The following is a 57,076-nucleotide window of genomic DNA, read 5'->3' on the forward strand; positions in this document are numbered from 1 at the left end:
CTGGCGGTCGCCGGCACGCTGTGGTGGATCGGCTTCCCGGTGTCGCTGCTGCGGCCGCGCTGGACCGACAACGTCCGGCGCCTCGTGCAACTCGGCATCCCCGGTGTGATCTCCGGCGGCATCACCCAGATCAACGTGGTGGTCGGCACCATCATCGCCTCGCTGCAGGCCGGCGCGGTGTCCTGGCTCTACTACGCCGACCGCATCTACCAGCTGCCGCTCGGTGTCATCGGCGTCGCCATCGGCGTCGTGCTGCTGCCGGACCTCACCCGGCGCCTGCGCACCGAGACGGTCGAGAGCGTCCACCATACCCAGAACCGCGCCCTCGAGTTCGCCATGGCCCTGACGCTGCCGGCGACGGTGGCGCTGGTGGCGATCCCCTTCACGATCATGCGCGTGCTGTTCGAGCGCGGCGCCTTCACGCCCGCGGACACGCTCGCCACCGGCTGGGCGGTGGCCGCCTTCTCGGCCGGCCTGCCGGCCTTCGTGGCGATCAAGGTGTTCCAGCCGAGCTACTTCGCCCGCGAGGACACCCGCACGCCGACGGTGCAGGGCGGCATTTCGCTGGCGGTCAACGTCGGCGGCTCGCTGGCGCTGTTCCCCTTCCTCGGCCACGTCGGCATCGCCGCCGCGACCTCGCTCGCCGCCACCGTCAACGCGGTGATGCTGCTGGTGGTGCTGGTGCGCCGCGGCCACTTCGCCGCCGACCGGCTGCTGGTGCGCCGCCTGACGCTGCTGGCGATCGCCAGCCTCCTGATGGGCGCCGCCCTCGTCGTCGGCGCCGATTTCGCCGAACCCTGGCTGCGCGACCGGCGCGAACTGGTCTCCGGCGGCGCGCTCGCCGCGCTCTGCGCCGGCGGCATGGTGGTCTACGGCCTCGCGGCGGTCGCCACCGGAGCGGTGGACGTCCGCCGCTACGGCCGCGCCATCCTGGCGCGGAAACGCCGCGGCGCTTGAAGTCGCGGGGCGGGACCTGCATAAGGCGGTCGGCCGCCGCCGACGCCCCGGACGGCGCCGACGGCCCCACGCGGTCTCCCTCCAACAGAGTCCCCCGGCAATGGCGTTCAAGCCTCTCGTCTTCTCCGGCGTCCAGCCCACCGGCAACCTGCACCTCGGCAATTATCTCGGCGCGATCAAGCGCTTCGTGGAGATGCAGGCCCACCACGACTGCATCTACTGCGTGGTCGACCAGCACGCGATCACGGTGTGGCAGAACCCGGCCGACCTGAAGAAGCAGATCCGCGAGGTCACCGCGGCCTTCCTCGCCGCCGGCATCGACCCGAAGGCGCACGTCGTCTTCAACCAGAGCCAGGTGCCCGAGCACGCCGAACTCGCCTGGGTGTTCAACTGCGTCGCCCGCATGGGCTGGCTCAACCGGATGACCCAGTTCAAGGAGAAGGCCGGCAAGGATCGCGAGAACGCCTCGGTCGGCCTGTTCGCCTATCCGACGCTGATGGCCGCCGACATCCTCGTCTACCGCGCCACCATGGTGCCGGTCGGCGAGGACCAGAAGCAGCATCTCGAGCTCGCCCGCGACATCGCGCAGAAGTTCAACAACGACTTCCGCGACAGCGTCGCCGCCGCCGGCTTCGACCCCGACGAGGGCTTCTTCCCGCTGCCCGAACCGCTGACCCAGGGCCCGGCGCCGCGGGTGATGAGCCTGCGCGACGGCACCAAGAAGATGTCGAAGTCGGACCCGTCCGACTACTCGCGCATCAACCTGACCGACGACCAGGACACCATCGCGCAGAAGGTGCGCAAGGCGCGCACCGATTCCGAGCCGCTGCCGTCCGAGGTCGCCGGACTTTCCGGCCGCGCCGACGCCGACAACCTCGTCACCATCTACGCCGCGCTCGCCGGCACGACGCGCGAGGCGGTGCTGGCGGAGTTCGGCGGGGCGCAGTTCTCGGCCTTCAAGCCGGCGCTGGCCGACCTCGCCGTCGCCGTGCTGGCGCCGATCAACCGACACATGCGCGAGCTGATGGACGATCCCGCCCACATCGACGCCGTCCTCGCCGACGGCTCCGAACGCGCCGGCGCCATCGCCGCCAAGGTGATGGACGACGTCAAGGACATCGTCGGCTTCCTGCGCAGCCGCCGGCGCTGACACGATCTCCGGGAGGGGGCGGACTTGCCTCCTCCCGCCGCCCGCCGCTAGGATCGCCGCCATGGTCTCCAAGCGCCTCGCCCGGGAAGAGGGCCACCGCCGCAAGTTCCTGGCCGTCGTGGACGACACGCCGGAGTGCGACCGCGCGCTGGTCTACGCGGCCAGCCGCGCCGCCCGCACCGGCGGCGTGCTGGTGCTGCTCTACGTGATCCAGCCCGGCGACTTCCAGCACTGGCTCGGCGTCGAGAACATCATGCGCGCCGAGGCGATGGACGACGCCGAGGACCGGCTCGCCCGCATGGCCGAGCGCGTCCGCGCCCTCGCCGCGATCGATCCCGAACTCGTGATCCGCGAGGGCAAGCCGGTCGAGGCGATCAATGCGCTGATCGAGGAGGACCGCGACATCGCCATCCTGGTGCTCGCCGCCGCGACCGGAACCGACGGCCCGGGGCCGCTGGTCTCCTCGATCGCCGGCAAGTCCGGGGCGGCCTTTCCCATCCCCGTCACCATCGTGCCGGGCACGCTCGCCGACGAGGACATCGCCGCCGTGGCCTGAGCCCGAGGCGGTGGAATCCGGTCGCTCGCGACGGCCACGCCGGAGGCCGCGATTGAATCCGGCGCGCGAACGGCTATCTTCGCTGTCTAGAACCGTTCAAAACGGGCGCAGGGCCCGGAGAGAGGCGACATGTTCATCCAGACCGAAGCGACGCCCAACCCGGCGACGCTGAAGTTCCTGCCCGGCCGCGTCGTGCTCGACGGCGCCCCGCGCGAATACCGCAGCCTCGACGAGGCCGGCGAATCGCCGCTGGCGACCGCGCTGTTCGCCGTTCCCGGCGTGACCGCGGTGTTCTTCGGCTACGACTTCGTCACCGTCACCAAGGCGGACGCCGAATGGGCGCGGCTGAAGCCGGCCGTGCTCGGCGCCATCATGGAGCACTTCATGTCGGGCGCGCCGATCCTGGCCGCCGGCGAGGAGGCCGACGAGGACGCCGGCGAGGAGTTCGATCCGGCCGACCGGGACACCGTCGACACCATCAAGGAACTCCTGGAGACGCGGGTGCGCCCGGCGGTGGCGGCCGACGGCGGCGACATCACCTTCCGCTCCTACCGGGACGGCGTGGTGTTCCTCAACATGCGCGGCGCCTGCGCCGGCTGCCCGTCCTCGACCGCGACGCTGCGCCACGGCATCCAGAACCTGCTGCGCCACTTCCTGCCGGAGATCCAGGAGGTCCGCGCGGTCTCGTGACCGCCGGAAGGCTTGAAAGCCGGCCGCGACTCCCGTCTTCTCCACGTCCGGGTGTGATGGTGGGGAGGGCGGTGTGGCGGTCGATCCGGTCGATGTCCTGGCGCGGGCGCTCGGCGTCTTCTACGCCGTCGGCGGCGTGGTGACGCTGCGCGCGGTCGCGATGGACCTGACGCTCGACGGCATGCTCGCGGTGCTCGAGCACCGCCGCCGTACGACGCGCAACCGCGTCCGCACCCTGTTCCTCACCGTCGGTTCGCTGGTCACCGTGCTCGCGGGCGTGGCGCTGGCGGCCGGCAGCGGGCTGTCGCCCTGGCTCTTCCTCGCCGGCGCCGCGGGGCAGGGCGGCTGGCTGGCCTTCGCGCGCGCCGCCTTTCCGCCCGCCGACGCCGACGAGGCCAAGGGCCGCCGGCGCAGCACCAACGCCTTCGTCGGCTGGCTCGCCGCCACGGTCTTCGTGGTCTGGCTCTGGCGAGGTGGCCGGCTCGCTCCGATCGACGCGCCGCTGCCGGCCGCCGCCCTCGCCGTCGCCGCCCTCGCCCTCGCGGTCGCCGGCCGGGTGCTGTTCCGGCGCCCGAAGGCCGACACCGCCCGGATCGACCTCGACGACCTCGTCGCCGCCACCGACGACACGCCGCCGGAGCGCGTCCGGCTCGCCCCGGAACTCGGCTGCTGGCCGCTCTGGGACCACGACAGCGACCGCAACCTCGACCCCATCCGCCTCGGCCTGCCGGAGCCGCTCCTGCGCCGGATCGAGCGCTTCGACCGGGCGTTCCAGGACGCCGCCGGCCATCTCGATCCGAGCGTCCCGCTGTTCCCGTCCGAGCGGGAGGCGCGCGCCTTCGACGCCGAGGCTCGTGCCATCGTCGCCGAACTCGCCGGCGTGTTCGGTGCCGGCAACGCGGTCTGGCCGAAGCTGAAATGGGCGCTGCCGGCCGAGGCCGACGGCGAGAGCCCGCTGCGCGTGCTGTGAATCGGCCCCCGGAACGACAACCGGCTGTCCACCGAACGTGAACGGACCGTCGCCCGTCCGTGGTCTTTCGCATGTCCGCGGCGGCCTCTAGATGGGAGGCGACGATTTTTCCCTTCCGCAACGCCCCTCCGAGGCCGCACATCATGGATACCCTCGCCAACGCCAAGGCCGCCCCGCTCGACGACGCCGGCCTCGACCTCCTGTTCCGCGAAGGCCGCACCTTCAGCGGCTTTACCGCCGCGCCGGTCTCCGACGACACGCTGCGCACCCTCGCCACCCTCGCCGAGCTCGGGCCGACCGAGGCCAACTCGCTGCCGGGCCGCTTCGTGTTCGTGAAGTCGGCCGAGGCCAAGGCCAAGCTGGTTCCGTTGATGTCCGAGGGCAACCGCGCCAAGACCGAGAAGGCGCCGGTCAACGTGATCGTCGCCTACGACCTCGACTTCTTCGAGAACCTGCCGAAGACCTTCCCGCAGGTCGACGCCCGCGCGTGGTACGCCGGCGCGCCGGACGAGCGCCTCGCCTTCTCGGCGAGCCGCAGCACCGCCCTGCAGGCCGGCTACCTGATCACCGCCGCCCGCGCCCTCGGCCTCGACGTCGGCCCGATGGGCGGCTACGACGCCGCCGCCATCGACGCCGCCTTCTTCGCCGGCACGCGCTGGCGCACGCTGATGGTCATGAACCTCGGCTACGGCGACCGCGCCGCGCTCTACCCGCGCAATCCCCGCCTCGACTTCGACGAGTTCGCCCGGATCGTCTGAACCGACGCCCCGGGACGGCGCCGCCGTCTCGTTCCAAAGCACCGTATCCGCGGGCGCCGCCCGCGGATACCATGGGTCCCGCGTCGGACGGCTCTGCCGCCGACCGTCATGGCTGCCGCGAGGCGAGGACCCGCGATGACCCGCTTTCTGATCGTCGACGACCACCCGCTGTTCCGCGAGGCGCTGCAGAGCGTCATCCACCGGGACTGGCCGGCCGCGGAGATCCGCGAGGCCGATTCGATCGAACAGGCCGAGGTTCTGCTCGGCGGCGGCCTCGCCGTCGACCTCGCGCTGCTCGACCTCTCCATGCCCGACGCCCGCGGCTTCGACGGCCTGCTCAGGATCCGCACCGCCTTCCCGCGGCTGCCGATCGTGGTGGTCTCCGGCATGGAGGACGGCCGCATCGTCCGCGAGGCGCTGTCCTACGGCATCGCCGGTTTCATCCCGAAGTCGGTCCGCCGCGACGAACTCGGCCGCGCCATCGGCGAGGTCATGGCCGGCAACGTCTACGTGCCCGACAACCTTCCGGAACCGGCGCCGGCGGCGCCCGACGGCAAGGCCGACCTCGTCGCCAAGCTGAAGACGCTGACGCCGCAACAGGTGCGCGTCCTCAAGATGCTGCGCCAGGGCCTCCTCAACAAGCAGATCGCCTTCGAGCTCGCCGTCGGCGAGACCACGGTGAAGGCCCACGTCTCGGAGATCCTGCGCAAGCTCGGCGTCTACTCGCGCACCCAGGCTGTGATCGAGGCCTCCAAGATCGACTTCGACCACGTCCTCGCCGAAGCCGACGGCTGAACGGGCCCGCGTCCTCGCGCCGTCAGCCGAGGATGTGCGCCATCAGCGCGCGCAGTTCGGCCGGCTTGACCGGCTTCTGCATGATCTCGCAGCCGGCTGCGCGGACGCGGCGGGCGACGTCCTCGGAATAGTTGGCGGTCACCACCACCGCCGGCACCGGCCGGCCGGCACGGGCGCGCACCGCCTCGACCGCCTCGAGGCCGGTCTCGCCGGCGTCGAGGTGGAAGTCGGCGAGCACGATGTCCGGGGCGCCGCCGGTCGAGGCGACGTCGGCGGCGTCGGCGACCCCGCGAACGGCCGCGACCCGGCAGCGCCAGCGCGTCAGCAGCGCCTCGGTGGCGCGCATCACCGCCGGATCGTTCTCGACCACCAGCACCCGCGCGCCGGCGACGCCGAAGCTGCCGAGGGCGGCGCGCGCCACCATCTCGGCCGCGGCCGGGGCGGGGGCCGGGGCAATCGGCAGCGTCACCGAGAACACCGTGCCGCGGCCGGCGACCGAGCGCAGCCGGAGACCGTGGCCGAGCGCGTCGGCCATGCGGCGCACGATCGCGAGGCCGAGGCCGAGGCCGGTCTGGCCGTCGGCGGTGCGGGCGCTGCCGCGGCGGAACTCCTCGAACACCGCCTCCTGCTCGTCCGCGGGGATGCCGACGCCGGTGTCGACCACGTCGATCCGGACGGAGCCGGCGCCGGCCCGGCGCACGCCGACCAGCACGCCGCCGGCGGCGGTGTAGCGCACGGCGTTGGAGATCAGGTTCTGCAGGATCCGCCGCAACAGCTGCGGATCCGAGGCGACGTGGAGGCCGGAGGGCCGGATGCGGAACCTCAGGCCCTTCTGCGCCACGATCGGCGCGAAGTCCGAGCCGAGCGAGCCGAGCAGGTCGTCGAGCGCCACGGGGCGGACCTCGGTGGTGACGACGCCGGCGTCGAGCTTGGAGATGTCGAGGAGGGTCTTGAGCAGATCCTCGATGGTGCCGAGCGCGCGGTCGACCTGCCCGGTCAGCCGGCGGCCCTCCTCGCCCTCCTGCACGTCGGCGAGCGCCGACACCGACAGCCGCGCCGCGTTGAGCGGCTGCAGGAGGTCGTGGCCGGCGGCGGCGAGGAAGCGGGTCTTGTAGGCGTTGGCCTGCTCGGCCTGCTCCTTGGCGCGGCGCAGGTCCTCGTTGGACTGCTCGAGCCGGCGTAGCACCTGCGTCAACTCGTCGGTGCGGGCGCGGACCTGGAGCTCGAGGTTGATCGCGGTCTGGAACAGCGAATAGGCGTTGCCGTGGACGTCGGTCGAGCGCTCGACCCGGTCCATCAGCGCGGCGTTGATCTTCTCGAGCCGCCGGATCCGCTCGAGCAGCACCGCCTCGCGGTCGTCCACCTCGGTGACGGGCGGCGCCGCCGGGCGGATCACGTAGGTCGTGGCCGGCTCGTCCATCAACGCTCCCCGGTCGCCGGCGCCGCGCGCGCCCGGCCGATGGCGATGCCGGTGAAGGTCTGGTTGAGGTGCATGGTGCGGTACTGTTCGCCGTAGGTGTTGAAGCCGAACACGTTGTGGCGACGGTAGAGGTCCGAGATCTTGTGCGTCACCTGCCGGTTCTGGGCGTCGAGCCGGCGCAGCACGCAGTCGAAGCCGAGGATCCAGTCGACGCCGCCGAGGTCCTGATCGACGCGTTCGAGCGCGACCTCGAGGCTCTCGACGAGGTCGACCGGCTTGGCGACGGTCAGCACGACGCCGTCGTCGATGGCGCAGAAGAACGACAGCGAGCCGTCCGGGTTGGTGGTGCGCGGCGAGCGGCAGAAATACTCGCCGCCGACCCGGACCACCATCGGGTGGGCGGCGAAGCCGAACGGCGACAGGCGCCCGGGATCGAGCCCGGCGACCATGGCGTATTCGTAGGCGGCGATCTCGGCGTTTAGCTCGTAGACGGTGCGCTGGCCCGGATCGGAATGGGTGACGACCAGCTTGTTGGCGGTCGGCTCGAAGTTGTCCGACTTGAACACCCGGAACGGCAGCTCGGTGTGGACCAGGATCAGCACCGCGGCGTCGCTGTGCACCTTGCCGTCGTGGAGGAGGGTGGTCGAACGGTAGGCGAGGTCGTCGCCGGCGGAGCCGCCGACCAGCGGGATCTCGCCGAGCGCCCAGTCGATCGAGGAGACCACCGCCTCCTCGCGCATGCAGAGGCCGTCGATCAGCGACAGCGCGAAGGTCTGGCCCGGCCGGGCATTGGGGCGGCGGCGGGCGAGTTCGGCGCGCAGCCGTGCCACCGCCTCGGAGCCGCGCTCCACCGACAGCCGGGCGACGTCGGGGATCAGCGCCGACACCACGTCGAAGCCGCGGCGCGGGAAGGCGATCACCACGAGACCGCCTTCGGTGAGCCCCTCCGCAGAGAGTTCGCCGGCGGTGGAGCAGCCGGCGACCGGAACCCCGGGATAGGCCTTCGCCAGCGCGTCGGCGAGGGCGGCGGCGTCGTAGCGGGCGGTGAAGAAGACGAGCAGGAAGGACGGCACGGCCTGCGGCAGGTCGTGCGTCAAAACGGCCATGGCCTCGTCGAGGCCGGCCTCCGACAGCGTGATGGTCCTGATGCCGCAGGCGAACTCCCGCCCGGGCTCGCGCGTCGTGTCCACGACCCCTCCAGGGACCCCTCCAGGTCCGCACTCCCGATCCTTCCATATGGGATGCATTTTCGCCGGGACGCAAGATTCCCGCGGCGACGGCGTCGCCGCACCGCCGCCCCTCCTCGCCGCGGCGCCGGCGCTCGAGACGGGGTGACCTTCGCGGAGACCGAAAGTACAATTCCCCGGCCCGGTCGGCCGCGGATACCGTCGCGTGCGGAGAGGGGGCGCCGGGCTTGGCGCAAGAACGACGAGGCGGGAGGTCGACCAGCCCATGGACATGACGGGCGAATACCGGATTCCGGCGCCGCGCCAAACGGTGTGGGCCGCGCTGAACGATCCGGAAACCCTGAAAGCCTGCATTCCCGGCTGCGAGAGCCTGGAGACGACGGGCGACGAGATGACGGCGACCGTGGTCGCCAAGATCGGGCCGGTGAAGGCCAAGTTCTCCGGCAAGGTGCGATTCGAGAACGTCGATGCGCCGAACGGCTATTCGATCGTGGGCGAGGGCCAGGGCGGCGTCGCCGGCTTCGCCAAGGGCGGTGCCGACGTCAAGCTGACCGAGGACGGCGACGGCACGCTGCTCGCCTATACCGCCAAGGCGCAGGTCGGCGGCAAGCTGGCCCAGCTCGGCAGCCGGCTGATCGACGGCACCGCCAAGATGATGGCGGACCAGTTCTTCTCCGCCTTCACCGAGAAGGTCGGGGCGGCCGCCGCAGCGGCGGCGCCCGAAGCCGCGGCGAGCGCGCCGGCGGCGGTGGATCCCGGTCCCGTCGCCCTCGAGGGCGGCGAGGTCGCGGCCAAGGAGGACGCGTTGGAGCGCGTCGTCCACGCGGCGGAGGCCGCGGAGCGCAAGGTCGAGGAGCGCGTCGAGGCGGCGGCCGTCAAGGCCGGACCGTCCGGGCCGATGCTCTGGGGCCTCGTCGCGCTGGCGGTCGTGGTGGTGGTTTTCCTGGTCGCGACGCTCTGAGGCGTCGTCGGGCGGGCCGGCGGGGAGTCGCGCCGGACAAGTGAATCGCGAAGTGCGTTCAATCGATTGAAATCCGGTTTGTCAGGGAGGAACCGATGACGACCATATCGATGACGGTGAACGGGAAGCCCGTCACGGCGTCGGTCGAGGACCGTACGCTGCTCGTCCAATTCCTGCGCGAGACGCTGGGCCTCACCGGCACCCATGTCGGCTGCGACACCTCGCAGTGCGGCGCGTGCCTCGTGCACGTCGACGGCGTCGCCGTGAAGTCCTGCACCACGCTGGCCGTCCAGGCCGACGGCGCGTCGGTGACCACGATCGAGGGCCTCGCCAACGGCGACGTACTGCACCCGGTGCAGGCGGCCTTCCGCGAGCACCACGGCCTGCAGTGCGGCTTCTGCACCCCGGGCATGATCATGGCCGCGGTCGACATGATCCAGCGCCACGGCGCCAAGCTCGACGAGGCGACCATCCGCCACGAGCTCGAGGGCAACATCTGTCGCTGCACCGGCTACCACAACATCGTCAAGGCGATCCAGGCGGCCGCCGATCAGATCGCCGGCCTGTCCCAGGCCGCCGAGTGACGGTCATCTGAAGCATCCTAGGATCTCGGGAGGAGACCCCATGGGAGTCGAAGGCATCGGTGCGCGCGTCACCCGCAAGGAAGACAAGCGCTTCATCACCGGCAAGGGCCGGTACACGGACGACATCGTCCTCAAGGACACCACCTACGGCGTCTTCGTGCGCTCGCCGCACGCCCACGCCAGGATCGTCTCGATCGACACCGCCGCCGCCAAGGCCGCCCCGGGCGTCGTCGACGTCCTGACCGGCGCCGACCTCGCCGGCGACCGCATCGGTGGCCTGATCTGCGGCTGGATGATCCACTCGCGCGACGGCTCGCCCATGAAGGCCGGCGCCCATCCGGCGATCGCCTTCGACCGCGTCCGCCACGTCGGCGACCAGGTCGCGCTGGTGATCGCCGAGACGAAGGCGCAGGCGCGCGACGCCGCCGAACTGGTCGAGGTCGACTACGAGGTCCTGCCCGCGGTGGTCGATCCCGCCCGCGCCATGGACGAGGGCGCGCCCGTCATCCACGACGTCGCCCCCAACAACCTGATCTTCGACTGGACCCTCGGCGACGAGGCCGCCACCGACGCCGCCTTCGCCGGCGCCGCCCACGTGATCGAGCTCGACATCGTCAACAACCGCCTGTCGCCGAACCCGATGGAGCCGCGCGCGGCGATCGGGTCCTACGACGCGGCGGAGGAGCGCTACGACCTCTACACGACGAGCCAGAACCCGCACGTCGCCCGCCTCGTGCTGTCGGCCTTCGTCGGCATCGCGCCCGAGCACAAGCTGCGCGTGGTGGCCCCGGACGTCGGCGGCGGCTTCGGCGCCAAGATCTACATCTACCCGGAAGAGACCGCCTGTCTCTGGGCCTCCAAGAAGATCGGGGGACGTCCGGTGAAGTGGACCTCGGACCGCACCGAGGCCTTCCTGACCGACTGCCACGGCCGCGACCACGTCACCAAGGCCAAGCTCGCCCTCGACGCCGACGGCCGCTTCCTGGCGCTCCGGTCCGACACGATCGCCAACATCGGCGCCTACATGTCGACCTTCTCGTCGGCGACGCCCACGTATCTCCACGGCACGCTCTTGTCGGGCCAGTACGTGATCCCGGCGATCTTCACCAACGTGAAGGCGGTCTACACCAACACCGTCCCGGTCGACGCCTACCGCGGCGCGGGCCGGCCGGAGGCGACCTTCATCATCGAGCGCCTCGTCGAGACGGCGGCGCGCACCCTCGGCGTCGATCCGGCCGAGCTGCGGCGGAAGAACTTCATCAGGTCCTTCCCGTACCAGACGCCGGTGATCATGTGCTACGACGCCGGCGACTTCGAGGCCCATCTCGACGTCGCGCTGAAGGCGGTCGACTACGCCGGCTTCCCGGCGCGCAAGGCCGAGGCCAAGGCCCGCGGCAAGCTGCGCGGCATCGGCTTCTCCTGCTACATCGAGGCCTGCGGCATCGCCCCGTCGCAGGCGGTCGGCTCCCTCGGCGCCGGCGTCGGCCTGTGGGAATCGGCCGAGGTGCGCGTCAACCCGGTCGGCACCGTCGAGATCCTCACCGGCTCGCACAGCCACGGCCAGGGCCACGAGACCACCTTCGCCCAGCTCGTCAACGAGCGGCTCGGCATCGGCCTCGGCTCGATCAACATCGTCCACGGCGACACCGACAAGGTGCAGTTCGGCATGGGCACCTACGGCTCGCGCTCCGGCGCGGTCGGCATGTCGGCGATCGTCAAGGCGCTCGACAAGGTCGAGGCCAAGGCCAAGAAGATCGCCGCCCACCTGATGGAGGCCGCCGAGGCCGACATCGTGATCGAGAACGGCGAGTTGAAGGTCGCCGGTACCGACAAGAAGCTGCCCTTCTTCCAGGTGGCGCTGGCGGCCTACACCGCCCACAACCTGCCGGCCGGCATGGAGCCGGGCCTGAAGGAGAGCGCCTTCTACGATCCCTCGAACTTCACCTTCCCGTCGGGCACCTACATCGCCGAGGTCGAGGTCGACCCGGACACCGGCAAGACGGAGATCGTGCAGTTCGTGGCGGCCGACGACTTCGGCAACATCATCAACCCGATGATCGTCGAGGGTCAGGTCCACGGCGGTCTCGCCCAGGGCATCGGCCAGGCGCTGCTCGAGGGCGTCTCCTACGATCCGGAGAGCGGCCAGCTGCTGACCGGCTCCTACATGGACTACGCCATGCCGCGGGCGGACGACCTGCCGTCCTTCGTCATCGCGCACACGTCGACCCCGACCCCGAGCAACCCGCTCGGGATGAAGGGCTGCGGCGAGGCCGGCGCCATCGGCTCGCCGCCGGCGCTGATCAACGCCATCACCGACGCGATCGGCAACAACGACCTCGCCATGCCCGCCACGCCCGCCAAGGTGTGGGCCGCGGCCAACGCCGCGCACTGACCGGGAGGACGGACACGATGTACCAGACCACCTACCACCGGCCGTCCACGCTCGCCGAGGCGGTCGCCCTCGCCGGCACCGAGGACGCCAAGCTGCTCTCGGGCGGCCACACGCTGATCCCGACGATGAAGCAGCGCCTCGCGGCGCCGGCCCACCTCGTCGACGTCGCCCGTCTCGCCGAACTCCAGGGCATCGCCGTCTCCGGCGGCACCCTGACCATCGGCGCGGCCACCACCCACGCCACGGTGGCGACCTCCGCCGAGGTCAAGGCGGCGATCCCGGCGCTCGCCAAGCTGGCGAGCGGCATCGGCGACCCGCACGTGCGCCATCGCGGCACCATCGGCGGCTCCGTGGCCAACGACGACCCGGCGGCGGACTACCCGTCCGCGGTGCTCGGCCTCGGCGCCACCGTGGTCACCAACAAGCGCTCGATCGCGGCCGACGACTTCTTCCTGGGCCTGTTCACCACGGCCCTCGAGGAAGGCGAGATCGTCGTCCGCTTCGAGTTCCCGATCCCGGAGAAGGCGGCCTACGCCAAGTTCGCCAACCCGGCCTCGCGCTACGCCATGGCCGGCGCCTTCGTGGCCAAGGCCAAGGACGGCACGGTGCGCGTCGCGATCACCGGGGCCGGCTCGGACGGCGTGTTCCGCTGGACCGAGGCCGAGGACGCGCTGGCGGCGAACTTCTCGCCCGACGCCGTCGCCGGCCTCTCGGTCGACGCCGACGCCATGCTGTCGGACATCCACGGCGACGGCGCCTACCGCGCCAACCTCGTGAAGGTCATGACCAAGCGCGCGGTCGCCGCGGCCTGACCGGTCGGACGACACGGACGCACTCGGGCGGCGCCGGGATCCCGACGGATCCCGGCGCCGTCGCGTTTTCGGCGCCGCGCGGCGGTGCTCGACGGGCCGGCGCGGGCGCGATAGGCAGGGGCGCGTCGGGCCGGAGGATCGCCCGACCGCGGGCGGGGACGCCCCGCCCGCACGTCCGCCTCGTGATCCGCCCCGGAGATCGTCCATGACCCGCCGCCGGATCGGCGTCTCGCTCGTCGCCGACGCCTACGATTTCTCCGATTTTCCCGCCGCGCTGGACGAGGCCGAGGCGCTCGGGCTCGACTTCGTCGAACTGCCGCTGTTCGCGCTCCACCTCGTCGCCGCCGGCCGCGTGTTGGACGACCGCGTCGCGGCGCTCGCCGCCGTGCTCGCCGGACGCCGGCTCGCCTTCTCGGCCCACGGCTTCCTCGACGTCAACTTCGCCGCCGCACCCGACGCCCTGCCGGCCCACGAGGCCGTGGCGGCGGCGATGGTGACGGTCGCGGCAAGGCTCGGCGTCGACCGCGTCGTCTTCCACGCCGGCCGCCTGCCGGCGGGCACGACGGCCGTGGACGCTGCGGCCGCCGCGGCGCGCGAGGTCGACGCGCTGCGCCGGCTCGGCGCCCGCGCCGCCGACGCCGGCGTCCTGGTGGTGATCGAGAACGTGTTCCGCTGGAACGGCCGCGTCACGGCGAGCCCGGCCGAACTGGCGGCGACGCTCGCCGCGGTCGACCATCCGGCCGTCGCCGCCTGCTTCGACGTCGGCCACGGCGCGATCGCCGCGACGGAAGCAGGCCTGGATCTCGCCGCCGAGGCGGCCGCGCTCGCGCCCTTCGCCCGCCATGTCCACGTCCACGACAACTTCGGCCGTCCGGCCCCGGAGCGCTTCTTCCACCCGAGCGAGGCGCTCGCCTTCGGTGCCGGCGACCTCCATCTGCCGCTCGGCCGCGGCGCGCTGCCCTGGGACCGGCTGCTCGCCGCCGGCTTTCCCGCCGACGCCTGGTTCGACGTCGAGCTGAACGCCCGCTACTGGCCGGAACTCGCCGACACCGTCGCGCGCCTCCGCGCGCTCCTGGCCGCGGCGCCCTGACGGCCGGCGCCCGGCGCGGCAGGGGCCTCGTACCGAGCGCGCAAAGTTCCGACCCTTGGTCGGAACTCTTGCGTGCGAGAAGCGCCCGACCGGGCGCCGGCCGAAAGGCCGAAACCTCGCACAAGTCCCGAGGAGTCGGGAATTGTGCGAGACAGGTCTCAGACGTGCTGGCCGCCGTTGACGTGGATCTCGGAGCCGGTGACGTAGGACGAGCCCTGGGTGCAGAGGTAGTAGATCGTCTCGGCGACCTCGGAGGGCTGGCCGAGGCGGCGCAGTGGGATGGTCTCGACGATCTTCTCGGTGCCCGGCGACAGGATCGAGGTGTCGATCTCGCCCGGGGCGATCGCGTTGACGCGGATGCCGTGCGGGCCGAAGTCGGCGGCCATCTCGCGGGTCAGGGACGACAGCGCCGCCTTCGACGTGGCGTAGGCCGAGCCTGCGAAGGGATGCACCCGCGCGCCGGCGATCGAGGTGACGTTGACGATCGAGCCGCCGGCTTTCTTCAGTTCGGCGAACAGGCCGCGCCCGAGCATGATCGGGGCGAAGAAGTTGACCTGGAACACCGTGCGCCACAGGTGCATCGGCGTCAGGATCGAATCGAGCCGCTGGCCGCGCTCGTCCTTCGGGCTGATGCCGGCGTTGTTGACGAGGGCGTCGAGGCGCGAGCCGTCGGACTCCAGCCGCCGCCGCATCTCGGCGATGGCCGAGCCGAGGTTCTCCGGGTCCGACAGGTCGACCTGGATGTGGTCCTCCGGGCCCATCGGCCACGGGCACTTGTCGGAGAAGGGCTGGCGCGAGCAGGTGATCACCCGCCAGCCGGCGGCGGAGAAGCGCTTGACGGTGGCGTGGCCGATGCCGCGGCTCGCCCCGGTGAGAACCAGGGTCCGGCGGCCGGCGTGGGTCGTCTCGGTGCTCATGGCCCGTGGGGCTCCATGTTGGATTGGAGACGTCGTCTTAGCAGTCGCCCGGGCCGATGGGAACGGCGCCCGCGCATCGCCCCGGTGCGATCGCTCGAAGCCGCAATTCATCCCTCCCCTCAGAGGGGAGGGTCCGAGCGAAGTGTTCAGCCCTCCGATCCGAATTGGTCCGCGGAGGCGGACCATCCACGGGGTTCGGCACGCGCCATCCGGTTCCAATCGGGCGGCCCCGTCGGGACGTGGGTGGTCCGCCTCCGCGGACCAAGCCGTTGAAAGCGTCGTGCGACGCTCTCGCCACCGGCGAAGGGAACGCCGCTCGACGCGCGGAGAGGGGAAGGATGAATTGCGGCTTCGAGCGCTTCCCTTGCGTGTCTCCCCTGTGATCTCCGCGGTCAGCCGTCGCCGAGGGCGCGCAGCGCCGCGACCGCGGCGGCCGAGCGGCTCTCGACGCCGAGCTTCTGGTAGATCACCTCGAGGTGCTTGTTCACCGTGCGCGGCGACAGCCCGAGGATCTCGCCGATGTCGCGGTTGGCCTTGCCGTGGCTGATCCAGAACAGCACCTCGGCCTCGCGGTTGGTGAGCTGGAAGCGCTCCTTCAGGAGGAAGATCCGGCCGTCGCCGTCGTCGCCGGAGAGCCGCAGCAGCACCTCGCCGCCGCCGACCCGGCCGACGAGGCTCAGCGCCAGCTTCGGCCCGTCGGGCACGGCGAGTTCGAAGCCGCCGCCGTCGCCGCCGGCGAGGCTGGCCGCGAGCCAGCGCCGCGCCGGTTCCGGCAGCAGGCTGCCGTCGGCGGTCTCCTCGAGGCTGGCGCCGATCAGCCGGCCGGCCTGGGGCGTCGTCCACAGCACCCGGCCGCCGTCCTCGACCGCCAGGAGATGGCGGCCGGTGGTGTCGAGCGCGTCGCGGGCGCTGCGGGCGGCGCGGGCGTTGGCGAGGTGGGCGCGGATCCGCGCCAGCATGGCGTCGATTACGATCGGCTTGGTGACGTAGTCGACCCCGCCGGCGGCGAAGCCCTCGACGATGTGCTCGGGCTCGGTCAGGCCGGTCATGAAGATCACAGGCACGTCGGCGGCGCGGCTCTTCTTGAGGCGGCGGCAGGTCTCGAAGCCGTCGATGCCGGGCATCACCGCGTCGAGCAGCACCACGTCCGGGGTGATCTGCTCGACGAGCTCCAGCGCCTCCTCGCCGCCGAGGGCGACCAGCACCATCGCGCCGGCCTCGTCGATGGCGTCGGTGAGGAGACGCAGGGTCTGCGGGCTGTCGTCGACCACCAGGACGACGTCGCGCCGGGGCTTCGCGTCAGGCGCCATCGCGGTGGGCCTCCAGGCGGCGGACGAAACCCTTGAAGTCGAAGCGGTCGACGAGGGCGCGCAGCTCGCCGACCAGCGGGCCGCCGTCGGCGCCGATGCCGTCGAGACGGGCCTCGATGCCCTTGAGGTAGCCGATCCGGCCGAAGCGGATCAGGTCCTCGACGTCGCCGCCCGCGAGCGCGCCCGTCGCCGGCGCGGCGACGGCGGCGTCGGGCGCGGCGGGGGCCGGCTCCTCCTCGATCCAGTCGAGGTCGAGGAACTGGCCGATCCGCTCGATCAGGCGGGCGAGCGCGAAGGGCTTCGGCAGCGTGGCGTCGTGGGCGGCGTCCTCGCCGGTGGGGGCGTCGGCGTCGACCAGATGGGCCGACACCATCATGATCCGCCCGCCCTGGCCGCGGGCGCGCAGCGAGCGGGCGAGCGACCAGCCGTCCTCGCCGGGCATGGTGACGTCGAGCAGGAAGAGGTCCGGCGACACCGCCTCGGTCAGGTTGCGGCAGGACGCGGCGTCGGTCGCCTCCAGCACCACGAAGCCGAGCGGCCCCAGGACGTCGCGCATCAGGGCGCGCTGGTTGGCGTCGTCGTCGACCACCATGATGGTCCGCCGCGGCCCGCGGTAGCCGGTGACCGGCCGCTTCGGCTGCACCGCCGCGCCCGGCGCGTCGACCGCGGTCATCATCAGGCGGACGCGGAAGCTCGAGCCCTCGCCGGGCCGGCTGGTGAGCCGGATGTCGCCGCCCATCAGCTCGACCAGCATCTTGGTGATGGTGAGCCCGAGGCCGAGCCCGGGCACCGCCAGCGCCTCCGGCCGCGCGCCGCGCTCGAACGGCTCGAACACGCGGGCGGCGTCCTCGGGGTCGATGCCGACGCCGGTGTCGGCGACGGTGATGGTCGCGGTCTGGCTGCGGTAGGCGACGGAGAGCGTCACCGAGCCTTCCCGGGTGAACTTCACCGCGTTGGAGAGCAGGTTGATCAGCACCTGCCGGAGCCGCTTCTCGTCGGTGCGCACCACCTCCGGCACGGTCGGCGCGCGCTCGTAGTGGAAGGCGAGGCCCTTTTCGCGCGCCTGCAGCGCGAACATCTCGACCAGGGGATCGACGAGGTCGGCGACGCGCACCTCGGCGCGCTGGATCTGCAGGCGGCCGGCCTCGATCTTGGAGATGTCGAGCAGGCCCTCGATCAGGCGGGCGAGGTGCTCGGCGCTCTTGCGGATCAGCGCGACGCGGCCGCGGCGGATCTCCGGCACCAGCGGATCGGCCTCGAGCAGCTGGGCGTAGCCGAGCACCGCGTTGAGCGGGGTGCGGAGCTCGTGGCTGAGGCCGACGACGTAGCGGCTCTTGGCGAGGTTGGCGGCCTCGGCGGCCTCCTTGGCCTTCTGCAGCGCGGCGTCGGTGCGCTTGTGCGCCTCGATCTCGTCGAGGAGGAGGGTGGTCTGGCGCCGGGTCTCCTCCTCGGCGACGCGCCTGCTCGACTGCGCCAGCACGAAGAACCACGTCACGATGCCGGCGACCACCAGCAGCACGAAGAAGGCGCCCCAGAGCGCGCCGGCGATGGTGGCGCCGAGGGCGGGGTCTGTCTTCGGCACCTGGACCCAGATCAGCGTCAGCACCAGCGCGATCACGCCGGCGGACAGGGCGAGGCCGCCGCCGTATTGCACCAGCGCCGGGTCGACCCGCCGGCCGAGCGCCGCCGGCAGCAGCGCCGACAGCCCGGCCGTCACCTGCGCCTCGAAGCGCGCCTCAGGCTTGCAGACGTCGTGGCAGCGGGCGTCGAGGGTGCAGCACAGCGAGCAGATCGGCCCGGAATAGGCCGGGCAGAACGAGGTGTCCTCGCTCTCGAAGGCGTTCTCGCAAATCGAGCAGCGGATCGCCGGCTTCAGGGCGTAGGACCGGCGCGGCTTGCGGGCGAGGGCGTAGCGCCCGCGCGTCGCCGCCGCGATCGCCGGTGCGGCGACCAGGGTGGTGGCGAGCGCGACGAAGGGCGCGAGCGCGTGGGCGGCCGGCCCGAGCACGCCCGACAGCGCCACCAGCGCCGCCGCCATCGCCGCCACCATCGAGCCGACCCCGACCGGGTTGACGTCGTAGAGATGGGCGCGCTTGAACTCGATGCCCGGCGGCGACAGCCCGAGCGGCTTGTTGATGCCGAGGTCGGCGGCGACGGTGCCGAGCCAGGACACCGCGGCGATCGCGAACAGCCCGAGCGTCTGCTCGAGCGCCCGGTAGATCCCGAGCTCCATCAGCAGCAGCGCGATCGAGACGTTGAACACCAGCCAGACCACCCGGCCGGGGTGGCTGTGGGTGAGGCGCGAGAAGAAGTTCGACCACGCCAGCGAGCCGGCGTAGGCGTTCATCACGTTGATCTTGAGCTGCGACACCACCACCAGCAGCACGGTGGCGGCGAGCACCATGCCGTTCGAGGAGAACACCGCGGCAAAGGCGGCGTTGTACATGGTGGCGGGCTCGGCGGCGTGTTCGGGCGCGACGCCGGCCTCGAGCGCGACGACCGCGAGGAAGGACCCGAACAGCAGCTTCGGGATGCCGAGCACGATCCAGCCCGGGCCGGCGGCGAGCCAGGCGAAGGTCCAGCTCTTGGCGTTCTTCGCGGTGCGGACGGGCAGGAAGCGCAGGATGTCGACCTGCTCGCCGATCTGCGGCAAGAGCGCCAGGATCACCGACGCCGCCGCCCCGAAGCGCAGGAGGTCGAAGCCGCTGCCGTCCGCGCCGGCGTCCTGGAGGCCGGGAAAGCCGGTCCAGGCGGCGACCGCGCCGGGGTCGTGGCCGAGGATGAACGGCAGCGGCAGGAGGTTCAGCACGATCCACAGCGGCTGGGTGCCGAGTTGGAACCGCGAGATCAGCGCGATGCCGTGGGTGACGAGCGGGATCACGGCGAGCGACGACAGCACGTAGCCGAGCCAGAGCGGCACGCCGAGGCAGATCTCCAGCGCCGTCGCCATGATCGAGGCTTCGATCGCGAACAGGATGAAGGTGAAGCTGGCGTAGATCAGCGACGTCACCGTCGAGCCGACGTAGCCGAAGCCGCCGCCGCGGGTGAGCAGGTCGATGTCGACGCCGTGACGGGCGGCGTAGCGGCCGATCGGCAGGCTGGCGAGGAAGATCGCCGCGCCGGCGACCAGGATCGCCGCCACCGCGTTGGTGAAGCCGTAGGCGAGGGTGATGGTGCCGCCGATCGCCTCCAGTGCCAGGAAGGAGATCGCGCCGATGGCGGTCTGCGCCACCTGCTGGCAGCTCCAGCGCCGCGCCCGCCGCGCCGTGAAGCGCAGCGCGTAGTCCTCCAGCGTCTCGTTGGCGACGAACTGGTTGTAGTGGCGCCGAACCGGAAGGATCCGCTGCTGTCCGCTCATGCCCCGTCGCCGTTCCCGCCCGCCTCGCGCCCCATGCAAGATCGGGGCAGTTCGCCGATCCCCGCCGTCCGCGCCCGATCCGGGCGTCGGTCTGCCCGATTTTCGATCACCTGCCCAGGTCGTGGGCATGGCCGGTTTTACGTCAATCGACGTATGGCCGCCATGGGGCGCGGTGTCCACTCTCGGCGTCGAGCGGTGCGGCGGCCTCGGGGCCGCTCGATCGCGACCAATCCTGACAGGGGGAAGTTTCCGATGTCGATGACGACCTGGACCCGCCGCACGGTGCTCGGCGCGATGGCCGCCGGCCTGACGCTCTCGGCGAGCGGCATCGCGCTCGCGGCCGACGACACCATCAAGATCGGCGTGCTGCACTCGCTGTCGGGCACGATGGCGATCTCCGAGACGACGCTGAAGGACACCGTCCTCTACCTCGTCGACGAGCAGAACAAGAAGGGCGGCCTGCTCGGCAAGAAGATCGAGGCGGTGGTCGTCGACCCGGCCTCGGACTGGCCGCTGTTCGCCGAGAAGGCGCGCGAGCTGATCGAGAAGGACAAGGTCACCGCCGTGTTCGGCTGCTGGACCTCGGTGTCGCGCAAGTCGGTCCTGCCGGTGTTCAAGGAGCTGAACTCGATCCTGTTCTACCCCGTCCAGTACGAGGGCGAGGAGAGCGAGCGCAACGTGTTCTACACCGGCGCCGCCCCGAACCAGCAGGCGATCCCGGCCGTCGACTACCTGATGAACGAGGAAGGCGTCGAGCGCTGGGTCCTCGCCGGCACCGACTACGTCTATCCCCGCACCACCAACAAGATCCTCGAGGCCTACCTGAAGGCCAAGGGCGTGGCCCCCGAGGACATCATGATCAACTACACGCCGTTCGGTCATTCCGACTGGCAGTCGATCGTGTCCGACATCAAGAAGTTCGGCTCCGCCGGCAAGAAGACCGCGGTGGTCTCCACCATCAACGGTGACGCCAACGTCCCGTTCTACAAGGAGCTCGGCAACCAGGGCATCAAGGCCGAGGACATCCCGGTCGTGGCGTTCTCGGTCGGCGAGGAAGAACTCGCCGGCCTCGACACCGGCCCGCTGGTCGGCCATCTCGCCGCCTGGAACTACTTCCAGTCGGTCGACACCGAGGCCAACGCCTCGTTCATCGACGGCTGGCACAAGTTCATCAAGAACGACAAGCGCACCACCAACGATCCGATGGAAGCCACCTACATCGGCTTCAACGCCTGGGTGAAGGCGGTCGAGGCGGCCGGCACCACCGACACCGACGCGGTGCTCGACGCGATCATCGGCGTCACCGTGCCGAACCTGACCGGCGGCTACGCCACCGTCATGCCGAACCACCACATCACCAAGCCGGTGCTGATCGGCGAGATCCAGGCCGACGGCCAGTTCGAGGTGGTGTCGGAGACCCCGCCGGTGGTCGGCGACGAGTGGTCGGACTACCTGGAAGGCTCCAAGGACCTGATCTCGGATTGGCGCAAGCCGCTGTCCTGCGGCAACTTCAACGTCGTCTCGGGCAAGTGCGGCGGCGCCTGACGGGCGCGACGGAGGCCGACCACGGTCCGGGCGCGGCCCGGACCGTGCATGTCTCCAAACCGCAGGCGGCGCGCGCGGGGGGCGCGCGCCGCTTCGTCCTTCCGGGGACCCCCGTTCCGTGTGCCCCGACCAGCTGAAACGGATGCCGATGACGATCCTGCGGCTGCTCCTCACCTTCGTCCTGCTCGCCGTCGCGCCGCTCGCGGCCCGCGCGGCGACCGCCATATCCGATCCGGACCTGACGCGCCTCGTGAACGCGCTCGGCGCCGGCGGCTTCGACGAGACCGAAGCGGCGATCGCCGCGCTCGCCGCGTCCGGCGACGACCGCGTCGCCGGCATCCTCGACAAGCTCGGCGCCGGCGACCTCGTGGTCCGCAAGGCCGACCGGGCGGTGTTCCTGGCCGAGAAGGCCGGCTCCGACGTCAAGCTCGTCAGCCCGGTCGACGGCTCCGACGGCGGCGTCGTCGCCAAGGGCGCGATCGAGAAGCTCAAGGTCAACAACCGCCTGCGCCGTTCGATCGCCTCCGCCGTCGGCGCGCTGACGCTGATGAGCCCGGACGCCGCCGTGCGCCGCGCCGCCGCCGAGGCGGTGATGAAGTCGCGCGACGCCGCCGCGATCCCGGTGCTCGACCGCGCCGTCGCCGCCGAGACCGACGCCTCGGTCCGCGCCGTCATGGTCGCCGCCCGTGCCTCCGCGGTGCTCGCCTCCGACCTGCCCGAGGCCGACAAGCTCGCCGCGATCGACACCATCGGCGCCCTCGGCACCCGCGACGCCCTCGGCCTGCTCTCCGCCTACACCGGCGCCGGCGGCGCGATCGGCGAGGCCGCGACGCGCGCCGCCGCCGGCATCGAGAACGAACTCGCCCTCTGGGACGCCGGCCAGAACGTCTGGTACGGCCTGTCGCTCGGCTCGGTGCTGCTGCTCGCCGCCATCGGCCTCGCCGTCACATTCGGCGTGATGGGCGTCATCAACATGGCCCACGGCGAGATGGTGATGCTCGGCGCCTACACCACCTTCGTGGTGCAGGAGGTGATCCGCACCTCGGCGCCCGCCCTGTTCGACCTCTCGCTCCTGATCGCCCTGCCGCTCGCCTTCCTGGTCGCCGGCGGCGTCGGCATCCTGATCGAGCGCACCGTGATCCGCTGGCTCTACGGCCGGCCGCTCGAAACCCTGCTCGCCACCTGGGGCGTGTCGCTGATCCTGCAGCAGGCGGTCCGCTCGGTGTTCGGCGCCAACAACCGCGAGGTCGGCAACCCCTCGTGGATGTCCGGCTCCTTCATGGTCGGCGAGATCCAGGTGACGTGGTCGCGCCTGTGGATCATCGTCTTCGCGATCCTGGTCTTCCTCGCCCTGCTCGCCGTGCTGCGCCGCACCGCCTTCGGCCTGCAGATGCGCGCGGTGACCCAGAACCGGCCGATGGCCTCCGCCATGGGCATCCGCACCCCGCGGGTCGACGCGCTGACCTTCGGCCTCGGCTCCGGCATCGCCGGCATCGCCGGCGTCGCGCTCAGCCAGATCGACAACGTCAGCCCCAACCTCGGCCAGGGCTACATCATCGACAGCTTCATGGTCGTGGTGTTCGGCGGCGTCGGCAATCTCTGGGGCACGCTGGTCGGCGCGCTGACGCTCGGCGTCGCCAACAAGTTCCTGGAGCCCTACGCCGGCGCGGTGCTCGGCAAGATCCTGCTGCTCGTCTTCATCATCCTGTTCATCCAGAAGCGGCCGCGCGGTCTGTTCGCGCTGAAGGGAAGGGCGATCGAGGCATGATCACCGGCTTTCTCCTGAACGGGTTCGACACCCGGGCGCGCGTGGTCGTCGCCCTGCTGGTCGCGGTCGCGCTGCTCGTCCCGGCGAGCAACCTCCTGCTCCCGCCCGACAATCCGTTCCACGTGCCGACCTACGCCCTGACGCTGTTCGGCAAGTATCTCACCTATGCGCTGCTGGCGCTGTCGGTGGACCTCGTCTGGGGCTTCTGCGGCATCCTCTCGCTCGGCCACGGCGCCTTCTTCGCCATCGGCGGCTACGCCATGGGCATGTACCTGATGCGCCAGATCGGCACCCGCGGCGTCTACGCCGACCCGATCCTGCCCGACTTCATGGTGTTCCTGAACTGGAAGGAACTGCCCTGGTTCTGGCACGGCTTCGACATGGCGTGGTTCGCTTTCGCCATGGTGCTGCTGGCGCCCGGCCTGCTCGCCTTCGTGTTCGGCTGGTTCGCCTTCCGCTCCCGCGTCACCGGCGTCTACCTGTCGATCATCACCCAGGCGATGACCTACGCGCTGCTGCTCGCCTTCTTCCGCAACGACATGGGCTTCGGCGGCAACAACGGCCTGACCGACTTCAAGGACATCCTCGGCTTCCCCGTCCAGGCCGACGGCACGCGCTCGGCGCTGTTCGCCGCCTCGGCGCTGTTCCTCGCCGCCTTCTTCTGGCTCGCCTCGGCGATCACCCGGTCCAAGCTCGGCAAGGTGCTGGTCGCCGTGCGCGACGCGGAGAGCCGCACCCGCTTCATCGGCTACCGGGTCGAGCACTACAAGCTGTTCGTCTGGACGCTGTCGGCGATGATGGCCGGTGTCGCCGGCGCGCTCTACGTGCCGCAGGTCGGCATCATCAACCCCTCTGAGTTCGAGCCGGGCAACTCGATCGAGGCGGTGATCTGGGTCGCCGTCGGCGGCCGCGGCACCCTGGTCGGGCCGATCGTCGGCGCGATCGCGGTCAACTTCGGCAAGACCTGGTTCACCGGCGTGCTGCCCGAGGTCTGGCTGTTCGCCCTCGGCGCCCTGTTCGTCGTCGTCACGCTGTTCCTGCCGAAGGGCATCGTCGGCTGGGTGCAGGCGCGGTTCGCGGCCCGCCGCCCGGCCGCCCCGCCGGCGGCGCTGACGCCGAAGCCGGCCGAGTGATCCCGTTCCCCTGACGCCAGCCCCGGAGGGCACGATCCATGAGCGACAAGTCCGAGGGCACGCTGCTCTACCTCGACGGCGTCTCCAAGAGCTTCGACGGCTTCAAGGCGATCAACGGCCTGTCGCTGGTGCTGGAGCCCGGCGAGATGCGCGCCATCATCGGCCCGAACGGGGCCGGCAAGACCACGATGATGGACATCATCACCGGCAAGACCAAGCCCGACGTCGGCGACGTGCTGTTCGAGGGCTCGGTCGACCTGACCGCCATGGACGAGGCCTCGATCGCCAATCTCGGCATCGGCCGCAAGTTCCAGAAGCCGACGGTGTTCGAGAGCCACACCATCGAGGACAACATCGCGCTCGCCCTCAAGGCCAAGCGCGGGCCTTGGGCGACGCTGTTCCACCGCCGCACCGCCGCCGAGGCGGCGCGGATCGACGAACTGCTCGCGATCACGCGCCTCGCCGACAAGCGCCACATGCTCGCCGCCCGGCTCAGCCACGGCCAGAAGCAGTGGCTCGAGATCGGCATGCTGCTCGCGCAGGAGCCGCGCCTCCTCCTCGTCGACGAACCCGCCGCCGGCATGACCGACGCCGAGACCGCCGAGACCGCCATCCTGCTCAAGGAGATCGCCAAGACGCAGTCGGTGGTCGTGGTCGAGCACGACATGACCTTCGTCCGCGACCTCGGTGTCAAGGTCACCGTCTTGCACGAGGGCTCGGTGCTGGCTGAAGGGTCGCTCGACGCGGTGTCGAGCAATCCGAAGGTGGTGGAGGTCTACCTGGGGCGGTGAGGGCGGTCGGGACCGTCGGCGGGGGCGGAAGGGTCGGTGCCCCCTCTCCCTGTCCCTCCCCCTCGAGGGGGGAGGGGACGCGGTTGCGGCGGCGAGTTGGAGAGCCAAACGTCGCCACCGAGCGGCCGGGCTACGCGCACGGCGACGACGCGGACACGGGCGCTGCGCATCCGCTCTCGCCCGGACGTTTCCCCATCGTCCCCTCCCCCCTGGAGGGGGAGGGACAGGGAGAGGGGGCGAGCGGCGTCCAAGGACACACCGGGCGGACAGCCGCCGACGACAGATCGGGACGAGGGCCATGCTGAACGTCGAAACCGTCGATCTCCACTACGGCGCCGCCCAGGCGCTGCGCGGCGTGTCGCTCACCGCCGAGGCCGGTCAGGTCACCTGCGTGATGGGGCGCAACGGCGTCGGCAAGACCAGCCTGATGCGCGCCATCGTCGGGCTGCAGTCGATCTCCGGCGGCAAGATCCTGTGGGAGGGCGCGGACGTCGCCAAGCTCACCCCGCACGACCGCGCCCGCCGCGGCATCGCCATCGTGCCGCAGGGCCGCGAGATCTTCCCGCTGCTCACCGTCGAGGAGAACCTGCGCACCGGCTTCGCGCCGCTGGCCCGGCGCGACCGCACCATCCCGGACACCGTGTTCGAGTTGTTCCCGGTGCTGAAGGACATGCTGAAGCGCCGCGGCGGCGACCTCTCCGGCGGCCAGCAGCAGCAGCTCGCCATCGGCCGCGCCCTCGTCACCCGGCCACGCCTCCTGGTGCTCGACGAGCCGACCGAGGGCATCCAGCCGTCGATCATCAAGGACATCGGCCGCGCGATCTCCTATCTGCGCGACCAGGGCTCGATGGCGATCGTGCTGGTCGAGCAGTATTTCGACTTCGCCAAGGAACTCGCCGACCGCTTCATCGTCATGGACCGCGGCGAGGTGGTGATCGCCGGCACGCGCGAGACGCTCGACGAGGACGAGGTGCGCGCGCGGATCACGGTGTGACGCGGGGGCGGGGCGGCGCGGACGCTCGGGTGCTCGTAGAGTGCCCTCCGACCATTTCCATGGCTTGGTCCGCGCAGGCGGACCATCCACGGGGCGGGTGCGTCACCGGGCGATTGGCATTTGAAAAAAGAAGGTTCGTGGATGGTCCGCCTTCGCGGACCAAGCCGGTTCCATACTCCGCAGTCGCCCCCGCCTCACGTCCCCCGCGGCTTCGCCCGCCGGGTCGCCTCGGCGTTCGCGGGATCGTCGGGCCAGGGGTGGCGGGGGTAGCGGCCCTTGAGGTCCTTGGCGACGTCGCGCCATGAGCCGGCCCAGAAGCCGGGGAGGTCGCGGGTGGTCTGGATCGGGCGGTGCGCCGGCGAGGTCAGCACCAGCGTCAGCGGCACCCGACCGCCGGCGACGGCGGGGTGGGCCTTGAGGCCGAACAGCTCCTGCACCCGGATCTCGATCGCCGGCCCGCCCTCGGCGTCGTAGTCGATCGGCACCCGCGAGCCGGTCGGCGCTTCGTAGTGCGAGGGCAGCAGCCGGTCGAGCTCGGCGCGCAGGGCATAGGGCACCAGCCGGTCGAGCGCGACGGCGAGAAGGGCGGCGTCGACGTCGTCGAGCCTCGTCACCCCAGATGCTACCGGCGCCAGCCAGTCGTCGAGCGAGGCGGCCAGCGCCGCGTCGGAGAGGTCGGGCCAGGGCTCGCCGATGGTGCGGGCGAGGAAGGTGACGCGGCCGCGCAGCGCACGCTGCTCCTTCGACCAGCCGAGCCGGTCGACGCCGGCGAGGCGCACGCCCTCCACCAGCGCCGCGACGGCGGCCGGGCCGTCCGGCACCGCCACCGGTTCCTCGGCCAGCACCAGCGCGTCGAGCCGGCGCGTGCGGCGGGCGCGCACCGCGCGGGCGGAACGGTCGTAGCCGACCTCCACCGCCGTCTCGATCCGGTGGCCGAACAGGGCCTCCAGATCCTCGCGGGCGAGCGCGGCGGCGAGGCGGATCTTCGCGCGCTCGGCCGGGCCGGTGAGGTCGGCGACCACCAGGAAGGCCTCGCGGGCGAGGCGGTCGTGCTCCTCGAGGATGCCGCCGCGGCCGTTGGCGAGGCGGAACGCGCCGCGGGCGCCACGCGCCTGCGCGACCCGGTCCGGATAGGCGCGGGCGAGGTGGCGGCCGACGTCGTCGGGATCGCCGCTCCCCTGGTCGCCGCCGGCGAGCCGGGCCCAGCGCTCGGCGAGCCGGCGGGCGTCCTCGGCCCGCGGCGAGCGGTCGGCGCGCAGGCGCCGGATCCGCTCGGAAAGGTCGGTGCCGTCGCCGCCGAGACCGGGCTCGCCGACCACCACCGCGACTTCGGCGGCGAGCCGGGCCTCGCCCTCGGCGGCGGCCTCGCCGACCATGTGGGCGAGCCGCGGATGCAGCGGCAGCCGGCGCAGCGCCCGTCCGGCGGCGGTGATGCGGCCGTCGCCGTCGACGGCGTCGAGCCGGGCGAGCAGGCGCACCGCCTCGTCCCAGGCCGGCTTCGGCGGCGGATCGAGGAAGGCGAGGGCGCCGGGATCGGCGACGCCCCAGCCGGCGAGGTCGAGCGCGAGGCCGGAAAGATCGGCCTCCAGCATCTCCGGGCGGGCGAAGGGCTCCAGCGCCGCGGTCTGAGGCTCCGACCACAGCCGCCAGCACACGCCCGGCTCGGTGCGGCCGGCGCGGCCGCGGCGTTGGTCGGCGGCGGCGCGCGAGACGCGCACGGTCTCGAGCCGGGTCAGGCCGGTGTCCGGCTCGAAACGCGGCACCCGCGAGAGGCCGCCGTCGACGACGATGCGCACGCCCTCGATGGTCAGCGAGGTCTCCGCGATCGCGGTCGCCAGCACCACCTTGCGCCGGCCGGTGGGGGCCGGGCGGATCGCCCGGTCCTGCGCCGCCGGCGGCAGGGCGCCGTAGAGCGGGTCGACGTCGACGTCCGCGCCGACGCGCGGGCGCAGCCGCTCGGCGAGACGGGCGATCTCGGCCTGCCCGGGCAGGAACACCAGCGCCGAGCCTGGATCGGTCCGCAGCGCCTCGACGACGACGTCGGCGACCTGATCCTCGAAGCGCTTCAGGGGATCGCGCGCCACGTGGCGGGTCTCGACGGGGAAGGCGCGGCCCGCGCTGGCGATCACGGGGGCGTCGCCGAGCAGGGCGGCGACGCGGGCGCCGTCGAGCGTCGCCGACATCACGACGAGGCGGAGGTCCTCGCGCAGCGCGCCGGCGGCGTCGAGGGCGAGCGCGAGGCCGAGGTCGGCGTCGAGCGAGCGCTCGTGGAACTCGTCGAACAACACGGCGGCGACGCCGTCGAGGCCGGGATCGTCGCCGATCATCCGGGTGAACACGCCCTCGGTCACCACCTCGATCCGGGTCCGCCGGGACACCTTGGCGTCCATGCGGACGCGGTAGCCGACGGTGTCGCCGACCGCCTCGCCGAGCGCCTCGGCCATGCGGGCGGCGGCGGCGCGGGCGGCGAGCCGACGCGGCTCGAGCAGCACGATCCGGCCGTCGCCGCGCCAGGGCGCGCCGAGGAGGGCGAGCGGCACGCGGGTGGTCTTGCCCGCGCCGGGCGGGGCGACCAGCACGGCACGCGGGCCGGCCGCCAGCGCGGCGAGGAGGTCGGGCAGGACGGCGTCGATCGGGAGGGGAGCGGGGGCCATGGCGAGGGCTTGATGCCCGCGCCGGCGGGCGCGATCAAGCCCCGCGGCGCACCGCGCCGGAACGGGGTGCCGCCGCGGACGGCGGGGCGGTCCGGAACCGGTGAACCGGCCTCGTACCGAACGCGCAAAGTTCCGACCTTTGGTCGGAGCTTTACGGGTGAGGAGCGCCCGACCGGGCGCTGGCCGGATGGCCGAAACTTCGCAAGGTCCCGACGAGTCGGGAATTTGCGAGACTGGTATCAGCCGGCCGCCTTCTTGCCGTCGCCGGACTTCAGCTGCTGCCACGTGTTGGCCTGGCTCAGCATGGACTTGAGATAGGCGACGTTCTGGTCGGCCTGCGCCGGGTCCATCTCCTGGCGGGCGACCGCCTCGGCCTCGGGGAACCGGCCCTGCAGGCCGAGCACCAGGGCGAGGTTCTGGCGCACCCGGCTCGACGCGTTCGGCTGCGTGGCGGCCTGTCGCAGCAGCTGTTCGGCCGGCTTCAGTTCGCCGACGAGCAGGTGGCTCAACGCCATGTTGTTGAGGATGGTCGGCTCGCCCGGCGCGATCGCCAGCGCCTTGGCGTAGCGGTCGCGCGCCTCGACGGTGCGGCCCATCTGGTCGAGGATCGCGCCCTCGGCGGAATAGAGCTTCCAGTCGGGCCGGTCGGCGTGCTGGGCGCTCTGGATCACGCCGAGCGCCTGATCGAACTTGCCGGAGGCGGCGAGCGCCTTGCCGTAGGCCGAGAGCATCTCGCGGTCCTTCGGATAGGCGATCACGCCCTTGCGCAGCACGGCCACGGCCTGCTCGCTCTGGCCGTTGAGGCGGAGGGCGGCGGCGTAGTTGAGGATGGTCAGGCGGTCCTTCGGCGCGGCGTCGTACTGCCGGCCCCAGCTCTGCACCGCCGCCTGCACCTGCTGGTCGGTCATGTTGACCGAGCCGGTCACCGAGACGCCGCCGTGGGTGGTGATCGGGCCGCTCGACTGGCACCCGGCGAGCCAGAGCGCGCCGGCGGTGGCGACGGCGAGACGGAGGAGGCGCGCGCGCTGCTGCATCATGGGGACGACCCGCTCGAGGAAGGACCCGGGCGAACGTCGCGGGAGCGGGCCGCCGGTCGTCCCAGGAGATAATCCGTTAACCCTAATGCGGAGTTAACGAGGGCGGGCGGGACCCCCGGACGCCCGCCGCGGGCTTGCGGGCCGTCGCCCCGGCGGCCATCATCGCGACCGCGTTCCGGCGTCGCGTCGGGCCGTTCCACCGGAGTTCCCGCCGTGCTCGCCTGCTTCCTCCCGCCCGACACCACCGAGGCCGCCGTTCCCGTCCACGCGATCGCCGCCGCCGACCTCGCCGGCACGCTGGACGCGCTCGGGCCGGCGGCGAGGGCCTGGGCCGGGGTCGCTGGCTTCGAGGCGAAGGCCGGCACCCACCTGTTGCTGCCGGACGAGGACGGCCGGCTCGCCGGCGTGCTGTTCGGGCTCGGCAAACCCGACGGCGCCCGCACCGACATGCTGCTCGGCAAGCTCGCCGGCGTGCTGCCCCCCGGCGCCTACCGGCTCGCCACCTTCGAGGGCGACCTCGACCTCGCGCTCACCGCCTTCGCCCTCGGCGCGTACCGCTTCGAGCGCTACGTGGCGCCGAAGGAGACCTGGCCGCGCCTCGTGCTGCCGTCCGAGGCCGACGTCCTGGCGATCCTGCGCACCGCCGCCGCCGTCCACGGCGTGCGCGACCTCGTCAACACCCCCGCCAACGACCTCGGCACCGCCGAACTCGCCGCCGCGGTCCACGCCCTCGCCGCCGCGCACGGCGCCGAGATCGAGGAGATCGTCGGGGACCATCTGCTCGCCGCCAACTATCCGCTGGTGCACGCCGTCGGCGCGGCCTCGGCGCGGCCGCCGCGGCTCGTCACCTTCACCTGGGGCGATCCGGCCGCGCCGAAGGTGACGCTGGTCGGCAAGGGCGTCGTGTTCGACACCGGCGGCCTCAACATCAAGCCCGACGCCTCCATGCTCCTGATGAAGAAGGACATGGGCGGCGCCGCCAACGTGCTCGGCCTCGCCCGCATGGTGATGGAGGCGGGCCTCTCCGTGCGCCTGCGCGTCGTCGTGCCGATCGTGGAGAATTCCATTTCCGGCAACGCCTTCCGACCGGGAGACGTCTATCGCAGTCGCAAGGGCCTGACGGTCGAGATCGGCAACACCGACGCCGAGGGCCGGCTGATCCTCGCCGACGCGCTCGCCTTCGCCGACGAGGAGGCGCCGGAGGTGCTGGTCGACATGGCGACGCTGACCGGCGCCGCCCGCGTCGCCCTCGGGCCCGACCTGCCGCCGGTCTACACCCGCGACGACGATTTCGCCGCCGAACTCGCGGCGGCTTCCGCGGCGGTCGCCGACCCGTGCTGGCGTCTGCCGCTGTGGCCGCCCTACGACGACATGCTGAAGTCGAAGATCGCCGACGTGAACCACATCTCCGGCGGCTCCTACGCCGGCTCGATCACCGCGGCGCTGTTCCTCGGCCGCTTCGTCGAGAAGGCGCGGACCTGGCTGCACGCCGACATCTTCGCCTGGACGCCGAGCGCGAAGCCGGCGAGCCCGGAGGGCGGCGAGGCGCAGGTGATCCGCGCGCTCTACGCGGTGCTGGCGGCCCGCTACGGCCGGCGCTGACCGGCGGGGGCCGGCGCCCGTCACGCCACGGCGGCGACGGGCGTGCGCTCGCGCAGGTATTTCCACAGCCGTTCGACGGTGGGGCGCACCTTCTCCATCGAGCGGTAGATCTTGATCCGCATGTCGATGGTGGCGGCGGCGCCGACCACGGTCAGCGTGCCGGCGGCGAGTTCGGTCTTCACCGCCGATTCCGGCAGCCACGCGACGCCGCGCCCGGTCATCGCCATCACCTTCAGCGCCTCGGCCATCGGGTTCTCGTAGATGTGGGCGAGGTTGAGCCCGTCGCCCTGCTCGGCCACCATCACCGAGACCAGCTTGCCGAGGAAGGTCTCGGGCGCATAGGCGAGGAAGGGCACCGGCCGGTCCTTCGCACCGGGCAGCTGGTGGCGCGGCCGGCCGTCGTCGAGCGGGGCCGACACCGGGATCATCCGGTCGCCGCCGAGGTCGAGCGAGGGGAAGCGCTCGGGATCGAGCAGGACCGGGATGCGCGGGTGCTCGTAGGTGAGCAGGAAGTCGCAGTCGCCCTCGGCGAACACCCGGATCGAATCGTGGAAGTTGTCGGTGATCAGCCGGGCGTTGATCGGGCCGAAACCCTCCTCGACGCGCTTCAGCCAGCCGGGAAAGAAGCTGATCGACAGCGTGTGCAGCGTCGAGATCGTGATCGCACCCTGGCCCTGGGCGCGGCCGGAGCGCAACTGCGAGCGCTCGACGTAGATCAGCCGCAGCACCTCCTCGGCGGTCTCGCGGAAGCGCCGGCCCTCGGCGGTCAGCGTGGTCGGATAGGTCGAGCGGTCGACGAGCGGCACGCCGAGCCATTGTTCCAGCTGCTGGATCCGGCGGCTGAAGGCCGACTGGGTGACGTGACGTTCGACCGCGGACTTCGAGAAGCTGCGCGTGTTGGCGAGGCTGACGAAGTCCTCGAGCCACTTGATCTCCAAGGCCCGAACCTTTCCGCGATGCGTGGCCGCGGCCGCTGCCGTCGGCGAGGTCCCCTTTTTGGTCCCCCGCCGCGCGGAAGTCGAGGGGCGCCGTGCGACGAAACGACCGGGGGCCGCCGACACGGCGGTCGGCGGCCCCCGGGGGCGTTCCGGGAGGCGGTCAGTTCGCCTCGCTGGTCTCGAGCAGCGGCGTGATCCGGCGCATGGTGACGCGGCGGTTCTCGCGGGCGGGACCATCGGTCGCAACCTTGAGCTGGCTCTCGCCGTAGCCCTTGGTGGTCAGGTTCTCCGGCGGCACCTTGTAGTACTCGGTCAGGAGATAGGCGACCTCCTCGGCGCGGCGGTCGGACAGCGAGAGATTGTCGATGTCCGAGCCGACGGCGTCGGTGTGGCCCTCGATCAGGAACACCTCGTTGGGGTTCTTCGCGAGGAGGTCGTTGATCGCCTTGGCGACCGCGTCGAGCGCGCCGATCTCGCTCTCCGCCACCTTCCACGAACCGGTGTCGAAGGTGATGGTGTCGAGGTCGACGCGGCGGACGCGCTCCAGCACGCTCGGGCTGTTGACGACCTGCTCGAGGCTGTAGCGGCGGTCGACCTGCACCACCGGCGGGGCCGCGAAGGTGTCGTAGATCACCTGCGGCGGCACCCGGTCGGCCTCGACGACGTATTCGTCGCGCGGGATGTCGATCGGCGGCGGCGGCAGGTTCACGATCACGTCGACGTCGTAGCGGTCGCGCAGGTCCGGCCGGTTGACGAACAGCACGTATTCGCGGCCGTCGGGCATGCGGCGGACGCGGCGGATGACGTGGCCGTCGATGTCGGTGATCGTGACGATCCGGACGCCGCCGGGGCGTTCGACGATCGTGACGTAGTCGTCGCCGCGGCGCTCGCGGCGCACCTGTCCGAAGTCCTCGAGCCGGTCGAGTTCGTCGTTGCGGATGATGACGCGGCGATCGTCGCGCAGAATCGTCCGGCCGCCGGGCTCGGTGATGACGTCGAGCCCGTCGACGCGGCGGGTCCGGCGCTCCTCGCGGATCCGGCCGATGTCCTCGTTCCGCAGGTCCTCGCCGCTCCACCGGCCGTCGCGGCCGGGGCCGACGTCCTCGCCGGGGCGACGGTCGGGGCCGGGGCGGGCGTCGCCGGGGCCGGGATCGACGTTCGGACGGCGGTCGTTGCCGCCGCGCAGCTCGTCGCGCAGCCGGTCGCGGTTCGGGCCGCCGTCGAGGGCGGAGCCGTCGGGCGCACCACCGGGCACCGAGCCGTCGTCGGCGGGCCGCTCGATCGCCGGCTTGCCGCCGGGGCGGGGCGCGGGACGGTCGTCGCCGGGGCGCGGGGCCGGGCCGTCGTTGCGCCCGCCGCCGGGGGCGGCACCCTGATCGCCGGCGCCCGGACGGTCCTTCGGACGCTGCTCGCCGCCGCCCTGGCCGTCGTTCTGGTCGCCGACCGGACGCGGGCCGTTGCCGTCGATGCGGCCCGGCACGTCGCTGCGGTCGGCGCCGGGCTCGGCACCCTGGTTCTTGCGCGGGCGCTGCGGCGCGGCGCCGTCGTCGCCGGTCGCGCGCGGGCCGTTGCCGTCGACGCGGCCGGGCACGTCGGTGCGGTCGGCGCCGGGTTCCGCGCCCTGCTTCTTGCGCGGGCGCTGCTGCTCGGCGCCGGTATCCCCGTTGCCGTCGTTGCGCTGGCCCTTGGGCGGGCGCGGCGCGGCGTCTTCGTTCGCAGCGGGCTTGCGCGGACGCCGCTGGTCGGCACCCGGCTGGTCGCCCTGGTTCTTGCGCGGACGCTGCTGCTCCGCACCGCCGTTGCCGTCGTTGCGCTGGCCCTTGGGCGGGCGCGGCTGTTCCGCCCCCTGGTCGGCGGCGGGCTTGCGCGGACGCTGCGGTTCGGCCTGCCCCTCGCCGCCCTGGTTCTTGCGCGGACGCTGCTGCTCCGCCGGGCCGGCGTCGTCGTTCTTGCGCGGCTTGCCGGCGGGACGCTCGCCGCCGTCGTTGCGGCCCTGGCCGGCGCCGTCGCCCTGCTGCTCGCGCTTCTTGCGCTGCAGCAGCAACTCCTCGGGCGTCGGGCCGTCGGCCTGGGCGACGACGATCGCGGCGGGCTCGGCCGCACGCGCGGGCATCGCGCCCGGCGTCGTCAGGACGAGGGCGGGGATCACGGCTCCGGCGAGCCAACCGGCCTTGTGGCTTCTCATGGGTCTTCGACCTTCCCGTTGAACGCGGTGACGGCAAATCACCCGCGCAGGCGATTGGTTCCGTTCGGGGCGACTATTCTCGGGAAACACGGCCGCAAGTCGGCCGTCTCAGGTCGAGCCGCGGCCATCGCGCGGCGAAATCGAGGCGGCAGGGCAATCGTTCGTGATCGATACGATCGTCACGACTTGCATGGTCGATGGGTTCTACGAAGATGAACGCGAGATGAACGCTCCGGTTATCGGGCGCTACATGGCGTGAACGCTGAAGGCTGGCATCTCGGCTGGCGATGTCGCGACGGACGGCCTCCCTTTCGGAAGAACGTCCGACGTCCGCTCATAGTCCCGGGCGGGCGAGGAAGGCGGCGATCACCTCGACGACCAGCGCGTGGTCGTCCTCCTGCGGCAGGCCGGAGACGGTGGCGGTGCCGACGAGGCCGGTGCCGGCGACCCGGATCGGGAAGGCGCCGCCGTGGGCGGCGAAGGCGAGGGGATCGACCAGGAAGCGCTCGTGGAACGACTCGCCGGCCGCGGCGGCCGCGCGGCCCATGTAGTAGGACGAGTGGCCGAAGCGCATAACAACGGCGTTCTTGCGGGCGATCCAGTGGTCGTAGTCGGCGACGGTGCCGGGCAGGGCGGCGTGGAACAGCTGCTGGCCGGCGCGGGCGACGTCGACCGTGACGGCGAGGCCGCGGGCGCGCGCGGTGTCGACCAGCGCGAGGCCGAGGGCGATCGCGGTGTCGTTGTCGAAGGCCGGGAAAACGAGGCGGCGCTCCTGGTCGAGGAGTTCGGCGAGGAGGGCGGCGTCCACGGTCATGTCGGGGTCCTCGACGGCATCGCGGCCGGGTCCATGGCATGGACCCGGCCGCGGCGTGTCGTCAAGCAATTCGCGCCGGTGTCGCTCAGGCGGCGCGGTGCGACTCGCCGTGCTCCTGGGCGTAGACCTTGCCGAAGCGGTTGGCGAGGAAGGCCGCGAGCGGCACCTGCTCCTGGCGCACGAGACCGTGCTGCGGCAGGTCGCCGTTCGCCAGCATGTCGAGCACGGCGGTGATGCCGCCGGCGGTGGTGACCTGGATCGCCGAGTGCATCACGCCGTTGATCGGGCGCGAATAGACCTTCTGGGCGTAGGTCTCCTGGACGAGCCGACCACCGCGGGTGCCGGAGACGGTGACGAACACGATCACCACGTCCTGCAGCGTGGTCGGGACCGCCTGCTCGAGGATGTCCTTCAGCACGTCGCGGCGGTCGCGCAGGCGCAGGTCGTTGAGCAGCGCCTTCATGATCGCGGCGTGGCCGGGATAGCGGATGGTCTTGTAGTTGAGGGTGCGCACGCCGCCCTTCAGCGTCTCGCACAGGGTGCCGAGGCCGCCGGAGGTGTTGAACGCCTCGTAGGTGACGCCGTCGAGCGAGAATTCCTCGCGCTCCTCGAGCGGCGGCACTTCGCGCAGCTCGCCGTTGACGATCGCCTCGCAGGGCTCGCAATACTCGTTGATGACGCCGTCGGTCGACCAGGTGAGGTTGTAGTTCAGCGCGTTCGACGGGAACTGCGGCAGCGCGCCGACGCGCATGCGCACGGTGTCGACCGCATCGAAGCGGCGGATCAGGTCCGAGGCGACGATCGAGATGAAGCCGGGGGCGAGGCCGCACTGCGGAATGAAGGCGGTGCGGGCGCCCTCGGCGAGCTGCTTGACCCGGCGGGTGGTGGCGACGTCCTCGGTGAGGTCGAGGTAGTTCGCGCCGGCGGCCTTGGCGGCCTCGGCGACCCGGATGGTGAGGTGGTAGGGCGCCGCCGAGAGCACGGCGAACTTGCCCTGCAGGAGGCGGGTGAAGCCGAGCACGTCCTCGACGTCGACGGCGGCGCGTTCGACGTCGCCCGGCACGTCGAGCCGGTCGAGCTGCTCGCGCGAGCGGTCGGCGACGGTCACCCTGTAGTCGCCGGCGGCGACCAGCATTCCGGCGATGGTGGACCCGATCTTGCCCGCACCGACGATCACCACGTCCTTCATCATCGCGCACACCCTCCTGAAGCTCGCGAACGAGATCCGATGATCGCGGCGGGCGCCGTCGAATCGCAATTCCAGATCCGACGATCCGCATGCTAACTTTGAACGGATCGCCAAGAGGAATTGGACGATATGCAGATCGACGACGTCGACCGAGCCCTGCTGGCGCTGCTGCGCGAGGACGCCCGTGCGCCGACCGCCGAGCTCGCGCGCCGGCTCGGGCTGTCACGCACGACGGTGACGAGTCGGTTGCAGCGGCTCGAGGCCGCGAAGGTGGTGGTGGGCTACACGGTGCGGCTCGCCGGCGCGGTCGAGAGCGCGCTGGTGCGCGCCCACGTCACCGTCGCCTGTCACCCGAAGGCGTCGGCGGGTGTCGAGGCGGCGCTCAGGCGGATCCCGGAGGTGCGCCAGCTGCACTCGGTGTCCGGCCCGTTCGACATGATCGCGGTGGTCGCCGCGCCGTCGATCGCCGAGCTCGACACCCTGATCGACCGCATCGGTGCGCTCGACGGCGTCGAGCGCACGACGTCGTCGATCCTGCTGTCGACCCGGATCGACCGTTGATCCCCGCCCCGCCCCGCCGACGACCCGACGATCGGGGGCGTCGCGGGTTCGGGACTACGCGCGGGCGAGGCCGAGCCGGCGCCGGGCAATCGGGGCCCACAGCGGGGCGTAGAGCAGGGCCATCGCGCCGACGTAGTAGACGCCGCCGAGCACGACGGCGACCGCTAGACCGGTCGCGTTCTGCGGATAGGGCGTGAGGTTGAGTGCCGAGGCCATGAACAGGGTCGCGGCCGTCACCTTGGCGAGGTCGAGCACCGGCACCTGGAAGCCGAGACGGGTCACCGCCAGCCAGCCGGAATAGAGCGTGGTCAGCCCCGAGGCCACCGCCGCGCCGGCGACCGCGCCGACGAGGCCGCCGGTCGCCAACCCGATCGCGGCGAGCACCACCACCAGGACGTTCTCCGTGACGTGGACCGAGGCGCAGGCGAGGAAGCGGCGCTCCAGCACGAAATTCTGGTCGGTGGTGTGCAGGTGGACGTAGCGCAGCGCGCCCGCCAGCGCCGACAGGCCGAGGATCGCCTTGGTGGTCTCGCGGTATTCGGCGGCGACGGCGAGGTCGGTGAGGAGGCCGCCGACCAGGACGACGCCGGCGACCGTCGGGAACAGCACCGCGGCGAGGATGGCGGCGTTGGTCTTGAGCTGGGCGAGGGCGGCGTCGCGGCGGCCCTCGTTGAGGAGGCGCGAGGCGAGCGGGAAGGCGGCGGCCATCACCAGCATCGAGGCGACCGAGGCGCAGCGCCGGCCGATGCCCCAGCCGACCGCGAGCAGGCCGAAGGCTTCGGGCCCGGCCATGTATTCGACGACGTAGCGCATGTTGTTCTCGCCGCCCCAGGCGAGCACGGCGAGGCCGAGCATCGGCCCGCCGTAGGCGAGGGCGGCCTTCATGATCTCGCGGTCGACCGGCGCCGGGCGCAGCGAGAAGCCGATCATCGGCAGGGCGACCAGCGTGCCGATCGCCTGGGCGAGCGCGTAGGCGCCGAGGAGGGCGAGGCTGCTCGGCCCGACCATCTCGAGCGCGGCGACGCCGACGACGAGGCCGCCGACGGGACCGGCGACCTGCAGGATGGTGTAGGCGAGGATGGCGCCCTGGGCGCGGGCGCGCTCGGAATAATAGGTGTTGAGGCTGCGCGTGACGTAGTAGGCCGCGACCAGCGCGCCGCCGAGGAGCGTGCGCTCGGCGGCGTCGACCACCTCGACGGTCAGCCACGCCGCGGCGATCTGCGGCAGCGTCAGCAGCAGCATCAGCGTCGTCTCGGTGCCGAGGAAGCGGCGCCGGAGGCCGTCGTCGCCGGCGCCGGGCATGTAGCGCAGCGCGTAGGTCGAGAACCACGACAGGCTGAAGAGGTAGGCGAGCTCCTGCGTCGCCGAGACCAGGATGAAGGCGCCCATGTCGGCCGGCGCCAGCCACCACGTCCACATCAGCGCCGAGACGAACTGCGCCGCCGGGGCCAGGAACTGGGCGGGCAGGTATTGCAGGGTCTGGCGCAGCAGCATCGATCGGACCTTTGGACCTGCGCCGCCGAGACGACGCGAACCGGCGCGTCGGGGCCCCTCGCGAGGCCCCTCGGGCGCTTGTCGTTGCCGGACCATGCGCCCGGACGGGTTAAGGGCGGGGAAAACCCGGCGCGGAAATCCGCCGCATGCGACCGATCGCATTCACGTCTCGTTAAATCCCGCGACCTATGGTTAACGCGCGGCGAACGCACCGCCGTTTCGGGTGGGATGCGATGGCGGTGTTCGGATTGTTCGACGGTTCGGGAGCGGCGCGGCCGACCGGGGCCCCGAAGGGGGCGGCACCGGTGACGCTCGACGACATCGACCTCGCCGCGCTCGTCCGCATCCTGCTGGCGCGCTGGAAGCTCATCCTGATCTGCACGGTGATCGGCACATCGATCGGGCTCGGCTACGCCTTGACGGCGCCGAAGACCTGGCGGTCGACCTCGCGCGTGCTCGTCGACCCGCGCGACAAGCAGGTCGTCGGCCAGGGCATCACCCTGCCGACCCAGGGCACCGATCCGGCCTGGGTGGCGACGCAGGCGAGCCTCGTCACCTCCGAGGCGACGCTCGGTCGCGTCTTCGACACCCTCGACCTCGGCAAGAACCCCGCCTTCGCCGGCGACCGCGAGACCGCGCTCCGCAAGCTCGGCGAACTGATCCTGGTCGAGCGCGCCGACGAGAGCTACGTGCTCGACGTCAGCGTCACCTCCAACGACCCGACCTTGTCGACGCGGATCGCCGGCGCCCTCGGCGAGGCCTTCGTCGCCTCGCTGGTCGACGCCAAGGCCGACGCGATCCGTCAGGCGACGCAACTGCTCGGCCGCCAGATCGACGACCTCCGCGACAAGGCGCGCGAGGCCGAGATCGCTCTGCAGAAATACCGCACCGACAACAACCTCGTCTCCGCCAGCGGCCGCTCGGTCGACGAGGAGCGGCTGCGCCAGCTCAACGAGGCCTACGTCACCGCCGGCGTCCGCGCCCAGGAGGCCAAGGCCCGCCGCGACCGGCTCGCCGGCGCGGTCCGCCGCGGCGGCGCCGAGGTCGATTCGGCGCTGCAGTCGGTCGACAGCGGGGTGCTCAGCCGGCTCAAGATCGAGTACGCCCTCGCGGAGCGCTCGATCGCCGAGATGGCGCGCGAGCTCGGGCCGAGCCATCCGCGCCTGCAGGCCGCCGAGGCCAACGCGGCCCGCACGCGCAGCCTGATCGTCGACGAACTGCGCTCGCTCGCCGCCACCGCGTCGAGCGACTACGATCAGGCCGCCGCCGCCGAGGCCGCCGCCAAGGCCTCGCTCGAGGGCGCCACCGACCTCGTCAACCGCAACGGCGTCGCCGGCATCCGCCTGCGCGAGCTCGAGAACGAGGCCAAGGTCCGCCAAGACATGTACGCGAGCTTCGTCTCGCGCATGGAGCAGACCGCGCTCCAGACCGGCACCCAGATCTCCGACGCCCGCGTGATCGTGCCGGCGCAGATGCCGATCCGGCCCTATACGCCGAAGCGCACGCTCGCGGTGATGCTCGGCTTCGTCGCCGGCTTCGGAATCGGCCTGACCGGCGCACTCTACCGCGGCCGCGTCGACCTCGTCGCCCGTCCGGCCCGCACGGTGCCGGCCGCGGCGGACGAAGCGGAGCCCGTCGCCGAGACGCGGCCGGCCCGGCAGGCCGCACCGCAGGCGCCGGCCCGCCCGGCGCCGGAGGCGCCATCGGCGACCACGGAGGCGGCGCCGAAGCGCCGCCGCAAGCCGCTCGCCGAGATCTTCGATTCCCTCCGCGAGGACGCCGTCGAGCCGGTGCCGCCCGCAGTCGCGCCGGCCGTGTCCACCGCACCGGCCGTCGCCGTGGAGTCGCCGCCCGCCGCGGCGCCGGCCCGGCCGGGCCTGTTCGCCGGCCTGTTCCGCCGCCGTCACCCCGCGGCGGCCGCGGTCGAGCCGACGCCGGCTCCCGCCCGCGTCGCACCCGCGCCGCTGCCCGAGCCGCGCGAGGACGCCGAGGTGCTGGCCGAATTCGTCGTCGACACCCGGCCCGCGCTGCCCGGCCGCTCCGGCCGGCCGCTGGTGCGCGCCCGCCGCGACGTCTACGCCTCGGCCCTCGCCGACGCGGGCGGCGCCGAAGCGGCGCGCGATCTCGCCGCCCGCCTCGCCGAAGGCCGCGACCACGGCGTCGTCACCGTAGTGTTCGGATCCGACTGCGGCGACGCCGCCTCGGCGGTCGCCTTCGCGATCGCCGCCGGGGCGGTCGCCGCCGGCCGCCGCGCGCTCCTGGTCGACGCCGCCGGCGGTGCCGTCGCCACTGCCCTGACCGGCGCCGCCGCGCCCGACCTGATCGACGTGCTCGACGGCCGCGCCGGCTGGGACGACGTCGCGCTGCGCGTCTCCGACGGCTTCGACGTGGTGCCCGCCGGCCCGCTCGCCGACCTCGTCGCCGACCGCGCCGCCATCGGCGAACTGGTCGAGGCCGTCGCCGAGAGCTACGACCACGTCGTGGTCGACCTCGGCTCCGAGCCGGACCTCGACCTCGTGCAGGCCCTCGCGGACGCCGCCGACGGCGCCGTGCTGGCGATCGCCGCCGCGGCCGAGGCCGACCCGGACGCGGTCGCCCTCGTCGACGACCTCGCGGTGCTGACCCCCGGCTTCGCCGGCCTCGTCCTGGTCGACGACCGTGCCGCGGCCGCCGCCGCCGGCCGTGCGTCGGAAGCGGCCTGAGCCATGGCGCGGACCCTCCTCGTCGACCACACCCATCTCGGCCGCCACGTCACCGGCCTGGAGCGGATCACGCTCGAGCTGTTCGCGCCGGACTCGCTCGCCCCGCTCCGGCTGGAGCCGGTGACCGCCGGCGGCTCGACGCGGAAGATGATCCTGGCGCAGACCCTCGGCCTGCCCGCCCGCCTCCTCGCCGACCGCGGCGCCGTCGTGCTCTGCCCGGGCTTCCCGCCGTCGATCCCGCTGACGCTCGCCGGCGGCCGGCGCGTGGTGCCCTACGTCCACGACTGCTTCCTGATCACCCGGCCGCAGGACCTCAACTGGCGCGCCCGCGTCTACATGGCGCCGGCCTTCCGTGTCGCGATCGCCCGGCTGCCGTGGTTCCTCGTCAACTCCCGCGCGACCGCCGACGAACTCGCCCGCCACGCCGCGCCCGGGGCCGAGATCACGCTCTACCGCCCGGTGGTGCGCGACGTCTTCGCCATCGCCGATCGCGCCGCGTCCGCCGCCGCTGCCCGCGCCGCCGGCGACGGCCGCCGGCTGTCGCTGATCGCGGTCGGCACCGTCGAGCCGCGCAAGAACCTCGTCGCCGCCGCCGAGGTGGTGCGGGCGCTCAACGAGGGTCACGGCTTCGACGCCACCCTCGACGTCGTCGGCCGGCCCGGCTGGGGCGGCGAGGCCGAGCGGCTCGCCGGCCGTCCCGGCGTCGTCCTGCACGGCTACCAGCCGGCCGAGCGGGTCCGCGACCTCCTCGCCGGCGCCCATCTCCTGATCTCGACCTCGCACGACGAGGGCCTCGGCCTGCCGCTGGTCGAGGCGCAATACGCCGGCCTGCCGGTGGTCGCCCCGGACAAGCCGGTGTTCCGCGAGGTGCTCGGCGCCTCCGGCCTGCTGATCGACCCGACCGACCCCGCCGGCGCCGCCGCCCGGATCGCCGCGGCCGTGCGCGGCCCCGGTTTCTTCGCCACCGCCGCCGCCGGCGCCGCCACCAACGTCGCCCGCTGGAACGCCGCCGCCGAAGACGACCGCGCCCGGCTGGTCGAGCGGCTGGCGCGGATGGTGGGGTAAGGGACGCGAGACGATTCCGATTGTACGGCTTGAATCCGTACCTTACATTAATGCCCCGAGGAGATGGGCATGCCGCGCCAGATCAGTGATACGTCCAGCCGCATCGAGTTGCGCATCCCGCCCGAGCAGAAGGCGGTGCTCGCACGCGCGGCCGCGCTCGAGAACGTCGACCTGACCAGCTTCATTCTCGGGCGAATCCTGCCCGAGGCGCGGGCGGTGGTCGAGCGGGCCGAGCACGTGCAGCTCTCGGAGCGGGCCAGCTTGCGCGTGCTCGACCTTCTGGAGTTTCCCCCGGAGCCGACCGACCGCCTGAGGCGCGCGGCCAAAGCCGGCCGGACTCTCGGGTGAGCGCACCGACCTGGCAGGAAGCGCCGATCGGCAGACATCATGACAGGGCCGCTTTCGATTGCGGCAATCCCGACCTGAACGGCTGGCTGGCGCGCTTTGCCCGCCAGAACCATGACAGCGGCGGGGCCAAGACCTTCGTCGCCACACCGGTCGATGCGCCGTCGCGCATTCTCGGCTTCTACTCCCTGAGCCCCGCCTCGTTGGACTACGCCCGCACGCCGGCGGTTGCCCGGAGGGGCTTGGCGCGCTTCGACGTGCCCGTCTTCCGCCTCGCCCGGCTCGCGGTCGATCGCTCGGTGCAGGGACGCGGTCTCGGCGGCGCGCTGCTGGTCGCGGCGGGAAAGCGCTGCATGGCGGTAGGCGCGGAAGTCGGTGGCGTCGCCCTGCTGATCGACGCCAAGGACGACGAGGCCGCCCGCTGGTACGAGGGCTATGGTGCCGTCCGGATCGAGGATTCGTCGCTGTCGCTGGTGCTGCCGTTCGCGACATTGCGAGTATAGTAAGTACAATTTTCTACCAAAAGCATCACTTTAGAAATATATCATGTCAATAGTAAATTAAAATCATACATGAAAAGCAATAGTTATTTCGAAATTGAGTTCCAATGCGCCCAGAACGCGCACCTCATCGAACGGTGATAGTTGATACTGTTAATCGCAATCTAATCGTATCGTTGATGCATCTTTGTAGCTATAATATTCAATGCAACTTCTCTCCCCGTCGTTGGTTTTCAGTTTTCCTATATCGCTACTAGCGATAAACTCGGATATGGACGTCGCTCCGTCGGAATTCCAGTCCATTTCCGTCCAGGCATACCCTTGAGAAATCGCAGAGACCATCCGCATTGTGATGTAGAATAAGAACAGGCCGACGGAGAAGAAAAGAACCATCATTGCCGACTTTCGCATCCTAACTCCCGAGGATACCTTTTTACGTATTCGAAGATCGACCGGACAATGGCCGGCCTGCCCCCTTCACGCCGGCCGGCGGTCGCGGAAGGCGGCGACGATGGCGTCGTATCCGGCCTTGGGTTGCATCTGGGCGTCGAAGGGGAGGGGGCGCGGGGCGCGGGTCGTGACGCCGGGGTGGGTCTGTTTCCAGGCGTCGATGTAGAAGGTGGCGGCGTCGGTGAGCTGCCAGGTGATCACCGTCTTCACCGCGGGCACCTTGAGGACGGCGCCGAGGAAGGCCTCGTAGCGGTCGGCGACGGCGGCGTCGCGGATCAGCGGGTCGTCGGGATAGCGCTCGTCGTTGACGTCGAGCTCGGTCAGGTAGATGTCGACGCCCTTCTCGGCGAGCCGCCACAGGAACTCGACGAAGCCCTGGTCGTCGTAGGGCCACTGCGGCTGCAGGTGGCCCTGCAGGCCGACGGCGTCGAGCCGGCAGCCGGCGTCCTGCAGGCGGTCGACCAGCGACAGGAGGCCGGCGCGGATGCCGGCGCCGGTGTCGGTCCACTGCTCGGTGTGGGCCTCGTTCAGCACCAGCTTGCAGCCGGGATCGGCCGCGGCGGCGCGCTTGAAGGCGCGGACCGGGTAGTCGGTGCCGAAGGTGGCCGTCCACGGCCCGTCGCGCCAGCCGCCGGGCAGGCCGTGTCCGGGCCAGAACGGCTCGTTGACCACGTCCCAGGAGTGCAGCCGGCCGGCGTAGCGGCCGGCGGTCTCGTCGACGTGGCGGTCGAGGAAGGCGGCGCGCTCGGCGGTCGACATCGCCACCAGCCAGTCCGGCTTCATCTCGTTCCAGGCCAGCGTGTGGCCGCGCATCGGGATGCCGGCGTCGTCGGAAAAGCCGAGCAGGCGGTCGGCGTAGCGGGTGTCGAACACGTCCGGGGCGGGACGCAGGGTGTTGAATTTCAATGCCCAGTCGGCGGTGAAGATCCGGGCGTGCCGACGGTAGAGTTCGGCCTGACCCGGCCGGTCGAGGGTGTCGTCGGCGATCGACGTGCCGAACAGGATGCCGGCGCGGCGGGCGACGTCGCCGATCGGCTCGGGAACGGCCGTCCCGGCCCGGGACACGGCCGGCAGCGCCGCACAGGCCGTCAACCCGGCGATAACCTTCAGCGTCTCGCGGCGGGACGGACGGGGAGCGATAGGGTGAAACATTCGTATATGTCCCCGCATTTCCAGACCAGCCCGAGCGGTGTCGAGGAGAATCGTTCGAATTTTAACGATCGACTTCAGGTGAATCCAACGGCGCCGAGACTATGAGAACACCAGCGGCCCGCCGATTGCCACGGTTCTGTTTACCGACGGTTAATCATCGGGGCGCGGGTTGGGGCGGGGGAGCGCGTCGATGGCATCGCCGTTGCTGATGAACGGCCGGATCGGCACCGACGATCCGGCAATGACGAGAATGGTCACGACAGTGCACGTCAGCTCCATACCGACCCCTGCCGCCAAGCGCTCCGGGCGCGCCCGCCCCGCGGGCCTCGCGCGCGTCGCCGGCACGCTGCTCAACGTCGGCGACCAGGACGCGCTCGTGCGCGGCATCGTCGACGACGCCGTCGACGGCGCCGGCGGCACGGTGTTCACGCTGAACCTCGACCACCTCGTCAAGCTCGACGAGAGCCCCGCTTTCCGCCTCGCCTACGACCGCGCCCGCTACGTCACCGCCGACGGCACGCCGATCGTCTGGATGGCGCGCGCCGCCGGCGCGCCGCTCCACCGCGTCACCGGCGCCGACCTCGTGCTGCCGCTCTGCCGCGCCGCCGCCGTCCACGGGCTCGGCGTCCACCTGTTCGGCACCTCCGACGCGGTGCTCGCCGTCACCGCCGACCGGCTGCGCGCGCTGATCCCCGGCCTCGACGTCGTCGGCACCGAGGCGCCGCCCTACGGCTTCGATCCGGCCTCGCCGGCCGCCGCCGAGGCCGCGGCGCGGATCGCCGCCTCGGGCGCGCGGATCTGCTTCGTCGCCCTCGGCGCCCCGAAGCAGGAGCTGTTCTCCGATCAGGCGCTCGCCCACGCGCCGGGCGTCACCTTCGTCTGCATCGGCGCCGCGCTCGACTTCATCGCCGGCACCCAGCGCCGCGCGCCGCGGATCCTGCAGGCGACCGGCCTCGAATGGTCCTGGCGCCTCGCCCACGACCCGCGTCGCCTCGCCCGGCGCTACTGGCTGTCCGGCCTGTTCCTGGCGCGCTGGACCGTCCGCCACGCCGGCGGGGCCGCCGCCGACCTGTTCCGCGGCATCGCCCGCGACTTCCGCAACCCGGACCGCAAATGACCCACCGCCTCACCGTCGTCCATCCCCTCGACCCGCGCGGCTCCAAGGTCGGCGGCATCGAGACCCACGTGCGCATGATGCTGGCGCGCCACCCGGCCGACTTCTCCGTGCTGTTCGTCGGCATGGACGAGCGCGGCGACCTCGAACTCGGCAAGCCCGTCCGTCTCGAGATCGACGGTCGCACGATCGACTTCCTGCCGGTCGTCCACATCCCCGACGACACCATCCACTCGGCCGCGCGCAAGCTGTGGCAGTCGGTGACGCTGCGCTTCGCGCTCGGCGCCGTCCGCCACCTGCCGACGATCCGCCGGCTCGCGAAGGCGCCGTCGGCCTCCACCGAGATCGAGCGCTTCGAGTTCGCCGCGATCGCGCGCGCGCTCGGCAACCCGGTCGTCCAGGTCGTCCACGGCGAGGGCCGCAAGGACGACAAGATGGACAGCCTGATCAAGCGCTTCTGGTGGATCCACCGCCTCAACGAGGAGATCGCGCTGCGCCTCGCCGACCGCGTCGTCGCGGTCAACGGCAACATCGTCAAGCGCTACGAGCGCGAGATGCCGAAGGTCGCCGCCAAGGCCGAGATGCTGACCGTCTCGGTCGACACCGACCGTTTCCCGGCCGCGCGCTTCGACGTTTCCGACGACGTCTTCCGCGTCGTCTTCGCCGGCCGCCTCGACGCCTTCAAGGACCCGCCGCTGATGTTCGAGACGATGCGGCGGATCCACGCCGCCCTCGGTGGCCGCTTCGAGTTCCACTACATCGGCACCTCCGACCCGGCCCGCGATCCCGAGTTCGCCGCGATCGAGGGCTTCACCGTCCGCCACGGCTTCCAGAACGCCGCCGGCGTCTCGGCGATCATGCGCCGCTGCCACGCCGGCGTGCTGACCTCGTTCTTCGAGGGCATGCCCTGCTACCTGCTGGAACTGCTGTCGAGCGGCCGGCCCTGCGGCGCGATCCGGCTGCCGCAATACGATCCGCTGGTGGTCGAGGGCGTCTCGGGCTTCCTGCGCGAACGTCCCGAGGGTCCCGCCGCGGCCGCCGACGCCATGGCCGAGGGCTTCGTCGGCCTGTGGCGGGCGATCCGCGCCGGCCGGCTCGATCCCGAGGCGATCCGTGCGCTGGTTCGGCCCTATTCGGTGGCCGTGCAGATGCCGAAGCTGTTCGACCGCCACCGCTCGCTGTCGCGGCACCCGGCGGCGCCGGCCGGCAGCCGGACCGTCAGCGCCTGACGGCCTCGCGGACGACGGCGTCGAAGAGCGCCTCCCAGGCGTCGAGCCCGTGCGCGACGTCGAAGCCGGCGGCGCGCGCCTGCCGGGGGGCCGGGTCGCCGGGATCGGCGAGGGCGGCGTCGAGCGCGCCGGCCATCGCCACGGGATCGCCGACCGGCACCAGCCGGCCGAAGGCGCCGCCACCGAGGATCTCGGCCGGACCGGGGCAGTCGGTCGCCACCACCGCCGGGCCGGCGGCGAGCGCCTCCACCACTGCCATCCCGAAGGCCTCCGTGCGCGAGGGCACCGCCGCCACCCGCGCCGCGCCGAACAGCGCGGCCGAGCCGTCGAGGGCGCCGAGCAGCGTCACCCGTCCGGCGAGCCCGTGCCGGGCGATCGCCGCCTCGACGGCGGGGCGGTCCGGCCCCTCGCCGCCGATCGCGAGCCGCGCGCCCGCCGTCGTCACCCGGGCGAAGGCATCGACCAGATCGGGAAAGCCCTTCTCCGGCGACAGCCGACCGACCGCGGCCACCAGCGGCGGCCGGGCCGCCAGCGCCGCCGCGGCGAGCGGCACGAGCGGGGGCAGGGCGACCGGGTTGTGGATCCGGACGGTACGGGCGGGATCGGCGCCCCAGCGCCCGACGAGGGCGGCGGCGAGCCCGTCGGAGACGGCGACGATCCGCGCCGCGCGTCGGCGCAGCAGCGGCATGCCGGTATAGGCGAGCGCGGAGAGCCGGCCGGTCTTCCACTCCTCGAATCCGTGGTAGGACAGCACCAGCGGCGTACCCCGGCCGGCGAGGACGGCCGCGGCCGCGAGCTTGACGTTGGACACCGAGACCGCGCCGGCGGCGACGTCGGGCGCGAGGCGCCGGATCAGGCCGGCGAGGCGGAGCAGGCCGCGGGCGTGGCCGCCGCCGGTCTCGACCAGTTCGACGCCCGGGCCGGCACGGAAGCCGGTTTCGACGTGGTCGACCGCCAGCACGACGCGATGGCCGCGCGCGGCGAGGCCGGTCGCCAGTGTCGCGAACACCCGTTCGGCGCCGCCGCCGCCGGAGGCGCGGGTGTGGAGGAGGATCGATCGTGCCGTCATGTCCGCCGTCGGTGGCCGGTCTCGTCGCGGCGGAGTGTGCCGGCCGGAGATGAACGGAGCGTTCCGCGCGCCTTCGCGTCGCCCTCGCGTCGGCCGGCGCGGCGGTGTATGCGGAGAGCCCGCGCCCCCCTCCCGGATCCGCCGCCACCGTGACCGACGCCCCCGTCCGCCGTCCCGCCGTCCGCGACCACGTCGCCCTCGGCATCGCCATGATGCTGCTCGGCGACTTCCTGTTCTCGGCCAACGACGCCATGGGCAAGTGGCTGGTGGCGACCTACACCGTCGGTCAGGTGCTGCTGATCCGCAGCGGCGCCGCGCTGCTGGTGATGGCGCCGATGATCCACCGCGCCGGCTGGCGCATCCTGATCCCGACCGAGCGGCCGTGGACGCAGGTGAGCCGGGTGGCGCTGTCGATCGTCGAACTGATCGCCTTCTACGCCGCGGCGGTCCACCTGCCGATCGCCGACGTCATGACCTTCTACCTCGCCGGCCCGATCTACGTGGCGGCGCTGTCGCCGTGGCTGCTCGGCGAGCGGGTCGGCTGGCGACGCTGGACCGCGATCGCGGTCGGCTTCGTCGGCGTGCTGATCGCGCTGAAGCCGTCGCCGGAGACGCTGTCGGCGCCGGCGCTGATCTCGATCTTCGGCAGCTTCGCCTTCGCGCTGATCGTGATCCAGAGCCGGCAGCTGCGCAACACGCCGGACCTGACGCTGGTGTTCTGGCAGACCGCGGGCGCCTTCGCCGCCGGGCTGGTGATCGCACCCTTTTCCTGGGTGCCGCCGACCCCGCGCGACTGGGGCCTGCTCGCCGCCCTCGGCGTCGTCGCCATGGTGGCGCATCTCTGCATCAACCGCGCGCTCAAGCTCGCGCCGGCCGCCGTGGTGGCGCCGTTCCAGTACACGCTGCTGATCTGGGCGCTGGTGTTCGGCTGGACCGTGTTCGGCGACGTGCCGAAGACGGACATGCTGATCGGCGGCGTCATCATCGTCGGCGCCGGCCTGTTCATCTTCGAGCGCCAGAAGAAGGTCGCGCCCGAGGCGGCGGAGACGTCGGTGCAGGACGTGGTATGAGCCGGATCGGCGCCGAGCGCGGAACGCCGGCCGCATGACGGACGAGCGGGCACTCTCCGCTCTGGCGCGATCTGCCGAAGACGCGTCGTTAGCGGTAATGTAATCGTTTGCGAGGTTCAATTCCTCCCGTCACGGGTGCAGGTGGAGGCGCGCGCGGTCGCGATCGGGGAGTTGCGGGACATGGGACGATCGGCGATCGCGGATCGGGCGGGGAGCGCCGTGGTGATCTTCGCGCTGGCGCTGCTGCCGGTGTCGTTGATGGTCGGTGTCGGCATCGATTTCGCGCGGGCGGCCAACACGCGTTCGGAGCTGCAGGCGGTCACCGATGCCGCCGCGCTGATGGCGGCGCGTTCCTACGGGGCCGGCGTCGCGCTGTCCGACCTCGCCGACGTCGCGGACGCGGCGATCACCGCCGATACCCGTAGCCTGCACGATCCGAAGGTGAGCGAGGCGCCGCATCTCGAGGACGGCGGGACCCAACTCTGCCTCGCCATGGCGGACACCGTTCCCACCACCTTCATGGCGCTCGCCGGCGTTCGCGGCGTCGCCGTCACCACCGAGGCCTGCGCGGCGCTGCCGGCCGAGGAGCATTTCGAGATCTCTCTGGTGGTCGACGTCTCGTCCTCGATGATCGAGAACGCGCGCTTCGATCCGATGGTGACCGCGGTGAAGAGCTTCGTGTCGTCCTTCGCGGACGACGCCAAGATGAACAAGCGGACCAAGATCGCGATCGTTCCGTTCTCGAGTCGCGTCAACGTCGGCCTGACCCATACGGCGTGGCTGCAGGGCTTCTCGGGCACGGCCGCCGTGCCGGACCGGTGGATCAATCCGTCGAAGTACTATTCGTCGTCGAGCTACTCGACGCTCACGTGGATCGACGGGCAGACCATCGGCAAGTACAATGGCAAGAATTACTACTGGATGGGCTGCGTCGAGCCGCGCTCGGACGTCGCGCTCCGGGTGATGGGCACGCTCGACGCGGCGGCTCTGTCCGACGCCGCGCCGTCGGCCGCGCGCTTCCTGGCGATGGATCAGAATTCCGAGTCGGCGAAGAGCTTCTGTCCGCCGCCCATCGTCGGCCTCTCCGCCGACTTCGCCATGCTGACGTCGGCCGCCGCGGCCCTGACCTCCGAGGGGTCGACCCGGCTCGACGCCGGCATGGTCGCGGGCTGGTACACGCTGTCGCCGAAGTGGCGCGGCAGTTGGCCGGACACGGCCGCGCCGCTGGACGTGTCGGCGACGACGCACAAGATCGTGGTGTTCATGACCGACGGTCGGATGAACACCCAATACGGCGCCAGCACCGGCAAGTTCGACTGGCTGTGCACCTACGCCAAATCGGCCGCCTGCAACACGCTGGCGACCGCTCACCTCGACCGGATCTGCACGGCGATGAAGGCGACGGGGATCGCGATCTACACCGTCTCCTACGACGAGGACGCCGATCCGGCCGCCCTCGCCGACTGCGCGACATCTTCCGCCCACGCCTTCACGGCGTCGCGGAACACGACGAGCACCCATTACATCCGGACGATCTACGAGGCGATCGCCGCCGACATCCGCAACGGCGCCGTCAGGCTGTCGCTCTGACGGTCCGCGACGGGCGGTGGAACGGGTGTCACCGGCCGCCCGACAGGCGACCGGCGACGAGGGCGCCGAGGAAGACGGCGGCGGGGACGAGCAGCACCGCCCGGCCGGACGGCATCAGACCGCCGCCGCGCGAGGTGCCGCCGGCCGAGCCGGCGGCGACGCCGAAGGCGGCGGTCTCGGCGGCCGGCAGCGAGCGCCGGTGCCGGCCGAAGCCGCGCACCGCCAGCACCACCAGGGCGACGGCGGCGAAGAGGCCGGCCGCCGCGAGCGGCGTCCCGATCGGGCCGAGATGCGGCAGGAGCGCGACGTAGGCGGCGGCGACGACGAAGCCGAGCGCGACCGCGCCGAACGCGCCGGCGACCGCCGTCAGGGCGGCGCGCCGGGCCGCCCGGCGCGCCCTGTGCTTGACCTCGGCGACGGCGAGCGCCGAGAGGATGGGGCCGATCATCGCCCCTCCGTCAGCGGCGCGAGAACAGGCCGAGGAGATAGCCCGCCGTCGCCGCGAGGGCGACCGCCGTCAGCGGCCGGTCGCGGATCGAACGCTCGACCTCGCGCTCCATCGCCGAGGCGCGGCGGTAGGCCTCCTCGCCGAGTTCGCTGCCGCGGTCGACGACCTCCTGGGCGACGCCCGCCGCCTGGTCCTTGACCTTGGCGTAGCGGGTCTGCGCCATGTCCGACACGAGGCCCGACAGGCGGGAGATCTCGCGCCGGAGCTCGGCGACGTCGTCGTTGGAGGAGGCGGTGGAGCTCATGTTGGACCTTTCCAGGATGGAGGCGGCGGGGCCCTGGGTGGGACCGCTGGTGAGGGGTTCGCGATTTTCGCGGCCGTTGGCGCTGGCCATGGTCGGTTCCTCCGTGTGCGTGGGGTTCGCCGGGACAACACGGCGCCCCCCGCGATCGTTCCACCGACGGCGACGGATCGTTCACGGCGGCGCCGTCGGCAGCGCGCTCGGGAGGCGCTACATTGGTCCCGTCGCCGTCGCCCGCCCCCGGAGCGGCACCGACCGACAGGAGTGCCGCCGATGACCGCCCCGCTGCCGTCCTACCTCGAGACGCTCGTCGTGCCGCGCGCCCGCGACATCGGCGACTTCGAGGTCCGCCGCGCCCTGCCGGCCGCGGGCCGCCGCATGGTCGGCCCGTTCGTGTTCCTCGACCAGATGGGCCCGGCCGAGTTCCTGACCGGGCGCGGCCTCGACGTCCGCCCGCATCCCCACATCGGGCTCGCCACCGTGACCTATCTCTACGAGGGCGAGATCCTGCACCGCGACAGCCTCGGCAGTGTGCAGCCGATCCGGCCGGGCGACGTCAACTGGATGACCGCCGGCCACGGCATCACCCATTCCGAGCGCACCGGACCGGACGTGCGCGCCGCCGGCGGACCGCTGTTCGGCATCCAGTCCTGGGTGGCGCTGCCGAAGGGCCGCGAGGACGACGCCCCCGCCTTCGTCCACCACGGCCGCGGCTCGCTGCCGACGATCGAGGCCGAGGGCAAGCGGATCCGCGTCGTCGCCGGCACCCTCTGGGGCGCCGCCTCTCCGGTCGAGACGGCGTCGGAGACCATCTACGCCGACGCGATCCTCGATGCCGGCGCCTCGCTGCCGATCGACGCCGTCCACGAGGAGCGCGCGATCTACACGCTGACCGGCACGGTGACGATCGCCGGTGACGTTTTCGAGCCCGGCCGCCTGCTGGTGTTCCGCCCCGGCGACCGCGTCACCGTGACGGCGGCGACGCCGGCGCGCTTCCTCGTGCTCGGCGGCGACCCGATGGACGGGCCGCGCCACGTCTGGTGGAACTTCGTGTCGTCGGATCCGGAGCGGATCGAGGAGGCCAAGCGGCGCTGGTCGGCCGGCGCCTTCGCCGCGGTGCCGGGCGAGAGCGAGTTCATCCCGCTGCCCGAGCGCTGACGGCGGCCACGGTCGGGGCGGGACGCGAAAAACCGCCGGTGTGGCCGCCGCACTCTGGCCGGATTCCACCGGAACGGTCTAGCCTCGATTCGATCGCGCTTTCAGCGCCCGTCCGAGAAGGAGCCCGCATGCCCGCCGCCCGGCCCGCCCGCCGCCTCGCCATCCTCGCCGCCGCCCTCGTCGCGGCCGGCCCCGCGTCGGCCGCCTGCCGCGCCGGGGCCGACGGCTTCGGGCCCTGGCTCGAGAGCTACAAGGCCGAGGCGGTCGCCGCGGGCGTGCCGGCGTCCGTGGTCGCCTCGGCGCTCGCCGGCGTCTCCTACGACCCGGCGGTGATCAAGAAGGACCGCGGCCAGGGCGTGTTCTCGCAGACGTTCCTCGAGTTCTCGACCCGCATGGTCGAGGGCTACCGCGTCAAGGCCGGCCTGCAGCAGATCGCCAAGAACCGCGCGCTGTTCGACCGCATCGAGGCGACCTACGGCGTGCCTGCGGAGGTGCTGGTCGGCGTCTGGGGTCTCGAGTCCGACTTCGGCGCCAACACCGGCTCGATGGCGACGCTCGACGCCCTGGCGACGCTGGCGTTCGACTGCCGCCGCCCCGACCGCTTCCGCCCCGAACTGACCGCGGCGCTCGAGATCGTCGCCGCCGGCGACCTCACGCCCGCCGAGATGCGCGGCGCCTGGGCCGGCGAACTCGGCCAGACCCAGTTCCTGCCGTCCAACTACGTCAAATACGCCGTCGACTTCGACGGCGACGGCCGGCGCGACCTGATCCGCTCCAAGGCCGACGTGCTCGCCTCCACCGCCAACTACCTGAAGAGCCTCGGCTGGCAGCAGGGCGCGCCGTGGCTGGTCGAGGTCCGGGTGCCCGCCTCGATGAACTGGGGCGAGGCCCACCTCGCCGCCAAGAAGAGCGCGGCGGCGTGGCAGGCCGAGGGCGTCTCGCCCGCCCACGGCGCGATCCCGGCGGGCGAGGCCTCGCTCTATCTGCCGATGGGCCGCAACGGCCCGGCCTTCCTCGCCTACCACAACTTCGACGTCTACCTCGGCTGGAACGAGTCGCTGGTCTACTCGACCACCGCCGCCTACTACGCCACCCGCCTCGCCGGTGCGCCGCGGGTCGGCCAGGGCAACGGCCCGGTCGACGTGCTCGGCGCCGCCGACATCAAGGCGATCCAGCAGGCGCTGGCGAACCGCGGCCTCGACCCCGGCCCGATCGACGGCAAGCTCGGCTCGCGCACCCGCGAGGCCGTCCGCGCCGTCCAGATCCAGCTCGGCCTGCCCGCCGACGGCTGGCCCGACCACGCCCTGCTCCGGGCGATGTGAGGCGGGTTCGAACCTGTCCCGTGAAGTCCCGACTCGTCGGGGCTTCACGGGGCTTCGGCCATCCGGCCGGCGCCCGGTCGGGCGCTCCTCGCCCGCAACGCTCCGACCGGAGGTCGGAACCTTGCGAGCTCGGTATGAGGCGTCTTCCGGGTGCGTCTGCCCTACCGCTCGCCGCGGCGGTAGGGCTGCATCAGCGCCTGGGGCACCCGGGCGCGGCGGCTCATCACCACCAGCGCCAGGATCGACAGCACGTATGGCACCATCAGGAACAGCTGATAGGGCACCGCGCCCTCGACCACGTGCTGCAGGCGCAGCTGGTAGGCGTCGAACAGGGCGAACAGCAGCGCGCCGAACAGCGCCTTGCCGGGCTTCCACGACGAGAACACCACCAGCGCGATGCAGACCCAGCCGCGGCCCTGGATCATGGTCGGGAAGAAGCTGTTGAAGGCGGCGGTCGTCAGGAAGGCGCCGCCGAGGCCCATCAGCGCGCTGCCGGCGACCACCGCGCCGATGCGGATGCGGATCGGGTCGAGGCCCTGGGCCTCGACCGCGTGCGGGTTCTCGCCGGCCATCCGCACAGCCAGTCCGAGCGGCGTACGCGCGAGCAACCAAGCGACGGCGGCGGTGGCGGCGAGGGCGAGATAGGTCGGCGCGGTCTGCTGGAACAGCGCCTCGCCGAGGAAGGGCAGGTCGGAGAGGCCGGGGATCGCCAGCGGCCGGAACGGCTCGATCGTGGGCGGCGTCGACGACACCGGCACCGACAGGCGGAACACGAAATAGGTCAGGCTGGACGAAAACAGCGTGATCCCGAGCCCGGTGACGTGCTGCGACAGCCCGAGCGGCACGGTCAGCGCGGCGTGCAGCAGGCCGAAGGCCGCGCCGGCGGCGGCGGCGGCGAGGAGGCCGGTCCACAGGTCGCCGCCCTGGTAGACCGTCAGCCAGCCGACCATGGCGCCGAGCGTCATGATGCCCTCGATGCCGAGATTGAGCACGCCGGAGCGCTCGCAGATCAGCGCGCCGAGGGTGCCGAAGATCAGCGGCGTCGCGATCCGCAGCACCGCCGCCCACAGGCTGGCGGTCAGGAGGATGTCGAGCGCGGCGGTCATCGCCGGACCTCGTAGCTGGTGAACAGGAGCGCGACCAGCATGCTGAGCAGCGAGATCGCCACGATGACGTCGGCGATGAAGCTCGGCACGCCGAGCGCGCGGCTCATGCCGTCGGCGCCGACGAAGACGATGCCGACGAAGAGGGCGCCGGCGACGACGCCGATCGGGTTCAGCCCGGCCAGCATGGCGACGACGATGCCGGAATAGCCGTAGCCCGGCGACAGGTCCTTGGTGACGAAGCCCTTCACCGACAGCACCTCGACCGCGCCGGCGAGCCCGGCGAGCGCGCCGGACAGGCACGCCACCGCCACCAGCGTGCGCGGCAGCGAGACGCCGGCGAAGGCGGCGGCGCGCGGGGCGAGACCGGCGGCGCGCGCCTCGAAGCCGAACACGGTGCGCGCCTGCACGAAGGCGACCGCGAGCGCGGCGGCGAGCGCGATCAGGAGACCGATCGTCAGCCGGCTCCGCGGCACCAGCTTCGGCAGCATCAACCCGCCCGGCACCGGCACCGACTGCGGCCAGCCGAAGGCCATCGGGTCCTTGAGCGGGCCCTCGATCATCATGCCAACGAACAGCAGGACGACGAAGTTGAGGAGCAGCGTCGTCACCACCTCGTCGACGCCGAAGCGCAGCCGCAGCGCCAGCGGCACAAGTAACAGCAGCGCGCCGGCCGCGGCGCCGGCGACGAGCAGCAGCGGCGTGCCGACGATCGCCGGCGTGCCGGCGAGGACGCCGTGGGCAAGGGCGGCGACGGCGAGGGCGCCGACGAAGAACTGGCCCTCGGCGCCGATGTTCCAGAGCCGGGCGCGGAAGGCGACGGCGGCGGCGAGCCCCGTCAGGATCAGCGGCGTCGTCCGCGTCAGCGTCTCGGTGATCGAGAGCCGCGAACCGAAGGCGCCGACCAGCATCTTCCAGTAGGCCTCGAACGGATCGGCGCCGGCGGCGGCGATCAGGAGGCCGGAGAGCGCCAGCGACACCGCCACCGCCGCCAGCGGGGCGGCGATCAGGAGGCGGGTCGGCACGTGGGAGCGGCGGACGAACTGCATGGCCGTCAGGTCTCCCACACGCCGGCCATCATCAGGCCGATGGTCCGGGCGTCGGCGGCGTCGGTGTCGACCGACGGCGACAGCCGGCCCTTGACGATCGCCTGGACCCGGTCGGCCAGCGCGGTCACCTCGTCGAGGTCCTCGGAAATGAGCAGCACGCCGGCGCCGGCGGCGCGGGCGGCGAGCAACTCGGCGTGGACGGCGGCGATCGCGCCCTCGTCGAGGCCGCGGGTCGGCTGGTTGGCGACCACCAGCCGCGGGCTTCCGGCGAGATTGCGGCCGAGGATGAGCTTCTGCATGTTGCCGCCGGAGAGCAGCCGCGTCCGGGTGTCCGGCGTCGCGCCGCGGATGTCGAAGCGCTCGATCAGCGCGGCGGCGAAGGCGCGGGCGGCGGCGCGGTCGACGAGGCCGCGGCGCGAGAAGCGCGGTTCGCGCACCCGTTCCAGCACGGCGTTCTCCCAGACGGTCATCTCGCCGACGGCGCCCTCGGCATGGCGGTCCTCCGGGATGCGGCCGACGCCGGCCTCGACCAGCGCCCGCGGCGGCGTCCGGCCGATGTCCGCGCCGGCGAGCGTCAGTCGCCCGACCGCCGGCGGCGCGAGGCCCGAGACCAGCCGGCCGAGCGCGGCCTGGCCGTTGCCGGAGACGCCGATCACGCCGAGGATCTCGCCCGAGCGCACGGTGAAGGAGACGCCGTCGAGGCGCTTGGCCCCGCCCTCGACCACGTCGACGGCGTCGGCGACCAGCAGCGGCGGACCGGGGGCGCGGCGCTCGCGCACCGGACGGGCGACGCGGCG

General features: G+C 72.2%; 48 protein-coding genes (2 of these 48 running past the window's edge). 29 read left to right on the plus strand and 19 right to left on the minus strand.

The window, feature by feature from the left end; genetic code table 11:
• The 7 genes from murJ to EDD54_RS17980 form a co-directional block, all read left to right on the plus strand.
• Positions 1-957, plus strand: partial view of a murein biosynthesis integral membrane protein MurJ gene (murJ, locus tag EDD54_RS17950; RefSeq protein WP_126539517.1) — the 3' portion only. 615 nt of this gene lie to the left of the window's left edge; 957 of the gene's 1,572 nt are visible here — the last part of the coding sequence; the start codon falls outside the window, past its left edge; its stop codon occupies positions 955-957.
• A gap of 100 nt (positions 958-1,057) precedes the next feature.
• Positions 1,058-2,107: a tryptophan--tRNA ligase gene (gene trpS / locus EDD54_RS17955; protein WP_126539515.1), complete on the plus strand. Its 1,050-nt coding sequence runs from the start codon at positions 1,058-1,060 to the stop codon at positions 2,105-2,107.
• A 61-nt stretch (positions 2,108-2,168) separates the two neighbouring features.
• Complete coding sequence (locus tag EDD54_RS17960) at positions 2,169-2,663, plus strand: universal stress protein (protein WP_126539513.1); 495 nt, start codon at positions 2,169-2,171, stop codon at positions 2,661-2,663.
• A gap of 129 nt (positions 2,664-2,792) precedes the next feature.
• Positions 2,793-3,353: a NifU family protein gene (locus tag EDD54_RS17965; RefSeq protein WP_126539511.1), complete on the plus strand. Its 561-nt coding sequence runs from the start codon at positions 2,793-2,795 to the stop codon at positions 3,351-3,353.
• 73 nt (positions 3,354-3,426) lie between these two features.
• Positions 3,427-4,323, plus strand: coding sequence for a hypothetical protein (locus tag EDD54_RS17970; RefSeq protein WP_126539509.1), 897 nt, complete (start codon positions 3,427-3,429; stop codon positions 4,321-4,323).
• A 143-nt stretch (positions 4,324-4,466) separates the two neighbouring features.
• A complete protein-coding gene (locus tag EDD54_RS17975; protein ID WP_126539506.1) occupies positions 4,467-5,081 on the plus strand; it encodes a malonic semialdehyde reductase in 615 nt (204 codons plus the stop codon).
• A 135-nt stretch (positions 5,082-5,216) separates the two neighbouring features.
• Positions 5,217-5,876, plus strand: coding sequence for a response regulator (locus tag EDD54_RS17980; RefSeq protein ID WP_126539504.1), 660 nt, complete (start codon positions 5,217-5,219; stop codon positions 5,874-5,876).
• A gap of 22 nt (positions 5,877-5,898) precedes the next feature.
• Here EDD54_RS17980 and EDD54_RS17985 read toward each other — a convergent pair whose 3' ends face one another.
• Together EDD54_RS17985 and EDD54_RS17990 are read right to left on the minus strand one after the other, a co-directional pair.
• Positions 5,899-7,296 (minus strand): ATP-binding response regulator, encoded by a 1,398-nt coding sequence (locus EDD54_RS17985; RefSeq protein ID WP_126539502.1) that lies wholly within the window; start codon positions 7,294-7,296, stop codon positions 5,899-5,901.
• On the minus strand, positions 7,296-8,486 hold the full coding sequence (locus tag EDD54_RS17990) for an FIST N-terminal domain-containing protein (RefSeq protein WP_245515818.1): 1,191 nt from the start codon (positions 8,484-8,486) through the stop codon (positions 7,296-7,298). Before EDD54_RS17990 ends, EDD54_RS17985 begins: the two co-directional genes overlap by 1 nt.
• Before the next feature lie 262 nt (positions 8,487-8,748).
• On the opposite strand from EDD54_RS17990, the gene EDD54_RS17995 reads away from it, so the two are divergent.
• The 5 genes from EDD54_RS17995 (at position 8,749) to EDD54_RS18015 (ending at position 14,322) form a co-directional block, all read left to right on the plus strand.
• Complete coding sequence (locus EDD54_RS17995) at positions 8,749-9,444, plus strand: SRPBCC family protein (RefSeq protein WP_126539500.1); 696 nt, start codon at positions 8,749-8,751, stop codon at positions 9,442-9,444.
• 95 nt (positions 9,445-9,539) lie between these two features.
• The gene (locus EDD54_RS18000; protein ID WP_126539498.1) at positions 9,540-10,028 is read left to right on the plus strand and encodes a (2Fe-2S)-binding protein; all 489 of its coding nucleotides are present in this window, start codon (positions 9,540-9,542) and stop codon (positions 10,026-10,028) included.
• 40 nt (positions 10,029-10,068) lie between these two features.
• Entirely contained in the window at positions 10,069-12,420 is a 2,352-nt protein-coding gene (locus tag EDD54_RS18005) for a xanthine dehydrogenase family protein molybdopterin-binding subunit (RefSeq protein WP_126539496.1), read from the plus strand.
• 17 nt (positions 12,421-12,437) lie between these two features.
• Positions 12,438-13,232, plus strand: coding sequence for an FAD binding domain-containing protein (locus EDD54_RS18010; RefSeq protein WP_126539494.1), 795 nt, complete (start codon positions 12,438-12,440; stop codon positions 13,230-13,232).
• A 205-nt stretch (positions 13,233-13,437) separates the two neighbouring features.
• Positions 13,438-14,322: a sugar phosphate isomerase/epimerase family protein gene (locus tag EDD54_RS18015; protein ID WP_126539492.1), complete on the plus strand. Its 885-nt coding sequence runs from the start codon at positions 13,438-13,440 to the stop codon at positions 14,320-14,322.
• Positions 14,323-14,480: 158 nt separating this feature from the next.
• Here EDD54_RS18015 and EDD54_RS18020 read toward each other — a convergent pair whose 3' ends face one another.
• The 3 genes from EDD54_RS18020 to EDD54_RS18030 form a co-directional block, all read right to left on the minus strand.
• A complete protein-coding gene (locus tag EDD54_RS18020; protein ID WP_126539490.1) occupies positions 14,481-15,239 on the minus strand; it encodes an SDR family NAD(P)-dependent oxidoreductase in 759 nt (252 codons plus the stop codon).
• Between the two features lie 392 nt (positions 15,240-15,631).
• Positions 15,632-16,549, minus strand: coding sequence for a DNA-binding response regulator (locus EDD54_RS18025; protein ID WP_126539488.1), 918 nt, complete (start codon positions 16,547-16,549; stop codon positions 15,632-15,634).
• A complete protein-coding gene (locus EDD54_RS18030; protein WP_126539486.1) occupies positions 16,539-19,907 on the minus strand; it encodes an ATP-binding protein in 3,369 nt (1,122 codons plus the stop codon). The genes EDD54_RS18025 and EDD54_RS18030 overlap by 11 nt, the downstream gene beginning before the upstream one ends.
• A gap of 294 nt (positions 19,908-20,201) precedes the next feature.
• On the opposite strand from EDD54_RS18030, the gene urtA reads away from it, so the two are divergent.
• The 5 genes from urtA to urtE all read left to right on the plus strand — a co-directional run bounded on the left by urtA (position 20,202) and on the right by urtE (position 26,138).
• Entirely contained in the window at positions 20,202-21,452 is a 1,251-nt protein-coding gene (gene urtA, locus EDD54_RS18035; protein ID WP_126541836.1) for an urea ABC transporter substrate-binding protein, read from the plus strand.
• Positions 21,453-21,600: 148 nt separating this feature from the next.
• Positions 21,601-23,220: an urea ABC transporter permease subunit UrtB gene (gene urtB, locus EDD54_RS18040; protein ID WP_126541835.1), complete on the plus strand. Its 1,620-nt coding sequence runs from the start codon at positions 21,601-21,603 to the stop codon at positions 23,218-23,220.
• Entirely contained in the window at positions 23,217-24,353 is a 1,137-nt protein-coding gene (gene urtC / locus EDD54_RS18045) for an urea ABC transporter permease subunit UrtC (protein WP_126539484.1), read from the plus strand. Before urtB ends, urtC begins: the two co-directional genes overlap by 4 nt.
• 38 nt (positions 24,354-24,391) lie before the next feature.
• Positions 24,392-25,144, plus strand: a complete 753-nt coding sequence (gene urtD, locus EDD54_RS18050; protein ID WP_126539482.1) for an urea ABC transporter ATP-binding protein UrtD — start codon at positions 24,392-24,394, stop codon at positions 25,142-25,144.
• Between the two features lie 298 nt (positions 25,145-25,442).
• The gene (gene urtE / locus EDD54_RS18055; RefSeq protein WP_126539480.1) at positions 25,443-26,138 is read left to right on the plus strand and encodes an urea ABC transporter ATP-binding subunit UrtE; all 696 of its coding nucleotides are present in this window, start codon (positions 25,443-25,445) and stop codon (positions 26,136-26,138) included.
• 194 nt (positions 26,139-26,332) lie between these two features.
• On the opposite strand, the gene hrpB is transcribed toward urtE, so the two are convergent.
• On the minus strand, positions 26,333-28,792 hold the full coding sequence (gene hrpB / locus EDD54_RS18060; RefSeq protein ID WP_126539478.1) for an ATP-dependent helicase HrpB: 2,460 nt from the start codon (positions 28,790-28,792) through the stop codon (positions 26,333-26,335).
• A 239-nt stretch (positions 28,793-29,031) separates the two neighbouring features.
• On the minus strand, positions 29,032-29,829 hold the full coding sequence (locus tag EDD54_RS18065) for a tetratricopeptide repeat protein (protein WP_126539476.1): 798 nt from the start codon (positions 29,827-29,829) through the stop codon (positions 29,032-29,034).
• A gap of 213 nt (positions 29,830-30,042) precedes the next feature.
• Between EDD54_RS18065 and EDD54_RS18070 the strand changes: the two genes are divergently transcribed.
• On the plus strand, positions 30,043-31,431 hold the full coding sequence (locus EDD54_RS18070) for a leucyl aminopeptidase family protein (RefSeq protein ID WP_126539474.1): 1,389 nt from the start codon (positions 30,043-30,045) through the stop codon (positions 31,429-31,431).
• Between the two features lie 20 nt (positions 31,432-31,451).
• Here the strand turns inward: EDD54_RS18070 and EDD54_RS18075 are convergent, their stop codons facing one another.
• From EDD54_RS18075 to EDD54_RS18090, 4 genes are all read right to left on the minus strand, one after another.
• Complete coding sequence (locus tag EDD54_RS18075) at positions 31,452-32,369, minus strand: LysR substrate-binding domain-containing protein (RefSeq protein WP_126539472.1); 918 nt, start codon at positions 32,367-32,369, stop codon at positions 31,452-31,454.
• Positions 32,370-32,529: 160 nt separating this feature from the next.
• A complete protein-coding gene (locus EDD54_RS18080) occupies positions 32,530-34,554 on the minus strand; it encodes an OmpA family protein (RefSeq protein ID WP_126539470.1) in 2,025 nt (674 codons plus the stop codon).
• A 334-nt stretch (positions 34,555-34,888) separates the two neighbouring features.
• Positions 34,889-35,368, minus strand: a complete 480-nt coding sequence (locus tag EDD54_RS18085; protein ID WP_126539468.1) for a heme-degrading domain-containing protein — start codon at positions 35,366-35,368, stop codon at positions 34,889-34,891.
• A gap of 85 nt (positions 35,369-35,453) precedes the next feature.
• Positions 35,454-36,557, minus strand: coding sequence for a saccharopine dehydrogenase family protein (locus EDD54_RS18090; protein ID WP_126541834.1), 1,104 nt, complete (start codon positions 36,555-36,557; stop codon positions 35,454-35,456).
• Between the two features lie 129 nt (positions 36,558-36,686).
• Between EDD54_RS18090 and EDD54_RS18095 the strand changes: the two genes are divergently transcribed.
• Complete coding sequence (locus EDD54_RS18095; RefSeq protein WP_126539466.1) at positions 36,687-37,118, plus strand: Lrp/AsnC family transcriptional regulator; 432 nt, start codon at positions 36,687-36,689, stop codon at positions 37,116-37,118.
• Between the two features lie 54 nt (positions 37,119-37,172).
• Here the strand turns inward: EDD54_RS18095 and EDD54_RS18100 are convergent, their stop codons facing one another.
• A complete protein-coding gene (locus tag EDD54_RS18100; RefSeq protein ID WP_165644722.1) occupies positions 37,173-38,612 on the minus strand; it encodes a lipopolysaccharide biosynthesis protein in 1,440 nt (479 codons plus the stop codon).
• A gap of 305 nt (positions 38,613-38,917) precedes the next feature.
• Between EDD54_RS18100 and EDD54_RS18105 the strand changes: the two genes are divergently transcribed.
• The 4 genes from EDD54_RS18105 to EDD54_RS18120 all read left to right on the plus strand — a co-directional run bounded on the left by EDD54_RS18105 (position 38,918) and on the right by EDD54_RS18120 (position 43,227).
• Positions 38,918-41,314, plus strand: a complete 2,397-nt coding sequence (locus EDD54_RS18105) for an exopolysaccharide transport family protein (RefSeq protein ID WP_166653467.1) — start codon at positions 38,918-38,920, stop codon at positions 41,312-41,314.
• Between the two features lie 3 nt (positions 41,315-41,317).
• Positions 41,318-42,379, plus strand: a complete 1,062-nt coding sequence (locus EDD54_RS18110; RefSeq protein ID WP_126539460.1) for a glycosyltransferase — start codon at positions 41,318-41,320, stop codon at positions 42,377-42,379.
• Positions 42,380-42,448: 69 nt separating this feature from the next.
• Positions 42,449-42,727 (plus strand): type II toxin-antitoxin system TacA family antitoxin, encoded by a 279-nt coding sequence (locus tag EDD54_RS18115; RefSeq protein ID WP_126539458.1) that lies wholly within the window; start codon positions 42,449-42,451, stop codon positions 42,725-42,727.
• Positions 42,724-43,227: a GNAT family N-acetyltransferase gene (locus EDD54_RS18120; RefSeq protein ID WP_126539456.1), complete on the plus strand. Its 504-nt coding sequence runs from the start codon at positions 42,724-42,726 to the stop codon at positions 43,225-43,227. Before EDD54_RS18115 ends, EDD54_RS18120 begins: the two co-directional genes overlap by 4 nt.
• Before the next feature lie 474 nt (positions 43,228-43,701).
• On the opposite strand, the gene EDD54_RS18125 is transcribed toward EDD54_RS18120, so the two are convergent.
• Positions 43,702-44,766, minus strand: coding sequence for an endo-1,4-beta-xylanase (locus tag EDD54_RS18125; protein WP_166653468.1), 1,065 nt, complete (start codon positions 44,764-44,766; stop codon positions 43,702-43,704).
• A gap of 250 nt (positions 44,767-45,016) precedes the next feature.
• Between EDD54_RS18125 and EDD54_RS18130 the strand changes: the two genes are divergently transcribed.
• Together EDD54_RS18130 and EDD54_RS18135 are read left to right on the plus strand one after the other, a co-directional pair.
• The gene (locus EDD54_RS18130; RefSeq protein ID WP_245515819.1) at positions 45,017-45,943 is read left to right on the plus strand and encodes a WecB/TagA/CpsF family glycosyltransferase; all 927 of its coding nucleotides are present in this window, start codon (positions 45,017-45,019) and stop codon (positions 45,941-45,943) included.
• Positions 45,940-47,169 (plus strand): glycosyltransferase, encoded by a 1,230-nt coding sequence (locus EDD54_RS18135; RefSeq protein WP_126539452.1) that lies wholly within the window; start codon positions 45,940-45,942, stop codon positions 47,167-47,169. The genes EDD54_RS18130 and EDD54_RS18135 overlap by 4 nt, the downstream gene beginning before the upstream one ends.
• Here EDD54_RS18135 and EDD54_RS18140 read toward each other — a convergent pair.
• Positions 47,159-48,238 carry a glycosyltransferase gene (locus EDD54_RS18140; RefSeq protein WP_126539450.1) on the minus strand — a complete coding sequence of 360 codons (1,080 nt, stop codon included), beginning with the start codon at positions 48,236-48,238 and terminating at the stop codon, positions 47,159-47,161. The two genes, EDD54_RS18135 and EDD54_RS18140, sit on opposite strands and share 11 nt — an antisense overlap.
• A gap of 209 nt (positions 48,239-48,447) precedes the next feature.
• On the opposite strand from EDD54_RS18140, the gene EDD54_RS18145 reads away from it, so the two are divergent.
• Positions 48,448-49,308 carry a DMT family transporter gene (locus tag EDD54_RS18145; protein ID WP_126541832.1) on the plus strand — a complete coding sequence of 287 codons (861 nt, stop codon included), beginning with the start codon at positions 48,448-48,450 and terminating at the stop codon, positions 49,306-49,308.
• A 180-nt stretch (positions 49,309-49,488) separates the two neighbouring features.
• Complete coding sequence (locus tag EDD54_RS18150) at positions 49,489-50,898, plus strand: TadE/TadG family type IV pilus assembly protein (RefSeq protein ID WP_126539448.1); 1,410 nt, start codon at positions 49,489-49,491, stop codon at positions 50,896-50,898.
• A gap of 28 nt (positions 50,899-50,926) precedes the next feature.
• Here EDD54_RS18150 and EDD54_RS18155 read toward each other — a convergent pair whose 3' ends face one another.
• Both EDD54_RS18155 and EDD54_RS18160 read right to left on the minus strand, forming a co-directional pair.
• On the minus strand, positions 50,927-51,346 hold the full coding sequence (locus EDD54_RS18155) for a hypothetical protein (RefSeq protein WP_126539446.1): 420 nt from the start codon (positions 51,344-51,346) through the stop codon (positions 50,927-50,929).
• Positions 51,347-51,356: 10 nt separating this feature from the next.
• On the minus strand, positions 51,357-51,650 hold the full coding sequence (locus EDD54_RS18160; RefSeq protein ID WP_165645138.1) for a DUF883 family protein: 294 nt from the start codon (positions 51,648-51,650) through the stop codon (positions 51,357-51,359).
• A gap of 270 nt (positions 51,651-51,920) precedes the next feature.
• On the opposite strand from EDD54_RS18160, the gene EDD54_RS18165 reads away from it, so the two are divergent.
• Positions 51,921-52,805 (plus strand): pirin family protein, encoded by an 885-nt coding sequence (locus EDD54_RS18165; protein WP_126539442.1) that lies wholly within the window; start codon positions 51,921-51,923, stop codon positions 52,803-52,805.
• Between the two features lie 128 nt (positions 52,806-52,933).
• Positions 52,934-54,127, plus strand: a complete 1,194-nt coding sequence (locus EDD54_RS18170) for a lytic murein transglycosylase (RefSeq protein WP_126539440.1) — start codon at positions 52,934-52,936, stop codon at positions 54,125-54,127.
• A 161-nt stretch (positions 54,128-54,288) separates the two neighbouring features.
• Here EDD54_RS18170 and EDD54_RS18175 read toward each other — a convergent pair whose 3' ends face one another.
• The 3 genes in view from EDD54_RS18175 to EDD54_RS18185 are tightly spaced (at most 5 nt apart) and all read right to left on the minus strand, a layout consistent with a single transcriptional unit that may run on beyond the window.
• Positions 54,289-55,233 (minus strand): ABC transporter permease, encoded by a 945-nt coding sequence (locus tag EDD54_RS18175; RefSeq protein ID WP_126539438.1) that lies wholly within the window; start codon positions 55,231-55,233, stop codon positions 54,289-54,291.
• A complete protein-coding gene (locus tag EDD54_RS18180; protein WP_126539436.1) occupies positions 55,230-56,279 on the minus strand; it encodes an ABC transporter permease in 1,050 nt (349 codons plus the stop codon). Before EDD54_RS18180 ends, EDD54_RS18175 begins: the two co-directional genes overlap by 4 nt.
• 5 nt (positions 56,280-56,284) lie before the next feature.
• On the minus strand, positions 56,285-57,076 hold the 3' portion of the coding sequence (locus EDD54_RS18185) for an ABC transporter ATP-binding protein (RefSeq protein ID WP_126539434.1). 720 nt of this gene lie beyond the right edge of the window; only the last 792 of its 1,512 coding nucleotides appear in the window; its start codon lies beyond the right edge, outside the window; its stop codon occupies positions 56,285-56,287.

This window comes from Oharaeibacter diazotrophicus, assembly GCF_004362745.1.
GTDB lineage: Bacteria > Pseudomonadota > Alphaproteobacteria > Rhizobiales > Pleomorphomonadaceae > Oharaeibacter > Oharaeibacter diazotrophicus.

Excerpts from the sequence above, each read along its gene's own strand:
- trpS (WP_126539515.1), top strand. The coding sequence starts at position 1,058 with ATGGCGTTCAAGCCTCTCGTCTTCTCCGGCGTCCAGCCCACCGGCAAC.
- EDD54_RS17960 (WP_126539513.1), top strand. The coding sequence starts at position 2,169 with ATGGTCTCCAAGCGCCTCGCCCGGGAAGAGGGCCACCGCCGCAAGTTC.
- EDD54_RS17965 (WP_126539511.1), top strand. The coding sequence starts at position 2,793 with ATGTTCATCCAGACCGAAGCGACGCCCAACCCGGCGACGCTGAAGTTC.
- EDD54_RS17975 (WP_126539506.1), top strand. The coding sequence starts at position 4,467 with ATGGATACCCTCGCCAACGCCAAGGCCGCCCCGCTCGACGACGCCGGC.
- EDD54_RS17980 (WP_126539504.1), top strand. The coding sequence starts at position 5,217 with ATGACCCGCTTTCTGATCGTCGACGACCACCCGCTGTTCCGCGAGGCG.
- EDD54_RS17985 (WP_126539502.1), bottom strand. The coding sequence starts at position 7,296 with ATGGACGAGCCGGCCACGACCTACGTGATCCGCCCGGCGGCGCCGCCC.
- EDD54_RS17995 (WP_126539500.1), top strand. The coding sequence starts at position 8,749 with ATGGACATGACGGGCGAATACCGGATTCCGGCGCCGCGCCAAACGGTG.
- EDD54_RS18000 (WP_126539498.1), top strand. The coding sequence starts at position 9,540 with ATGACGACCATATCGATGACGGTGAACGGGAAGCCCGTCACGGCGTCG.
- EDD54_RS18005 (WP_126539496.1), top strand. The coding sequence starts at position 10,069 with ATGGGAGTCGAAGGCATCGGTGCGCGCGTCACCCGCAAGGAAGACAAG.
- EDD54_RS18010 (WP_126539494.1), top strand. The coding sequence starts at position 12,438 with ATGTACCAGACCACCTACCACCGGCCGTCCACGCTCGCCGAGGCGGTC.
- EDD54_RS18015 (WP_126539492.1), top strand. The coding sequence starts at position 13,438 with ATGACCCGCCGCCGGATCGGCGTCTCGCTCGTCGCCGACGCCTACGAT.
- EDD54_RS18020 (WP_126539490.1), bottom strand. The coding sequence starts at position 15,239 with ATGAGCACCGAGACGACCCACGCCGGCCGCCGGACCCTGGTTCTCACC.
- EDD54_RS18025 (WP_126539488.1), bottom strand. The coding sequence starts at position 16,549 with ATGGCGCCTGACGCGAAGCCCCGGCGCGACGTCGTCCTGGTGGTCGAC.
- EDD54_RS18030 (WP_126539486.1), bottom strand. The coding sequence starts at position 19,907 with ATGAGCGGACAGCAGCGGATCCTTCCGGTTCGGCGCCACTACAACCAG.
- urtA (WP_126541836.1), top strand. The coding sequence starts at position 20,202 with ATGGCCGCCGGCCTGACGCTCTCGGCGAGCGGCATCGCGCTCGCGGCC.
- urtB (WP_126541835.1), top strand. The coding sequence starts at position 21,601 with ATGACGATCCTGCGGCTGCTCCTCACCTTCGTCCTGCTCGCCGTCGCG.
- urtC (WP_126539484.1), top strand. The coding sequence starts at position 23,217 with ATGATCACCGGCTTTCTCCTGAACGGGTTCGACACCCGGGCGCGCGTG.
- urtD (WP_126539482.1), top strand. The coding sequence starts at position 24,392 with ATGAGCGACAAGTCCGAGGGCACGCTGCTCTACCTCGACGGCGTCTCC.
- urtE (WP_126539480.1), top strand. The coding sequence starts at position 25,443 with ATGCTGAACGTCGAAACCGTCGATCTCCACTACGGCGCCGCCCAGGCG.
- hrpB (WP_126539478.1), bottom strand. The coding sequence starts at position 28,792 with ATGGCCCCCGCTCCCCTCCCGATCGACGCCGTCCTGCCCGACCTCCTC.
- EDD54_RS18065 (WP_126539476.1), bottom strand. The coding sequence starts at position 29,829 with ATGATGCAGCAGCGCGCGCGCCTCCTCCGTCTCGCCGTCGCCACCGCC.
- EDD54_RS18080 (WP_126539470.1), bottom strand. The coding sequence starts at position 34,554 with ATGAGAAGCCACAAGGCCGGTTGGCTCGCCGGAGCCGTGATCCCCGCC.
- EDD54_RS18085 (WP_126539468.1), bottom strand. The coding sequence starts at position 35,368 with ATGACCGTGGACGCCGCCCTCCTCGCCGAACTCCTCGACCAGGAGCGC.
- EDD54_RS18090 (WP_126541834.1), bottom strand. The coding sequence starts at position 36,557 with ATGAAGGACGTGGTGATCGTCGGTGCGGGCAAGATCGGGTCCACCATC.
- EDD54_RS18095 (WP_126539466.1), top strand. The coding sequence starts at position 36,687 with ATGCAGATCGACGACGTCGACCGAGCCCTGCTGGCGCTGCTGCGCGAG.
- EDD54_RS18100 (WP_165644722.1), bottom strand. The coding sequence starts at position 38,612 with ATGCTGCTGCGCCAGACCCTGCAATACCTGCCCGCCCAGTTCCTGGCC.
- EDD54_RS18110 (WP_126539460.1), top strand. The coding sequence starts at position 41,318 with ATGGCGCGGACCCTCCTCGTCGACCACACCCATCTCGGCCGCCACGTC.
- EDD54_RS18115 (WP_126539458.1), top strand. The coding sequence starts at position 42,449 with ATGCCGCGCCAGATCAGTGATACGTCCAGCCGCATCGAGTTGCGCATC.
- EDD54_RS18130 (WP_245515819.1), top strand. The coding sequence starts at position 45,017 with ATGGCATCGCCGTTGCTGATGAACGGCCGGATCGGCACCGACGATCCG.
- EDD54_RS18135 (WP_126539452.1), top strand. The coding sequence starts at position 45,940 with ATGACCCACCGCCTCACCGTCGTCCATCCCCTCGACCCGCGCGGCTCC.
- EDD54_RS18140 (WP_126539450.1), bottom strand. The coding sequence starts at position 48,238 with ATGACGGCACGATCGATCCTCCTCCACACCCGCGCCTCCGGCGGCGGC.
- EDD54_RS18145 (WP_126541832.1), top strand. The coding sequence starts at position 48,448 with ATGATGCTGCTCGGCGACTTCCTGTTCTCGGCCAACGACGCCATGGGC.
- EDD54_RS18150 (WP_126539448.1), top strand. The coding sequence starts at position 49,489 with ATGGGACGATCGGCGATCGCGGATCGGGCGGGGAGCGCCGTGGTGATC.
- EDD54_RS18155 (WP_126539446.1), bottom strand. The coding sequence starts at position 51,346 with ATGATCGGCCCCATCCTCTCGGCGCTCGCCGTCGCCGAGGTCAAGCAC.
- EDD54_RS18160 (WP_165645138.1), bottom strand. The coding sequence starts at position 51,650 with ATGAGCTCCACCGCCTCCTCCAACGACGACGTCGCCGAGCTCCGGCGC.
- EDD54_RS18165 (WP_126539442.1), top strand. The coding sequence starts at position 51,921 with ATGACCGCCCCGCTGCCGTCCTACCTCGAGACGCTCGTCGTGCCGCGC.
- EDD54_RS18170 (WP_126539440.1), top strand. The coding sequence starts at position 52,934 with ATGCCCGCCGCCCGGCCCGCCCGCCGCCTCGCCATCCTCGCCGCCGCC.
- EDD54_RS18175 (WP_126539438.1), bottom strand. The coding sequence starts at position 55,233 with ATGACCGCCGCGCTCGACATCCTCCTGACCGCCAGCCTGTGGGCGGCG.
- EDD54_RS18180 (WP_126539436.1), bottom strand. The coding sequence starts at position 56,279 with ATGCAGTTCGTCCGCCGCTCCCACGTGCCGACCCGCCTCCTGATCGCC.